49 protein-coding genes, 2 tRNA genes and 4 pseudogenes are annotated in these 50,898 nt (G+C 68.4%); 32 read left to right on the top strand and 23 right to left on the bottom strand.

Going from position 1 to position 50,898, the window contains the following annotated elements; genetic code table 11:
* The 6 genes and pseudogenes from NFU81_RS29090 to NFU81_RS29065 all read left to right on the top strand — a co-directional run.
* Positions 1 to 218, top strand: a pseudogene (locus NFU81_RS29090) (hypothetical protein); the annotation flags it as partial.
* Between the two features lie 246 nt (positions 219 to 464).
* Positions 465 to 2,603 (top strand): DEAD/DEAH box helicase, encoded by a 2,139-nt coding sequence (locus tag NFU81_RS29085; RefSeq protein WP_251496155.1) that lies wholly within the window; start codon positions 465 to 467, stop codon positions 2,601 to 2,603.
* 264 nt (positions 2,604 to 2,867) lie between these two features.
* Entirely contained in the window at positions 2,868 to 5,972 is a 3,105-nt protein-coding gene (locus NFU81_RS29080; protein WP_251496152.1) for a hypothetical protein, read from the top strand.
* 82 nt (positions 5,973 to 6,054) lie between these two features.
* Positions 6,055 to 6,127 (top strand) — tRNA-Lys (locus NFU81_RS29075).
* A 224-nt stretch (positions 6,128 to 6,351) separates the two neighbouring features.
* Positions 6,352 to 7,119, top strand: coding sequence for a hypothetical protein (locus tag NFU81_RS29070; RefSeq protein WP_251496149.1), 768 nt, complete (start codon positions 6,352 to 6,354; stop codon positions 7,117 to 7,119).
* Between the two features lie 77 nt (positions 7,120 to 7,196).
* A complete protein-coding gene (locus NFU81_RS29065; protein ID WP_251496147.1) occupies positions 7,197 to 7,544 on the top strand; it encodes a hypothetical protein in 348 nt (115 codons plus the stop codon).
* Between the two features lie 20 nt (positions 7,545 to 7,564).
* Here NFU81_RS29065 and NFU81_RS29060 read toward each other — a convergent pair whose 3' ends face one another.
* Both NFU81_RS29060 and NFU81_RS29055 read right to left on the bottom strand, forming a co-directional pair.
* A complete protein-coding gene (locus tag NFU81_RS29060) occupies positions 7,565 to 9,079 on the bottom strand; it encodes a site-specific integrase (RefSeq protein ID WP_251496144.1) in 1,515 nt (504 codons plus the stop codon).
* A 19-nt stretch (positions 9,080 to 9,098) separates the two neighbouring features.
* Positions 9,099 to 9,470, bottom strand: a complete 372-nt coding sequence (locus NFU81_RS29055; RefSeq protein ID WP_422665314.1) for a hypothetical protein — start codon at positions 9,468 to 9,470, stop codon at positions 9,099 to 9,101.
* A 207-nt stretch (positions 9,471 to 9,677) separates the two neighbouring features.
* Between NFU81_RS29055 and NFU81_RS29050 the strand changes: the two genes are divergently transcribed.
* The 3 genes from NFU81_RS29050 (at position 9,678) to NFU81_RS29040 (ending at position 12,361) form a co-directional block, all read left to right on the top strand.
* Positions 9,678 to 9,911: a hypothetical protein gene (locus NFU81_RS29050; protein WP_251496142.1), complete on the top strand. Its 234-nt coding sequence runs from the start codon at positions 9,678 to 9,680 to the stop codon at positions 9,909 to 9,911.
* 228 nt (positions 9,912 to 10,139) lie between these two features.
* Positions 10,140 to 11,519: a DUF3631 domain-containing protein gene (locus tag NFU81_RS29045; protein ID WP_251496140.1), complete on the top strand. Its 1,380-nt coding sequence runs from the start codon at positions 10,140 to 10,142 to the stop codon at positions 11,517 to 11,519.
* A gap of 329 nt (positions 11,520 to 11,848) precedes the next feature.
* Positions 11,849 to 12,361 (top strand): hypothetical protein, encoded by a 513-nt coding sequence (locus tag NFU81_RS29040; RefSeq protein WP_251496138.1) that lies wholly within the window; start codon positions 11,849 to 11,851, stop codon positions 12,359 to 12,361.
* Positions 12,362 to 12,785: 424 nt separating this feature from the next.
* Here the strand turns inward: NFU81_RS29040 and NFU81_RS29035 are convergent, their stop codons facing one another.
* Together NFU81_RS29035 and NFU81_RS29030 are read right to left on the bottom strand one after the other, a co-directional pair.
* Positions 12,786 to 13,589, bottom strand: coding sequence for a protein kinase family protein (locus tag NFU81_RS29035; protein WP_251496158.1), 804 nt, complete (start codon positions 13,587 to 13,589; stop codon positions 12,786 to 12,788).
* 120 nt (positions 13,590 to 13,709) lie between these two features.
* Positions 13,710 to 14,024: a MazG-like family protein gene (locus tag NFU81_RS29030; protein ID WP_251496136.1), complete on the bottom strand. Its 315-nt coding sequence runs from the start codon at positions 14,022 to 14,024 to the stop codon at positions 13,710 to 13,712.
* Positions 14,025 to 14,242: 218 nt separating this feature from the next.
* On the opposite strand from NFU81_RS29030, the gene NFU81_RS29025 reads away from it, so the two are divergent.
* A complete protein-coding gene (locus NFU81_RS29025; protein ID WP_251496134.1) occupies positions 14,243 to 14,914 on the top strand; it encodes an NsdA family TPR-like regulatory protein in 672 nt (223 codons plus the stop codon).
* Between the two features lies 1 nt (position 14,915).
* Here the strand turns inward: NFU81_RS29025 and cutA are convergent, their stop codons facing one another.
* Entirely contained in the window at positions 14,916 to 15,242 is a 327-nt protein-coding gene (gene cutA, locus NFU81_RS29020) for a divalent-cation tolerance protein CutA (RefSeq protein WP_251496132.1), read from the bottom strand.
* Positions 15,243 to 15,333: 91 nt separating this feature from the next.
* Between cutA and NFU81_RS29015 the strand changes: the two genes are divergently transcribed.
* Complete coding sequence (locus tag NFU81_RS29015) at positions 15,334 to 15,633, top strand: hypothetical protein (protein ID WP_251496130.1); 300 nt, start codon at positions 15,334 to 15,336, stop codon at positions 15,631 to 15,633.
* A 52-nt stretch (positions 15,634 to 15,685) separates the two neighbouring features.
* On the opposite strand, the gene NFU81_RS29010 is transcribed toward NFU81_RS29015, so the two are convergent.
* The 3 genes from NFU81_RS29010 to NFU81_RS29000 form a co-directional block, all read right to left on the bottom strand.
* Positions 15,686 to 16,339, bottom strand: coding sequence for a class I SAM-dependent methyltransferase (locus tag NFU81_RS29010; RefSeq protein ID WP_251496128.1), 654 nt, complete (start codon positions 16,337 to 16,339; stop codon positions 15,686 to 15,688).
* An 82-nt stretch (positions 16,340 to 16,421) separates the two neighbouring features.
* Complete coding sequence (locus NFU81_RS29005) at positions 16,422 to 16,928, bottom strand: hypothetical protein (RefSeq protein WP_251496125.1); 507 nt, start codon at positions 16,926 to 16,928, stop codon at positions 16,422 to 16,424.
* A gap of 207 nt (positions 16,929 to 17,135) precedes the next feature.
* Entirely contained in the window at positions 17,136 to 18,083 is a 948-nt protein-coding gene (locus tag NFU81_RS29000; RefSeq protein ID WP_251496123.1) for an ATP-binding protein, read from the bottom strand.
* 179 nt (positions 18,084 to 18,262) lie between these two features.
* Between NFU81_RS29000 and NFU81_RS28995 the strand changes: the two genes are divergently transcribed.
* The 3 genes from NFU81_RS28995 (at position 18,263) to NFU81_RS28985 (ending at position 20,443) form a co-directional block, all read left to right on the top strand.
* Positions 18,263 to 19,597: an NsdA family TPR-like regulatory protein gene (locus NFU81_RS28995; protein ID WP_251496120.1), complete on the top strand. Its 1,335-nt coding sequence runs from the start codon at positions 18,263 to 18,265 to the stop codon at positions 19,595 to 19,597.
* A gap of 71 nt (positions 19,598 to 19,668) precedes the next feature.
* Positions 19,669 to 20,205, top strand: a complete 537-nt coding sequence (locus tag NFU81_RS28990; protein ID WP_251496118.1) for an NUDIX hydrolase — start codon at positions 19,669 to 19,671, stop codon at positions 20,203 to 20,205.
* 177 nt (positions 20,206 to 20,382) lie between these two features.
* Positions 20,383 to 20,443, top strand: a tRNA-Ser gene (locus tag NFU81_RS28985).
* 102 nt (positions 20,444 to 20,545) lie between these two features.
* Here the strand turns inward: NFU81_RS28985 and NFU81_RS28980 are convergent.
* A complete protein-coding gene (locus NFU81_RS28980) occupies positions 20,546 to 20,809 on the bottom strand; it encodes a hypothetical protein (RefSeq protein WP_251496116.1) in 264 nt (87 codons plus the stop codon).
* A 179-nt stretch (positions 20,810 to 20,988) separates the two neighbouring features.
* On the opposite strand from NFU81_RS28980, the gene NFU81_RS28975 reads away from it, so the two are divergent.
* Together NFU81_RS28975 and NFU81_RS28970 are read left to right on the top strand one after the other, a co-directional pair.
* Positions 20,989 to 21,597: a SigE family RNA polymerase sigma factor gene (locus NFU81_RS28975; RefSeq protein ID WP_251496113.1), complete on the top strand. Its 609-nt coding sequence runs from the start codon at positions 20,989 to 20,991 to the stop codon at positions 21,595 to 21,597.
* Positions 21,594 to 22,283 (top strand): hypothetical protein, encoded by a 690-nt coding sequence (locus NFU81_RS28970; RefSeq protein ID WP_251496160.1) that lies wholly within the window; start codon positions 21,594 to 21,596, stop codon positions 22,281 to 22,283. The genes NFU81_RS28975 and NFU81_RS28970 overlap by 4 nt, the downstream gene beginning before the upstream one ends.
* Here the strand turns inward: NFU81_RS28970 and NFU81_RS28965 are convergent.
* Positions 22,266 to 22,516: pseudogene (locus NFU81_RS28965) on the bottom strand (class I SAM-dependent methyltransferase); the annotation flags it as partial. The gene NFU81_RS28970 and the pseudogene NFU81_RS28965 sit on opposite strands and share 18 nt — an antisense overlap.
* 282 nt (positions 22,517 to 22,798) lie before the next feature.
* Between NFU81_RS28965 and NFU81_RS28960 the strand changes: the two are divergent.
* The 3 genes from NFU81_RS28960 (at position 22,799) to NFU81_RS28950 (ending at position 27,213) form a co-directional block, all read left to right on the top strand.
* Complete coding sequence (locus NFU81_RS28960) at positions 22,799 to 23,416, top strand: HIT family protein (protein ID WP_251496111.1); 618 nt, start codon at positions 22,799 to 22,801, stop codon at positions 23,414 to 23,416.
* Between the two features lie 419 nt (positions 23,417 to 23,835).
* The gene (locus NFU81_RS28955; RefSeq protein ID WP_251496109.1) at positions 23,836 to 26,055 is read left to right on the top strand and encodes a hypothetical protein; all 2,220 of its coding nucleotides are present in this window, start codon (positions 23,836 to 23,838) and stop codon (positions 26,053 to 26,055) included.
* Positions 26,056 to 26,517: 462 nt separating this feature from the next.
* On the top strand, positions 26,518 to 27,213 hold the full coding sequence (locus NFU81_RS28950; RefSeq protein ID WP_251496108.1) for a hypothetical protein: 696 nt from the start codon (positions 26,518 to 26,520) through the stop codon (positions 27,211 to 27,213).
* Positions 27,214 to 27,794: 581 nt separating this feature from the next.
* Here the strand turns inward: NFU81_RS28950 and NFU81_RS28945 are convergent.
* Together NFU81_RS28945 and NFU81_RS28940 are read right to left on the bottom strand one after the other, a co-directional pair.
* Positions 27,795 to 28,511, bottom strand: coding sequence for a class I SAM-dependent methyltransferase (locus NFU81_RS28945; protein WP_251496105.1), 717 nt, complete (start codon positions 28,509 to 28,511; stop codon positions 27,795 to 27,797).
* A gap of 53 nt (positions 28,512 to 28,564) precedes the next feature.
* Positions 28,565 to 29,080 (bottom strand): hypothetical protein, encoded by a 516-nt coding sequence (locus NFU81_RS28940; protein ID WP_251496103.1) that lies wholly within the window; start codon positions 29,078 to 29,080, stop codon positions 28,565 to 28,567.
* A gap of 135 nt (positions 29,081 to 29,215) precedes the next feature.
* On the opposite strand from NFU81_RS28940, the gene NFU81_RS28935 reads away from it, so the two are divergent.
* The 5 genes and pseudogenes from NFU81_RS28935 to NFU81_RS28915 all read left to right on the top strand — a co-directional run bounded on the left by NFU81_RS28935 (position 29,216) and on the right by NFU81_RS28915 (position 32,530).
* Positions 29,216 to 30,517, top strand: a complete 1,302-nt coding sequence (locus NFU81_RS28935) for a sensor histidine kinase (RefSeq protein ID WP_251496100.1) — start codon at positions 29,216 to 29,218, stop codon at positions 30,515 to 30,517.
* Positions 30,505 to 31,155 carry a response regulator transcription factor gene (locus tag NFU81_RS28930; protein WP_089100675.1) on the top strand — a complete coding sequence of 217 codons (651 nt, stop codon included), beginning with the start codon at positions 30,505 to 30,507 and terminating at the stop codon, positions 31,153 to 31,155. The genes NFU81_RS28935 and NFU81_RS28930 overlap by 13 nt, the downstream gene beginning before the upstream one ends.
* Before the next feature lie 281 nt (positions 31,156 to 31,436).
* A pseudogene (locus tag NFU81_RS28925) lies at positions 31,437 to 31,565 on the top strand (IS21-like element helper ATPase IstB); the annotation flags it as partial.
* Between the two features lie 47 nt (positions 31,566 to 31,612).
* On the top strand, positions 31,613 to 32,113 hold the full coding sequence (locus tag NFU81_RS28920; protein ID WP_251496097.1) for a hypothetical protein: 501 nt from the start codon (positions 31,613 to 31,615) through the stop codon (positions 32,111 to 32,113).
* Between the two features lie 6 nt (positions 32,114 to 32,119).
* Positions 32,120 to 32,530, top strand: coding sequence for a Scr1 family TA system antitoxin-like transcriptional regulator (locus NFU81_RS28915; RefSeq protein ID WP_308208332.1), 411 nt, complete (start codon positions 32,120 to 32,122; stop codon positions 32,528 to 32,530).
* Between the two features lie 747 nt (positions 32,531 to 33,277).
* Here the strand turns inward: NFU81_RS28915 and NFU81_RS28910 are convergent.
* Complete coding sequence (locus tag NFU81_RS28910) at positions 33,278 to 34,039, bottom strand: hypothetical protein (RefSeq protein ID WP_251496092.1); 762 nt, start codon at positions 34,037 to 34,039, stop codon at positions 33,278 to 33,280.
* 2 nt (positions 34,040 to 34,041) lie between these two features.
* Positions 34,042 to 34,269: a hypothetical protein gene (locus tag NFU81_RS28905; protein ID WP_234343529.1), complete on the bottom strand. Its 228-nt coding sequence runs from the start codon at positions 34,267 to 34,269 to the stop codon at positions 34,042 to 34,044.
* A 576-nt stretch (positions 34,270 to 34,845) separates the two neighbouring features.
* Between NFU81_RS28905 and NFU81_RS28900 the strand changes: the two genes are divergently transcribed.
* Entirely contained in the window at positions 34,846 to 35,475 is a 630-nt protein-coding gene (locus NFU81_RS28900) for a hypothetical protein (protein WP_251496089.1), read from the top strand.
* 181 nt (positions 35,476 to 35,656) lie between these two features.
* Here the strand turns inward: NFU81_RS28900 and NFU81_RS28895 are convergent, their stop codons facing one another.
* Both NFU81_RS28895 and NFU81_RS40870 read right to left on the bottom strand, forming a co-directional pair.
* Positions 35,657 to 36,301 (bottom strand): hypothetical protein, encoded by a 645-nt coding sequence (locus tag NFU81_RS28895; RefSeq protein WP_251496088.1) that lies wholly within the window; start codon positions 36,299 to 36,301, stop codon positions 35,657 to 35,659.
* 211 nt (positions 36,302 to 36,512) lie between these two features.
* Entirely contained in the window at positions 36,513 to 36,635 is a 123-nt protein-coding gene (locus NFU81_RS40870; RefSeq protein WP_274038173.1) for a hypothetical protein, read from the bottom strand.
* Positions 36,636 to 36,821: 186 nt separating this feature from the next.
* Between NFU81_RS40870 and NFU81_RS28890 the strand changes: the two genes are divergently transcribed.
* Together NFU81_RS28890 and NFU81_RS28885 are read left to right on the top strand one after the other, a co-directional pair.
* Positions 36,822 to 36,998: a hypothetical protein gene (locus tag NFU81_RS28890; RefSeq protein WP_251496085.1), complete on the top strand. Its 177-nt coding sequence runs from the start codon at positions 36,822 to 36,824 to the stop codon at positions 36,996 to 36,998.
* Between the two features lie 112 nt (positions 36,999 to 37,110).
* Positions 37,111 to 37,341, top strand: a complete 231-nt coding sequence (locus NFU81_RS28885; RefSeq protein WP_251496082.1) for a hypothetical protein — start codon at positions 37,111 to 37,113, stop codon at positions 37,339 to 37,341.
* 42 nt (positions 37,342 to 37,383) lie between these two features.
* Here NFU81_RS28885 and NFU81_RS28880 read toward each other — a convergent pair whose 3' ends face one another.
* The 3 genes from NFU81_RS28880 to NFU81_RS28870 all read right to left on the bottom strand — a co-directional run bounded on the left by NFU81_RS28880 (position 37,384) and on the right by NFU81_RS28870 (position 39,882).
* Positions 37,384 to 38,559, bottom strand: a complete 1,176-nt coding sequence (locus NFU81_RS28880) for a UDP-N-acetylglucosamine--N-acetylmuramyl-(pentapeptide) pyrophosphoryl-undecaprenol N-acetylglucosamine transferase (RefSeq protein ID WP_251496080.1) — start codon at positions 38,557 to 38,559, stop codon at positions 37,384 to 37,386.
* A gap of 56 nt (positions 38,560 to 38,615) precedes the next feature.
* Positions 38,616 to 39,308 (bottom strand): rhomboid family intramembrane serine protease, encoded by a 693-nt coding sequence (locus NFU81_RS28875; RefSeq protein WP_251496077.1) that lies wholly within the window; start codon positions 39,306 to 39,308, stop codon positions 38,616 to 38,618.
* Positions 39,309 to 39,489: 181 nt separating this feature from the next.
* Positions 39,490 to 39,882, bottom strand: a complete 393-nt coding sequence (locus NFU81_RS28870; protein ID WP_251496074.1) for an SgcJ/EcaC family oxidoreductase — start codon at positions 39,880 to 39,882, stop codon at positions 39,490 to 39,492.
* Positions 39,883 to 40,172: 290 nt separating this feature from the next.
* On the opposite strand from NFU81_RS28870, the gene NFU81_RS28865 reads away from it, so the two are divergent.
* Positions 40,173 to 40,457, top strand: coding sequence for a hypothetical protein (locus NFU81_RS28865; RefSeq protein ID WP_251496071.1), 285 nt, complete (start codon positions 40,173 to 40,175; stop codon positions 40,455 to 40,457).
* Positions 40,458 to 40,512: 55 nt separating this feature from the next.
* On the opposite strand, the gene NFU81_RS28860 is transcribed toward NFU81_RS28865, so the two are convergent.
* Together NFU81_RS28860 and NFU81_RS28855 are read right to left on the bottom strand one after the other, a co-directional pair.
* The gene (locus NFU81_RS28860) at positions 40,513 to 40,998 is read right to left on the bottom strand and encodes a DUF4291 domain-containing protein (RefSeq protein ID WP_251496068.1); all 486 of its coding nucleotides are present in this window, start codon (positions 40,996 to 40,998) and stop codon (positions 40,513 to 40,515) included.
* 75 nt (positions 40,999 to 41,073) lie between these two features.
* Positions 41,074 to 41,454 carry a hypothetical protein gene (locus tag NFU81_RS28855; protein ID WP_251496065.1) on the bottom strand — a complete coding sequence of 127 codons (381 nt, stop codon included), beginning with the start codon at positions 41,452 to 41,454 and terminating at the stop codon, positions 41,074 to 41,076.
* Positions 41,455 to 41,757: 303 nt separating this feature from the next.
* On the opposite strand from NFU81_RS28855, the gene NFU81_RS28850 reads away from it, so the two are divergent.
* Positions 41,758 to 42,681 (top strand): phosphotransferase enzyme family protein, encoded by a 924-nt coding sequence (locus NFU81_RS28850; protein WP_251496062.1) that lies wholly within the window; start codon positions 41,758 to 41,760, stop codon positions 42,679 to 42,681.
* Between the two features lie 10 nt (positions 42,682 to 42,691).
* Here the strand turns inward: NFU81_RS28850 and NFU81_RS28845 are convergent, their stop codons facing one another.
* A complete protein-coding gene (locus NFU81_RS28845; protein WP_251496059.1) occupies positions 42,692 to 44,065 on the bottom strand; it encodes an NsdA family TPR-like regulatory protein in 1,374 nt (457 codons plus the stop codon).
* 215 nt (positions 44,066 to 44,280) lie between these two features.
* Between NFU81_RS28845 and NFU81_RS41390 the strand changes: the two genes are divergently transcribed.
* From NFU81_RS41390 to NFU81_RS28835, 3 genes are all read left to right on the top strand, one after another.
* On the top strand, positions 44,281 to 44,889 hold the full coding sequence (locus NFU81_RS41390) for an ATP-binding protein (protein ID WP_422665313.1): 609 nt from the start codon (positions 44,281 to 44,283) through the stop codon (positions 44,887 to 44,889).
* 185 nt (positions 44,890 to 45,074) lie between these two features.
* Positions 45,075 to 45,596 carry a DUF6907 domain-containing protein gene (locus tag NFU81_RS41385; protein WP_422665312.1) on the top strand — a complete coding sequence of 174 codons (522 nt, stop codon included), beginning with the start codon at positions 45,075 to 45,077 and terminating at the stop codon, positions 45,594 to 45,596.
* A 1,133-nt stretch (positions 45,597 to 46,729) separates the two neighbouring features.
* Positions 46,730 to 50,497: an NACHT domain-containing protein gene (locus NFU81_RS28835; protein WP_251496053.1), complete on the top strand. Its 3,768-nt coding sequence runs from the start codon at positions 46,730 to 46,732 to the stop codon at positions 50,495 to 50,497.
* Positions 50,498 to 50,662: 165 nt separating this feature from the next.
* On the opposite strand, the pseudogene NFU81_RS28830 reads toward NFU81_RS28835, so the two are convergent.
* Positions 50,663 to 50,898: pseudogene (locus NFU81_RS28830) on the bottom strand (IS4 family transposase); the annotation flags it as partial.

Genomic DNA, 50,898 nt, shown 5'->3' with positions numbered 1-50,898 from the left:
CGTCGGGGCCGCCGTCCCCGGGCCGCCCCGGCAGCAGCCGCCCCCTGCCCACCGCGGCCGGCGGCACGTCCGTACCGCAGCCCACCGCGGGCACCCCGCCGGCCGCGGAGCCCACCACCACGGCCCCGCCGACCGCGGATCCGACGACCCCGCCGCCGGGCGACCCGTCCGCGTCGCCGACCGGCCCGGACGGCGGTCAGCCGACCACCGCGCCGTAGGGCGTATAGTGGGCGGGTACCAGCAGGTAAGGTCGCCCCCATGGTGGGGATTCGCTAAAGCGGCCGCTGATGCGTATGCTGGTAGATCGTTTGATCCCCTGATTTCCTGATCCCATTGCCTGGCGCCTGATCCGTTGCGCGCCGCGTGGCGCGTTCCTTTTCTCCTTGGCTGACCGCATCGAGGCGGTTGTAAGCAACCTGTGGAGCTGGCGCGTGCCGTAAGTCTCCGAGAGGTTTAGCTTCAGCATGTCCATTGACAGTGCCGACCGTTCCGCCATGCCCGAGAACGCCGCCGACGCCGCCACCGTAGAAACCGCCGTCGAGCCGACCGTCGAGACGACCGTCGAAACGACCGAGCCCGCCGAGCCGACCATCACCTTCGCCGACCTGGGCCTGCCCGAGGCCATCGTGCGCAAGCTGAACCAGAACGGCGTGGTCACCCCCTTCCCGATCCAGGCCGCCACCATCCCGGACGCCCTGTCCGGCCGGGACATCCTGGGCCGCGGCCGCACCGGCTCCGGCAAGACGCTGTCCTTCGGCCTGCCGCTGCTGACCCAGCTGTCCGGCGGCCACACCGACAAGCGCCGCCCGCGCGGTGTCATCCTCACCCCGACCCGCGAGCTGGCCATGCAGGTCGCCGACGCGCTCCAGCCGTACGGCGACGTCCTCGGCCTGAAGATGAAGGTCGTCTGCGGCGGCACGTCCATGCAGAACCAGATCTACGCCCTGGAGCGCGGTGTCGACGTCCTCGTCGCCACCCCCGGGCGGCTGCGCGACCTGATCAACCGGGGCGCGGCCATCCTGGACCAGGTGCAGATCGCGGTCCTGGACGAGGCCGACCAGATGTCCGACATGGGCTTCCTGCCCGAGGTCACCGAGATCCTCGACCTCGTCCCGGCCGGCGGCCAGCGGCTGCTGTTCTCCGCGACGCTGGAGAACGAGATCGACAGCCTCGTCAAGCGCTACCTGGTCAGCCCGGTCACGCACGAGGTCGACGCCGCCCAGGGCGCGGTCACCACGATGACCCACCACGTGCTCGTGGTGAAGCCCAAGGACAAGGCGCCGGTCACCGCCGCCATCGCCGCCCGCAAGGGCCGCACGATCATCTTCGTCCGCACCCAGATGGGTGCCGACCGGGTCGCCGAGCAGCTCATCGAGTCCGGCGTGCGCGCCGACGCGCTGCACGGCGGCATGACGCAGGGCGCCCGCACCCGCACCCTGGAGGACTTCAAGGCCGGCCAGGTCAACGTCCTGGTCGCCACCGACGTCGCCGCCCGCGGCATCCACGTCGACGGCATCGACCTGGTCCTCAACGTCGACCCCGCCGGCGACCACAAGGACTACCTGCACCGCAGCGGCCGCACCGCCCGCGCCGGCAAGTCCGGCACGGTCGTCTCGCTGGCCCTGCCGCACCAGCGCAAGCAGATCTTCCGGCTGATGGAGGACGCGGGCGTGGACGCCTCGCGCCACATCATCGGCGGCGCCGGCGTCTTCGACGAGGACGTCGCCAAGATCACCGGCGCCCGCTCCCTCACCGACGTCCAGGCCGACGCGGTGCAGAACGCCGCCGCGCAGGCCGAGCGCGAGGTCGCCGACCTCACCCGCCAGCTGGAGCGCGTCCAGCGCCGCGCCACCGAACTGCGCGAGGAGGCCGACCGCCTCACCGCCCGCTCGGCCCGCGAGCGCGGCGAGGACCCGGACGAGGCGATCGCAGCCAAGGCCGCGGAGATGGCCGAACTCGCGGCGGAAGCCGCGGCGGCTGCGGCCTCCGTGCCCGCGCCGCGCGAGGAGCGCCAGCAGTCGTCGTCCTCGTACCAGCGCAGGGACGACCGCGGCAACTTCGACCGCCGCGACAACCGGGACAGCCGGGACAGCCGCGACTCGCGTCCTTCCTACGACCGCCGGGACTCGCGTCCCTCCTACGGCGACCGCGACCGCGACGACCGCCGCTCCTCGTACGGCAGCCGCAACGACTCCCGCCCGTCCTACGGCAACCGTTCGGACTCGCGTCCGTCGTACGGCAACCGCAGCGACTCGCGTCCGTCCTACGGCAATCGCGACCGTGACGACCGCCGTCCGTCCTCGTACGACCGCAGCGACTCGCGCCCGTCCTACGGCAACCGTTCGGACTCGCGTCCGTCGTACGGCAACCGCAGCGACTCGCGTCCGTCCTACGGCAACCGGGACCGTGACGACCGCCGTCCGTCCTCGTACGACCGCAGCGACTCGCGCCCGTCCTACGGCAACCGCAGCGACTCGCGTCCGTCGTACGGCAACCGCGACGACCGCGACAGCCGCCCGTCGTACACCCGCGACAGCAACGGCCCGTCGTCCTCGTCCTCGTCCTACAACGACCGCAAGCCGCGCTGGAAGCGCAACGGCTGACCGGCCGCGCCTTTCCTGAGAACGGGTCCCCCGCCTGCGACTTCGCAGGCGGGGGACCCGTTCCGCTTGCTGCGGGCCTGCTGCTAGAGTGCGGCGATTCGCAGGAGGCGGCCGGGGGGCCGCCGGGGGGTTGTCGGGGGCCGGGGGGCTCACTTTCCACGCGCGACGCGCAGCGGCGGCTCGATGCCATGCCGCCCGCGCCGGGCGCGCTCCACTCCTGCGCTTGTCCCGTGCTTTCCCGCACCGGTCAACGGAGGCTTATCTGTGGCACGTTCGACGTCCCGCGCCCTGACCAGGGCCGGCCTGACGGCCGCGCTGGCCTGCGCGCTCGCGGCACCTTTCCTCGGCCTCGCGGCCCCGGCGCAGGCCGCGTCCGCTCCGCCGTCCTACGACGTCGTGGTCCCGCCGGTGAACGCGCCCCGCCTCATGAACGACAGGGTGGGATTCGGCGGAGCCACCGGCTACCAGCGGATCGCACCGAACGGTGCCGAGACCTGGGTGCCGTACGGCGGCGGCTCGCCGGTGCCCATGGGGGGCAGCTCATCGCAGTTCGCGATACGGCTGCCCGACGGCGCGGAGCGGCTCACCTCCCTGTGGAGCAGCACCTTGATCAGGTTGGACGATCCCGCGACAGGGAACGTCGAGACCGTCACGCCGGCTGAGCCCGTCGGAGCCCTCCTGGCGGCCACCGGGACGCCCGACGGCTGGGCGATGGTCACCCGTTCGCGGACCGGTAGCTCCACGACCGGCTACGTGAACACGTACCACCTGCTGAAGGTGACCGGTACCACCGTCACCTCCGACACCGTACTGACCGGCATTCCGACGACGGGGCTGACCGGACTCGGCGGTACGCAGACGGCCGAGTCCGGCGGGCGGCTGCTGCTGACGTACGACATCGGAACCCGACGGGACATCAGCCTGGTGGACCCGCTCACCGGAGCGGTCGACAGCCTGCCCGGCTACATTCCCGAGGACGGCACACGCCAGGTCGTCACCACTGCCGACTCGATCGGCTGGTACTCGGCGGGCACTGTCCACATGGCGGCGTTCACCGACCCCCTTGCGGAGAGCCGGACGATCACCCTGCCGCCGGAACTCCACGCCGACAGCACGAACTACGTCGTCACGCTGACCGGCAGCGCCGTCCTCGCGGTACGCAGCGGTTCGGCCTGGAACGACGGCGTGATGGACCCGCTCTACTCCGTTCCGCTGACCGGTGGGCCGGCCACCGAACTCCTCCCGGACGCCACCGATCTGCGGATCTCCCGGGACGGCGGCGCGTTCGTACGCGGTGGCCCGGACGCGGCCCACTGGAGCGCGTACCGCATCGCTCCCGGCGGCGGGGCGCCCGTCAAGCTCTTCGACATCCGCGAGTTGAACCCGGTGCGGTACGGACTCTCGCTCGCCCAGGGCCGGTTGCGCTTCCTCGAGGGCATCCCGGACACCGTCGACAGCCTCACCTCGGGCAGGCTCTTCTACCAGAACGAGGGCGTCGGCCCGGTCCCGCAGCTGACATCCGCACCCCAGCGCGTCAGCCTCCCCATCCCGGATCCGGACAGCAACTGCGACGCCCAGCACCACTGCACGGTCGGCCTCGTCTCCGGCGGCTCGTACGGTGACGTCGCCTACGTGGCGCGCGCCGCGAACGGCAAGGACACCGTCTACGCGGCGAACAGGTTCGGCCTCGGCGGGGTCCCGCTGGACTCCACCGGTGGGCGGATCGTCGACGCGTCCGAGAACTACGTTCTGTACAACAGTGGTTCGAACGGCAAGCAGTACGTCATCAACATCGGCTACGGCACCGTGGTCCTCACCCGCCCGATCGCCGCGGCGGCCCTGTGGGGCGACACGCTGTGGACCGCGTCCGCCGCCAAGGGCAAGGTCGACCAACTCGACCTGCGCAGTCGCTACACCGACGGTCCCGTCGCCCGTACAGCGGTCACCACCGACGCGCCCTGCGCGATCAAGGAAGTCCAGGCACTGGACAACTGGCTCTACTGGTCGTGCGGCGCGAACGGCCCGGCCGGCGTCTACGACCGCAAGGCGGGGAAGTCCGTAGCGGTGCCCGCGGGACAGGCGCTGCTCGGCGACGGCTTCGTGCTGCGGCACCCCGGCGATGAGCTCCAGGTCACCGACAGCAGGACCGGCGCGACCCGTACCGTGGCCGCGCTGCCCGCGGACCCCGCGCTCCCCGGCGGCGACCGGCGCGTCACCTGGACGGTGGACAAGTTCCGCGGCCAGATCGCGTACACCGCACCCGACGCCACCACCCATCTGATCCCCTCCGGCACGGCGCCCTCGACTCTGGACGCGCAGAACGTGCTGGACATCGACCCATGGTTCTACGCCCGGTCCGGCTGGGAGATCTCGGAGTTGCTGTCCGGCCCCGCCGCTTCCTGGAAGCTCGCATTCCGCCCGAAGACGGGCGGCGCGACGGTCCGGACGATCAGCGGCGGTGCCACCGACGCGAGAATCGCGACGTACTGGGACGGGAAGGACCCGGCGGGGCGCTACGTGCCCACCGGCAGCTACGTCTGGTCGCTGACCGCCACCCCGGCCAACGGACTCGGGGCCGACCTGGTCCGCACCGGGACCGTCGACGTCCACCAGTCGCTCGCCATGCCCCACGACTACAGCGACGACGGCATCGGCGACGTGCTGGGCCTGACACCGGCGGGCCGCCTCGACGTCCACCGGGGCACCGGCACCGGCGCCGTCCTCGCGGCCGGCAGTGGCCAGCAGGGCACCGGCTGGCCGACCACCTCACGCTACCTGCCTATCGGCGACGCCGGCTCGCAGGGCTTGAACTCCCTGCTGGTCCGCTCCTCCGCGGGCATCCTGACCCGCTACACCGGCTCCGGCCGCATCACCCCGAGCTCGCCGCACTTCACGATCGGCGGCGGCTGGAACATCTACAACACCCTGGCCTCCCCCGGCGACCTCACGGGCGACGGCCGCCCCGACCTCGTGGCCCGCGACGCGGCGGGCGCGCTGTGGCGCTACACCGCCACCGCCACGGGCTCCTTCTCCTCCCGGGTCCTGATCTGCAACGGCTGGCGGAGCTACAACCTGCTCATCGGCGACGGCGCGGGCAACCTGCTGGCGCGCGACGCGGCGGGTGTGCTGTGGCGCTACGCCGGGAACGGCAAGGGCGGCGTCCTCAACCGCGTCCGCGTCGGCAGCGGCTGGCAGGGCTACAACGCCCTCACCGTCGTCGGCGACCTCAACCACGACGGCCACCCCGACCTGGTGGCGCGCGACGCGGCCGGCCTCCTGTGGCGCTACAACGGCGACGGCAAGGGCGGCTACCTCGCCCCCCGCGTCCGCCTCGGCGCCGGCTGGCAGATGTACTCCACCCTCCTCTGACCCCACCCTGTCGGGGCCGCCAGGCCCCGACACCCCACAACCCTGCTGAGCCCCTCCGGAGACACCGTTATGCTGTCGGTGCGGGCCGTTAGCTCAATTGGCAGAGCAGTGGACTTTTAATCCATTGGTTGTGGGTTCGAGTCCCACACGGCCTACGGGGTCGGTCCTCTTCGGAGGCCGCTGACCTGCGGGTTCGGTGCCCCGGTCGTCTTCGGACGGCCGGGGCACAGCCGTGCCGGGGGCCGTGCGTGAGCGATGCGTGAGCGGTCGGTCCGGCCCATGCTGGGCTGGCGGCTATGCCCGGCAGCGACTCGCTGGGTCCGGTTCGCGACGTCGATGGACGGTTGGCAGGCAAACGAGCGCGTCATAGCCTTCAGCGGTGACCGAGGGAAGTGATCACCTGAGCGAGTCGGCCGCAGCCCGACTGCCCGAGCCCGAGACGCTGCTCCGCGAGACCGACTGGGTGGCTCTGGACCACGCAAGGGGGACCGCCGAGGACATCCCAGCCGCGCTGAGCGCACTCCTTTCCCCGGATCCCGCAGCTCGGTCCCGAGCCTTGGACCATGGCCTGGAGCCCGTACGCCACCAGAACTCGATCTATTCGGCTACACCACCAACTGCTCTCTACCTAGCCGCGATCCTGTCCGACCCGCGAACCACCGCAGTCGGCAGTTACGAGCTGATGCAGCGCCGTCAGCGGGAGCGTCGGCAACTCCCGCTACGCGCTGCTCTGCTGGACTGGCTGCATCTCCTCGCCCTCGACGCCAACGACGAGTGCCTGGCGGCCACGAGGCGGTACGGCCTTGAAGATCCGCACATGGAATCCCTGCGTGCCCTGCGCCCCACGCTTTTCCACGCCGTAGCCGAGTATCTTCTCGACGCCGACCTCGTCGTGCGCCACGCTGCACTGGCTGCCGCGATACCTCTTGCGGAGGATCCAGAACTCGCCAGCTACCGAGCTGAACTGATGCGGCTTGCAGAGCAACTGCTCGCCACCAGTACCGACCACCGATTCAGAGCTTCCGCCCTTGGCGGCCTTCGCGCCTGGCAGGACGGCGCCCGGGACCTCGCTACCCCAGGTGGCACTTCCGGCCCTACCACCCTCGACTCCTGGGACGGCGGCTACTTCGACGAGCCGCCCTTCTAGGAGTGCTCCTACGCTCATGGTTGCCGACCCTTGGGGCTGCCGAACCAGGGCAGGGAGGCGCCTGCGATCATTCGCGCGTGAGCTATGACCTAGCCGTGTGGGATGGCGAGAAGCCGCCCGGCGACGATGAAGCGAGCAGGGTGTTCGACGAGTTCTACGAGCAATATCTCGATTCGGATGACGTGGCTGTCGAGCCGTCGCCGCGTATCGAGGCGTACGTCGAGGCACTCGTGGAGCGGTATCCAGATGATGTCCCTCGCAGTGCCTGGGCGTCACCGCCGGTGATCGATGAGGCGTCCGGGCCGATCGTCTATCTGCTGATGACGTACAGCAGGGCGGAGGAGGTCTCCGAGTACGCAGCCGCCCTGGCCCGCGAGCACGGGCTCGTCTGTTACGACCCACAGGGAGAAACCCTTCGGGCCTGAGCTACCTGGTCAGCGGGCCGTCAAGCCGTTCGTGCCTTCGCGCGAGGGACGAGCTTCGCGGCCTTCTCCGCAACTTCCCTGTCCAGCTCGGGCAGGAGGCTTGTGTACGTGTCTGACGTCAACGCGATCGTGGAGTGGCGCAGCACCTCCTTCACCGTGTGGATGTCGCCGCCGCCCGCGTGGGTGAGGGTCGCGGCCACGTGGCGGAGGTCGCGGAAGGTGATCGGAGGGAGGTCGGTCGTCGCGTGGATGCGGCGGAAGGTCTCGGAGACCATCTCGGGGTGGAGCCAGGAGCCGTCTTCGCGCGTGAAGACCTTGCCGGTGTCGTTCCAGGCCTCGCCCCACTTCTTGCGGTCCTTCTTCTGGCGCTTCTTGTGGGCGCGGAGGGCCGCGATCGTCAGGCTGTCCAGGGCGATGGTGTTGGCGCTGCCGTCCGTCTTCGGCTCGGCCTCGTATGGATCCCAGCCGTCGACCACGATCTCCCTGGCCGGAGTGATGAGGCCGGCCTTGAGGTCGACGTTGCTCCAGTCCTGGCCGACGGCTTCGCCGCGACGCAGGCCGCGGAAGCCGACAAGGTGGAAGAGGGCGTACAGCCGGTCATCCTGGGCGGCGTCGAGGAAGATGCCGTATTGCTGTGGTGTCCAGACCATGACCGGGCCGGGTATCTCGCCGGTCTGCCGCCACCGCCGGACTCGCTCGTCCGTCCACAGCAAGGGCTTCGGCCTGCGGCCCGAGGCGAGTTCGACGTGGGAGGCCGAGTTGAAGGTGATGAGCTGCTGCGCGATGGCGGAGTTGAGCGCGGCGCGCAGGGTGCGGCGTATCGCCTGCTGGGTGGACGGGCCGGTCAGCTTGCGGAAGGGCGGCATCTCGGCGAGCTTCGCCCGCTCTACCGCCAGCCGTGCCCGTTCGGCGGCAACGGGCCGCCCCGGCGCGTTCGACTTGCAGCGCGCGATCTGTGCCCGACGGGCTTCGTTCTCGGCCGCGATGGCCTCGTTGGCGTCGGCGATCCCGTCGAACATCTCCACGAGGTGGCCGACGTTGAGCCGGTCAAGCCGTACGTGGCCGATGCGCGGCTTGAGGTGGACGTAGATGTGCGAGGCGTAGCCGTTGAGGGTCGTCCTGCGGCGCTTCTTGGACGCGAACCAGAGGTCCAGCCACTCCCCGACCGTCGTACCACCCCGTAGGTCAAGCCCGGAGCGGAGGCGTCGGCGGATCTCCTCCACGTCGGGGAGCGGCGCCTTCTCCTCGACAAGGCGTTCCAGCAGGGCCGCGACGCGCTCGACGCTGTCCTGGTCGTCGGTGTCGGCGAGGCCGAGGAGCGTGCGGACGTGGTCCAGGTCAGCCTGGGCCGCCTTGAGGCTGTCGTACCCGGCGCGGCTGAAGGAGCGGCGGGTGCCGTCCTCGCGGGGCGGGAGTTCTTGGCGCACGGAGTAGGAGCCGTGCTTGCGGTTCGCGAGCTTGGGGCATTTGCTGCCGAGCGGTCGGCCGGTTTCGGTGTCACGGCAGTAGCAGCGGCGGTGCGTCGAGCCCTTCATGGTGCTTCCCCCAGCAGGTTCAGAGACCGTCTGCCGGGGCGTCCTTCCAGACGATGTTGCCCTCGGCATCCATTGACCAGGTCCGTTGCGGTGCGGCTCTGCGCTCGCGCAGTTGGGGGCTGGGGCCGTCGTAGTCGTACGACTCGCCGGTGAACCACTGGAGTGCCGCGAAGGTGTCGGTCGGTTCCTCGTCGGGGAGCGCCTGCACGCGGTCCAGGAGGCCGACGGGATAGATCAGGCAGATCGGCGCCACATGCAGGGCCTTGGCGAGCACCATGACCTCGACCAAGGGCAGTTGGGCACGGCGGCCGGATTCCATGTTGGCGATGACGTTGCGCGGGATGGCGTACCCGAGATCGGCGCAGGCGCGGGCCAGGTCTTCGCCGCTCATGCCCAGCTCCTTCCGAAGTCGGCGGACCTCGGCTGCCACCGTCGCCACGACCTGGTCGGCCCACTCGGGGGCGTTGTCTTCATTCCGCCCAGCATCAGCACTGCGTTGTGTCATGGCGACGCAGTAGCTTGGTGCACCCTCCTGACCTGGGCTTGGAGCCGGATGCGAGACCGCGTTCGCCGAGAGCTGTATATGGAGGAGGCGGCTATGCGTGAGAGCCATACGACCCGGCCGGTGGTCAGGGGGATGGCCAAGGACGAACTGCTGGCGCTGCCGGCGGCTGTGGACCTGGAGACGGCGAACCGGGCACTCGGGCTGGGGCGAAGCAAGGGCTACGAGTTGGCCAAGCGCGGCCAGTACCCGTGCCGCGTTCTGCGGTTGGGCAATTCGTACCGAGTGGTGACGGCCGAGCTGCAGGTCCTGCTCGGGCTCGCGGTGTGATGTGCGTGGTCCCGGTACGCGCGCCCGTTGGGCGCCGCCCAAGATCCCGTGGACTGCGGCAGGCGTTCGTCGTACTGTCCGTGGTCGCTCGCGCGGCGCCAACCGTCGAGAACGAACGAGCCCCCGACGCGCCAACGCCGGAGGCTCACAACTCCCCTGTACGCCGGAAACGTTCAACCCAGGTGGGGCGGGCCGGCCAGCCTGCACCCATCGGTCGAGGAGCTACGCATGCAGCCTATGACAGCTGCTGTCCGGGACGCATCCCCTGCGGTGACCTGGCCGCCGGTCACCGTACCCGGTCAGCCGGACCGTACGACGCGGCAGCCGCTCGCGGAATTGACGGCCGAGCCAAAGCCGTCCGCCGCCCAGTCGGCCGTGGTGACCGGGCCTCTTCCGGCCAGCGACCGGCTGACCGGAACAGCCGGTCGCCTGACCGCGGTCACTGACCGGGAGCCGGTCACCGCGGTCGGTCAGCCGACCGGGCCAGTTGGTCCGCCACCGGGCGACGCGCTCTCGGAAGGCGCTGACCTGCTGACCGAGCTGCGGTCAGCGGTTGCCCGGTACGTGGTCATGCCAAGCGGCGAGGCCCTGGACGCGGTCACCTTGTGGGTCGCGGCCACTCATCTGCAACCGGCGTGGCAGCACGCGCCGCGCCTGGCGGTGGTCGGCCCCGCGAAGCGATGTGGGAAATCGCGGCTGCTGGACGTGCTGCACGACACCGTCCACGACCCCTTCATCACGGTCAACTCGACCCCGGCGGCGATCTTCCGGTCGATCACGGAGCAGCCGTCGACGCTGCTGGTGGACGAGGCCGACACGATATTCGGCAGCGTGAAGGTCGCGGAGAAGAACGAGGAGATGCGCGGACTCCTCAACTCCGGGCACCAGCGAAACCGCCCGACCACCCGGGTTGTCGGGCCGGAGCACAAGCCGACCAAATTCCGCACCTTCGCCATGGCTGCGTTGGCCGGGACCGGAGACCTGCCGGACACGATCATGGACAGGGCGGTGGTGATCCGGATGCGGAGGCGCGCACCAGGGGAGAAGGTGCTGCCCTTCCGCTCCCGTCGCGACACTCCGCAGCTGCACGATTTGCGGGACCGGTTGGCGGGATGGCTCGTGCCCCTGACCGACGTGGCGGCGTCTATGGAGCCGGTGATGCCGGTCGAGGACCGGGCGGCGGACACGTGGGAGCCGCTGGTTGTCGTCGCCGACCTCGCCGGAGATGCGTGGCCGCAGCGCGCCCGGCAAGCGTGCCGCGTGCTGACGGCACACGAGGAAGGCAACGACCAGGAGGCGGCGCTGGCGATCCGCATCCTGGCCGACATTCGTGCCGTGTTCGCCGCGTGTGGTGACCCGGCGCTGCTGTCGACCGAGCAGCTTCTCGCCGCGCTGCACGCCGACAGCGAGGCCCCATGGCGCGAGCACGGCTCCCACGGCCTGACCGCGCGCGGCCTGCAACTGCTGCTGAAGGACTTCGGTATCGGCTCGGCCAACCGCCGCTTCCCCGACCGCAGCCAACGCCGAGGCTTCGCCCGCCACCAGTTCGCCGACGCCTGGGCTCGCTACTGCCCTCGGCAGGAGGTGGCTCCAGGCGGCGAGCGCTGACCCGCATCCACCCGCCCCACCCGTCCCCGTGCAGGTCAGCGCGGGGACGGGTCGTTGTCCCGCAACGGGTCGACCCGCATCAATATTCCACCCGTACCTAGGCTGACCAGGAACGCAACGGGTGGGACGGGTCGCGCGCTGTCTCCGGCATGGAAACGGCCGGGGACGGGCTCGGAGAAGTGTGGACGGTCACGCAATTCCCCACATCCGCAGTCACGTAATTCCCCCGATCCCCGAGACGGCGCTCCTTATCCTGCTCTCCTGATGCTGCTGCCCTACCTGCGCGTGCAGCCGAGACGCCCGTCAGTATCAGAGAAGGGGGAAGCGCTGTGTCGAGCCTCGGGGAAACCCGTGCAGCACTCGGTGAGTTGGAGGGGCGTCCCTTCACTGCCATCGGCCGAGCTGCAACGCTCGTCTGGCTCACCTTCGGTGGCGAAGTGCCATGGGTCAATCGTCGGGGCGACGAGGCAGTGCGCGAACTAGCTGTTCACCTGCAATGCCGGTGGCGGCTCGTCCGCGGCGCGGCGGTGCTGGTCGAGGAGGGCGATCTCTATGTTCCGGGAGCGTGTACCCCGGGAGAGTTCGCTGCCGGGAGCGAGATCGGCACCGCTCGGTTCGACGACCGAGTCGAGGGCGTCACGCGGCTTCTCGCCGCAGAAGCGCCGGTGGTCGACGCCGTGAGTATCGGCGACGAGTTCGACCTTCGCCTGACGCTGTCGTCCGGCATGACCTTGGAGGTGTTCCCGGCAGGGCGTGAAGGACGGGAAGACTGGCGCTTCCTCGGCTCAGGTGGAGGCGGCCAGCACTACGTTGTGGAGAACGGCTCGGCGTTCACCGTCTGAGACTGCTCGGCTCAACCGGACGCGCATCGCCTCCGCCGTCCGCATGGGGATAAGTGACCGTTGGGGTGGGGAATCCTGTGACGCTCAACTCGTCGAAGCGGGGGAGTTGCCTGGTCGTCGACAAGAAGCGCCGGGACGGGGCAGCGTCGGGGCAGGCGATCTGCGGCGCAGCAAGTTGTGGGGTAAGGACTCCTTACCCCCAGCAGAGCAAGTTGTCGCGCGCGACGGTCCTACGGCCCGTCTTGCGCATGTGCCCCGCCGGGGGACGGGGACACGAGTACCGAGCGAGGGCGCCCGGGTCCTGGGGGAGACGATGCGGCCTCTGCCTGTCCGCGTGTCAGCCGCGGACCGCGGGCGCAAGGGATCCGTCCAGCGTGATGCCGATGCTCTCCCGGGACCTGACTCTCGTCGGCGTCGTCCGCGGCTACAGCCTCGTATCGAGGGCGTGTGCCAGGGACGTCGCCTGCTCTGCCATCGCCCTTTTCCACGGGGCATGGTCCTGTTCGGCGATTTCCCGCCACAGGGACGCCGTCGCCGCACCAAACGCCGTGAGCGCTTCGGGCGCCGCGTCGCGCCACGACGGGAAGTGGTTGGCGAATTCCATCGCGGCCCCGACCGGGTGGCCTGCCTCTATGAGGCGCAGTGCCAACGCGCCGGGGTCGATCCATGCCGCGCCCCGAGTCGGCCAGGCCCAGTCGATGAGCCGTGCCCGCCCTCCGGCGATCAAGACGTTGTCCGGGGCGAAGTCCGTGTGCAGCAGCGCGTCACCGTCGAAGTGCTGCAACGTGCCAGGCGGCGCGTACTCCGCCCACCGGTCCACGGCCTGCTTGATGTCGACGTCAGCCGGTGCCGTGAGCCCTTGTAGTTCGGCGAGCGCCGCTTCCACGAGGGGCAGGTCCGGGGAGGCGGGGGCGTAGTCGGCGTGGCGGCCCTCGACCACCTCGTAGCCCAGGAGACTCCAGCCACCGAGTTCCAGGTGCCAGAACAGGCGCGGGCAGGAGGAGGGCAGGTGCGAGGCCACCGCCGCCTCACGGTGCTGCGCTCTCACCTGGGGATGGTCGGCCGGGATGCCCTTCACGAAGACGGCACCGCTGTCCGTGTCGAGGACGGAGGCGATGCCGGAGTTCATGCCGCCGGGCGCGGCCACCGCCTGGTGCACGGCGCCGGTCTTGGCGGCGACGGCCTGGCGGATGTCGGCGGGAAGCTGCTCGAAGGCGATACGGGACATGGACACGACGCGCGGTTCCTCGGCTGCTGGGGAATTGGGGGTGTCGCTCCGGCCGGCGTGCGGCCGGGGCGACACTCGAAGGAAGGCGGCGGCCCGCTGACGAGGCAGACCCGCCTTGGCTCAGGCCAGTGACCGGTCGGTGATGATGCTCACCCGCTCTTCGAATACCTTCGCCGCGCCGGGGGTGAGGGTCGCCAACGCGACCATGCTGCTGAGCATCACGTCGCACAGCTCGTTCTGGACGTCTTCCCACGTGTGGCTCTGCCCCTTGCGGGGGTTGGCGGAGACGGCGCCCATCGCCGCCTGTGCCACCTCGCCGACCTCCTCCTGGACTTTGAGCAGACGCAGCAGTCGCGCTTGGGCCGGCGTCGCGTTGTCCTTCTCGTCCAGCCACTGCACGAGCTGGTGGATCTTCGTCCAAATCTCGTCGTTCACGACGGTGGTGCTCCTTGCGTACGCGTGGATTCCAGATCAGGGGCGACGCTACCGAGCCCGGCGGGCGCGTAGGCCGCTATGTGCTCAGCAATCACACCGGCGGGTGCGGCGCCTGTGCTGATAGCGAGGACGGGCACGCCCATGCCGCGCAGGATCACCACCACCTCTGCGTACAGCGCCGACTCGCGCGCAGGGAAGTCCGGCGCCCGGTTCAAGCGGTGTGTGGCACCGCGCGCGGCGATTCGGGTGGCGATAGGGAGAGCCACAGTGCCGCCACCGAAGCCGGCGACACCGACCTCGCAGGCAACGCACTGGCCTTCCTCGCCTACCAAGCCGTCAGCGGCGACCAGAAGGCCGGAGTGGAGATCGCGGCCCAGTCCTGCGCGACGATCGGCCCCGACGCACCCGCCGGGGTACGCGCCCTTCTGCACGAACGGCTCGCCTGGGCCTGCGCAGTCGCGGGCCTTGCCACCGAATGTGAACGCGCCCTTGCCGCCGCCGGGACGGCCCTCGCTACGGTCGGCGACGCGTCCCAGCCCGACTGGGTCTCGTGGGTCGACACCACCGAACTCCAGATCTTGACCGGCCGCTGCTGGACCGAACTACGCCGCCCGCCGCGAGCCGTCCCCGTCCTGGAGACCGCCCTGGCCGCGTACGACGACACCAACGCCCGCGACAAAGCCCTCTACCTCTCCTGGCTCGGCGACTCTTACCTGACGGCAGGCGAAGTCGAACAAGCCGCCACCACAGCGAACCGCGCCCTCGATCTCGCCGAAGGCGTCGCATCCGTCCGCCCCCGCGCCCGCCTGACTCCACTCCTCAAACGCCTCGACGCCCACCGCGGTCTCCCTGCGGTGCACGCGGTACTGGAGAAGGCCGTAGCTGTCTGACCTATGCGGATGGTTCCGTGCTGTCGGCGATCCAACGCAGGTAGGTCTCGGAACCGGCCACGATCGGCACCGCAACCACCTCGGGCTTGTCCCACGGATGGTGCTCCAACAGATGCGCCTCCAACGCGGGATATCGCTCCACGGTGGTCTTGAGCAGCAACTGCCACTCCTCACCGGTCCCGAACTCCCCGCGATGCCAAAACACCGACACCACCGGCCCAACCACCTGAGCCCCGGCCGCGAGCTGTCCTCGCACCGCAGACTCCGCCAGCCGAACAGCCTGCTCCCGCGCCTCGGTAGCAGTGGACACCTGCACGAACTCGGTCATGCGGCGAGCCTAACCGGGGCATGCGAATTGGCTGGGTACCGATGCAGCGCATGGCGGATCACGTACTGTCTACGATAAGCAACGCTCAGTAATGTCGCTCGTCATGAAGGCGTTTCGCGTGTACTGGGGGTACCTCGCCATCGCTGCCCTGATCGTCTCCTGGGGGCGCGGCGCAGCACCTGCTGTGATCGTTGTCTTGTCGCTCGCCGTGTTCGTGTTCGCCGGATTTCAAGCCCCTGCTTTGTGCGGCGCCGTGAACCGTAACGGCACGTACTGCCGGGAGAACGCATCGGGGCTTCTCATGGGCTGCCACAGGCGACACCACCGACTGCAGAAGCTGAAAATGATCGTTCTGCGCCACCGCGCGGGAACCGTGTCAGGTCACATCTGACTTGGGCTCTTCGGTCTTTCGGCGGTGTGCAGGCCGTCGGTGCCCGAGCGCGTCACGCTTCGGCGCGGACCAGGAGTGTGCCGATGTGGCCCGGCTCGGGGGCGTCCAGGACGCGGGCCTCGACCCCGGTGAACCCGGATCGGGTCAGCAGCCGCTCCCACACGGGCGGGCGGTAGCTGTAGCGGTAGGTGAACATGGCCTTCCCCGCGAAGCCGCCCTTGTACATCCCCTGTGGGCCGTAGGCGCCCGGGATCGCGGGTGGCTGGGAGAAGACGAAGGTCCCGCCGGGATTGAGCCGGTGGCGGACGAGTGGGAAGAGCTTCGACGGGTCGGCGAACCAGGCCGCGCCGAAGATCGAGTACACCGCGTCGTAGGTCTCCGCTGTGGAGCCGAGGTAGTCCAGCACTTCAGCGCAGTGGAACTGCGCTCCCGTCGGAGCCCAGCGCTCAGCGATCTTCTCGACCATCACCGGCGACAGGTCCACGCCCGTGGCCTTCACGCCGTGCTGCGCCAGGTGTGCGAGCGCACGTCCAGTGCCGCAGCCGATCTCCAGGACGCTGCCCGGGTCGCCCAGGAGCTCAGGGCCGGGGCCGTGGCCGGCGTACTGCGTCCAGCGGAAGACCGGCTCGGTGTCGTCCTTGAAGGCGTTGCGGGCGTAGGTGTCCCAGAGTTCGGTCTCGGCGGTGATGTCGTGTTGCGCAGGCATCTGTGTCCTCTGCTTGCGGGAAAGGGCCGTGCCCCGCCCCATGATGCCCGCGAGCATCGGAAGAGGCAGGGCACAGTGCGGTTCAGTGGCTGTCGGGGACCTTGTTGTCGCACGGCGAGCAGTCCGCTCCGTCGATCGCCCACAGCTCCTCGTCGACGTCGAATCCGATCGAGGTGAGGAAGTCGGCGGTGCGCAGGCACAGGCCGTCGCTGCGGCGCTCGATGAACGGGGCGTGGTGCTTGTACCGACCGCCGTTGTAAACGTCGCAAAGGGCGAACCAGACGGGCGTGTCGAGGATGAGCTGGTGGACGCCGATGTCGACGAGCTTGCCGACACCGAGGTGAACGTCCGGATGCTCGATGCAGGCGAGGGTGTACATGACGGCGTTGCCGAGAATCCGTTCGGCCATGTCGCGGACCATGGTGTGGTCGCGCAGCAGGAGAGCGATCTCGCGGTCCCAGAGGGTCATGCCGCCGTCGAGGATGTTGACCGTCAGATGCGCGATGTTGGGCTGGACGGCGTTGAGGAGTTCCTTCGGGTCCCGGGTGCGTAACCCGATACCGGTGTCGATCTGGACGGCTGTGGTCACGGTGCTGTCCTCCTAGTCTGGGGGTGAGTAAGGCTTCTGGTCCGCCAGCCAGCTGCTGGGGACCCGCAGGGGCACCCTGAAGGCGTGACGTCGTGCAGTTCGGACGATCGGCGACATCCACCGGCGCCTGGGCTCGCTAGGGGCGCTCGCACAGCCGCGTCAGTGGGGGAGGGGCCGGGGCGGCGAGTGTGCCGGTTATGTGCGGCCTCACGGGCCCGAGGCTGGCGAGCGTTGCTGGGCAGGCGGCTGGTGGGCGGCCCAGTCCTCGCGGGCGGCGACGAGCGCGGGGCGGACCTTCGCCTCCAGAAAGTCGGCGTGGGCGTGGAGCTTCGCGGCCACCTCGGCGAGCCCGTGCGGGTCCAGGCCGAGAATCCAACGCCCCACGCAGACCTGGAGGTTGACGACCGGCACACGGAGGCCGGGATCCGGGTCGTAGGGATTGCAGTCGACGCTGCCCTCGAAGACCGCGTCCTCCTCGACCCCTTCCCATACGTCCGGGGCGGTGAGGGGCAGCATCGGGCCTTCGAAGAAGTTCCGGTGGTTGATGCCGGCCAGCCGTTCCGTCAACTGGTCCAGGGGCACATTGACCTCGGTCGGGTCGTCCTCTGCCCAGGCGGGGAGGTAGCCGGACGTCGCCGATCCGCTGTCGGTGGTGATCGTCCACTTCCCCGGAGTGCTCCAGGGAGGAGGCGTCCCGTCGGACGGTCCGAGTTCGAACCAGACGACCTTCCCGGCGGGGTCATCGATGCTGCCCCAGTCTGCGGCGAGCGCGTTCACGAGCAGCAGCCCCCGCCCACCCTCGGCGTCCAGTGAACCGTGCCGCGGCTTCGGCCGGACCGGGCTGACGTCAGTGACCTCGACCCGCACCCGCGTACCGGTCCAGCGCATGACCACGGCACACGGAGCGTTGGTGTGCCGGATCGCGTTGGTGATGACCTCGCTGGACAGCAGGCCGAGATCGCTGAACGTCTCATCCGTGAGCGGGACGCCCCAGCCACGTGCCACGGCGGGCACTTCTCGCCGGGCCGCCGCGACAGCCGCCTCGTCCGCCGACACGCGGAATCCGTGGCTGAAGGCGAGGCGCAGGTCGCTCAGGTTCGGCTGGGCAGGGGGAGCGGAGGGCGCCGCCTTACCCGGCGCGATGGTGTGTGACATGTCGTGGAGACCCTTCGGGGAGGAGACGAAGCACGCCGGTGGCGTAGCGATAAGAAGAGACTCCGCCGACCGTCCGCCCGGCGGGAGTGTGTGCGGGGTCCGGGCACGGGGTTGGCGAACACACACTGTGTGAAGGCGAATTGGTTACGCTCGGCTGCACTGAGTGATGCGAGGACTACATGGAGCCGAACACCCTGCTCGACGCTCTGCTTGACGAAGCCGGCATGTCCCGGATCGGCTTGGCCGCGCGCGTGAACGCCGCTGGCAGGTTTCGGGGCAGGCAGATGCGCTATGACCACTCCTCGGTGATTCGCTGGTTGCGCGGGCAACGTCCACGCGGCATCGCGCCCGACCTGATCTGCGATGTTCTCTCCGAGCGCCTGGGCCGACCGGTGAGCCTCGATGACATCGGCATGGGCCTTCCCGGGACCGGTGGGCACGCCTCGCCGTTGGCCGGATTCATTGAGCGCTCCACCGCGCTGTGGCGGGGAGACGGTCAGCAGCGTGACGATCTCGTGTGCGCGCCACTTCTCACCGGCATGGCCGCGATCGGCCCGGTCTGGGAGTGGGAGAACCCACCGGAGGACCTCGACGTCTCGCGTGCGGGCAGCCTTCATGTGGGGCGCGCCGACGTGGAGGTGCTACGCACCGCCCGAACGCACTACGAGGCGATGTACCGCCAGACGGGCGGCGTCGCCACGCGAGGCCGAATCGTAAGGTTCCTCGCCGAGCACACGTCCCCGCTCGTTCGGGGTGCCTACACGGATGCCACTGGCCGTGAACTCCACCGCGCGGTGGGCGGCTTGGCAGCAGTCGCCGGAATCTGCGCGTACGACTCCGACGCCCAGGGGCTCGCTCAGCGCTACTTCCACCAGGCGTTACGCCTTGCCAAGGCGTCCGGTGACCGCGCCTTTGGCGGCTACGTCATAGCGCTACTGGTCAACCAGGCCGTGTTCGTGCGGGACTTCCGGCAGGCGGTGGCCTTCGCCGAAGCCGGTATCCGTACGGCTGGCGCTCACATGTCCCCAGCGCTGGCCACCGACCTGTACGCCATGCAGGCCAAGGCGTTCTCCCGCATGGGTGACCAGGCTGCGGCCCACCGCTGCATGCTTCTCGCCGAATCTGCCGCGGCGCGCATCCGGCCCGCTGACGAGCCGGCCGAGCTGGGCTACGTACAGCCTGGCCTGGTCGAAGCGCAGTTGGCGGAAGCGCTCATCAGCCTGGGCGATTGGGCCCCGGCCCAGACGTACGCCACCGAAGCGGTACGAGCCCGCGCGCACGCTCGCGGCTCCGTACACCGCCTGGCGACACTTGCCACCGTCGACCTCGGCCGCGGCAATCCCGAACAGGCCGCCGCACACAGCCTGGCCGCACTGGAACTGGCCAGAGGGCAGGAGTCGCGGCGGCTACGGGACCGCTTCACCAGACTCCGTGGCCTGCTCGCTGACCACGGTTCTGCCGCAGGCCGTGATGCGGTCGAGCAGATCGACGTCTCACTGTCGCTGCCGTTGTGATGGGCACAGGGGTTGTCCGGTGCGATAGCGTCCCAGGCACCGAAGCAGGCGATCAGGTACGGAGAGGGCACGTGTCGGTCTGGAAGAACCACGGCGAGAAGACCGTCTACGAGAACCCCTGGCTCACTCTCAACCTCGCCGATGTCGAACTCCCCGACGGGCGCCACCTCGACCACTACCTCATCCGGCAGCGCCCGGTCGCCCTCGCCACCACCGTCAACGAGGCAGGCGAGGCCCTGCTGCTGTGGCGGCACCGCTTCATCACCGACTCGTGGGGCTGGGAGCTGGCCGCCGGGGTCGTCGAGCACGGCGAGGACATCGCAGCGGCAGCCGCTCGCGAAATGCTGGAGGAGACCGGCTGGCGTCCCGGTCCCCTCCAGCACCTGCTGACCGTCGAGCCCTCCAACGGCCTCGCCGACGGCCGCCACCACGTCTACTGGTCCACCACCGCCGAATACGTCGGCCACCCCGAGGACGACTTCGAATCCGACCGCCGGGAGTGGGTCCCGCTGGCCTCCGTCCCGTCCCTCATCGAGCGCGGCGAGATCAGGTCCGCCAATGCGGTGGCCGCGCTTCTCCTGCTCCACCACATGCACGCCGCCAAGTAGGGAGCCGCCATGGCTCTGCCTGAATCAGCGGTCTCCCCGGTCGAAGTTCTCGCGCTCGATGCGTGAGCGATGCGTGAGCGGACGTGCTGGCACTGGGCGGTGCGGCACGGACAGGGCGGCAACCTCGGTCCGCCTGACCTGCGGGTTTCGGATGGCGGACCACCGTCCACCACCGCCAGGCAGGGTCTGACCAGGACTTTTAATCCATTGGTTGTGGGTTCGAGTCCCACACGGCCTACCGCTGGAGCCCTGGTCGGAGCACACCTGACCGGGGCTCCGAGGCGTTTTGAGGGGTCCGTGGACCGTGGCTGGGCCGCTGCTGGGCCGGACGGGGGGGCGATCACGCGTCCGGCACGGGGCCGACGGCATCACGGATGCCCGGGTGGCGCAGCTGCGTTCGGTTGCCAGTGCCCCATGGTCTGGTGGCCGTCGCGTGCTCTGCCATCGCCCTCTTCCACGCCGTGCCGTCCTGCTCGGTGATCTCCCGCCACAGGGATGCCGTTGCCGTGCCGAACGCTGCGAGCGCTTCGGGCGCCGCGCCGCGCCAGGACGGGAAGCGGTCGGCGAATGCGAGCGCGGCGGAGGCCGGGTGGCCGGCGTCCATGAGGCGCAGCGCGAGGGCGCCCGCTTTCGCAGATCCGAGGCGTCCCCACGAAACTCCCCGCCGACGAACGTCACCCGGACGGCGGCCGGACGGCGTTGTAGGGGGTGAACAGGCGTCCCGACGCCGCCTCGATGGAAGGATGCCAACTCCCTCATGGAACGCAGGACTCACCACACCACGTGCCCGGACGCCGCCGCGGTGCGGGCGGCGCCGAGACAGGCCCCCCACGCCTCGACTGCGGCACCGCGGGCCGCGCGCTGATGCGCACGGCCACGGCGGCCAGCGACGCCGAATTCGCGGCTTGGGCAACGGCGTCCTGGCGCCGGCTGCTGCGGATCGCCTACATGCTCACCGGGGACTTCCACGAGGCCGAGGACCTGCTCCAGGGGACGCTGGTCAAGGTCTGCGGGCACTGGCGGCGGATTCCCGAGGCGGAGGTCGATCTCTACGTACGGCGGGCGCTGGTCAACAACCACCGCAGCCGGCTGCGCAGAAAGCGGGTGGTCCAGTTCCTGACGGCCTCCGTGCCGGACCGGGGCGACGGCGGCCAGAGCGAGACGGTCGAGCACCGCGTCGCGCTGACGGAGGCGCTGGCGTCACTGTCCACCCGCCAGCGCGCGGCAGTGGTCCTGCGCTACTGGGACGACCTGACCGAGACGCAGACGGCGGACATCCTCGGCTGCTCACCCAACTCGGTCAAAGTCCACACCCGCCGCGCGCTGGCAGCCCTGCGCGGCCACACCGCGCTGGCCGCCTATGCGCCGACACCTACAGGAGAACAACGATGACGTCACCAGCCGAAGCCGGTCAACTGCGCAGGGCGCTCGATGACTTCGCCGACACGATGCCGGTAGGACCGGTGGACGTGACCGCCGTCGTGCGGGCGTCGCACCGGCGCAGGAGCCGCCGCCGGATCGCGGGCGCGGCGCTGGGCGCCGTACTGCTCGGACCTGCGGCGTACGCGTTCCTCCCGGACACCGGCACCGCCCCGCGCACCGCCGGGCACGTCCGGATCCTGGCACCCGACGAGAGGGTGACTGTGTACGGCACCACGCAGGTGTGGCTGACGGCGGACGGCGGTTTCTGCCGGCAGGACGACCCGACGAGCGCTGCGAGTTGCACCCCGGTCAGTGGCGCACCCCGCTACGTACGGATCAGCGACGTTCTCGTACCGGCCGACACCCGGTCGGTGACGCTCACCGGTACCTTCTCCGCGCCCGGCACCGCTGTCGGTGTCCGCGTACGGCAGGGGGAGGCCACGGCCGAGGGGACCGTCCTGACGCTGGCGGGCGATCCCGGGTGGGGTGCCTGGTTCGCGGACGTGCCGCTGAACACCACGGCGGGTGTGACCGACGTCGTCAGCGTCTACGACCCGGCACGCCGGACGATCGTCGGCGCGACGGAAAGCGCGCCGGTGTGGTCGCCCCCGACCGCACCACCCGCGCCCAGCGGACTTCGGCGGCCCGCACCATGACCTTCCGTGGGCCAGCACGCCTCCGAGCGCGCCGTCCTCGACCGGCAGGGCCTCCACCCGCGCCTCGTCAACTGCAGCGCCGGATGGGCCCGCCGGGCGTGGTCGACCATGGCTGGGGAGAGGTCGAGCCCGAAGGCGTTCAGCCCCAGGTCATGCAGCATGGCCGTCAGGTATCCGGGCCTGCAGCCGACATCGGCTGCCCGCAGGTTCCGCGTCCCGCGCACCAGCTCGGCAGTGGGGACCTCGATCCGGCTATTCCGTCGGTGCCCCACCGCAGGAAGGAGGTGTCGACTCTCTCAGACCGGTTGCACTGCAGGGGTGACCTGGGCGAATGCGGCAGACGGCGAAGAGCCGGTTACGCCCACCGTGCAACCTCCGCCGCAACCACCCGTGCAACCTCTGCCGCAACCTGCCGCGAAACGTCCGGTGAAACCCCGCCGCGGCTGATGCGCGGGCACCGCGCAGCCCGGCAGCCCGGGAGAACCGGTGTCCTCGAACACCAGTAGCCTCTGGGGATGGCCCTGCGACCTGACGAGTTCTACGACCGAGCCCGAAGCGTTGCCGACGGTGAGTCCCGGCTGCCGCTGGCCCGTATGACGGGCTGGGACATCAGCCCGTTCGAGGCGGACGGGCTACGCGTCGCGCCGCTGCGCCCGCCGGTTCTGCCGGAACCCGCGCGGCACGGCGAGGACCCGTCGGACTGCGACTCCTGCCGCAGCCGGGACGAGGGGATCTGGTTCGACGACCGCTGGCGGCTCACCCGGATCACCGGAGTGGGCGTGCCGCTCGTGCTGATGCTGCACCCGCGCGACCACTACGACCTGGCGGACCTGCCCGACGAACTGGCGGCGGAACTGGGAGTGCTCACCGCGCACATCGCACGCCATGTGCAGGCGCTGCCGCACATCGCGCGCGCCCACGTCTACCGGATCGGGGACGGCGGCGCCCATCTGCACGTCTGGTTCTTCGCCCGTCCCGAGGGGCAGGCCCAGCTGTACGGTTCGTGGATGGTCATCTGGGACGACCTGCTGCCGGAGTACCCCGGGGACGTGGCCGACGCGGACGCGGCGATCGTGGCGGACGCCCTGGCCGCCTCCTACGGCGGCAGCCGGTCGGCCACCGGCGAGGTGTGAGGCCGGCGGGCGCCCCGTAATCTGCCGGCCGTCGCTCACGTCATCTCCTCGCCGGGTGTCACCAGGCCGTTCCCGCAGGGGCCGCCGACGAGTTGCGGCCCACGGCGGACGCGCGCGGAAGGGGCACGGAGCAGGCGGGGAACGGGACCACGAACACGTGGAGAACGGGCATCGAACGGGCCGGGTGCGACACCGGCGGCCCAAACGTGTGTTCGTTGACATAGCCGTGTCATATGCTGCGCTCAGCAGCCGCGCACAGCACACCTGCACGCCCGCACGCACGCATTGCGGCGATCGGTGTGGGAGGTACGCGGCGCTCTCAAACTCCGGCCGTTGCCGGTTTTCCTGTGGGGGGAACACACACTGTGCGTACGCGCAGCATTTCTACCGCGACAGCGCTCGCGGTCACATTCAGCTCGGTGATCCTGAGCGTCGCCGCGGCGGGTTCCGCCGCCGCGGCGTCGGCAGTGGTCACCTCACCCGGCGGCATCGTCGTCGACGGCGCACTGCACCGGGTCTTCGTCGGCGACCACGCCTCGGGGAAGATCCTGGCCACCGACTACAACGGCACGCTCGTCGACTCGGTGGGCGGGATCAACGGGGTCTCCGGCCTGACGCTGTCCCAGGACGGGACGGTCCTGTACGCGGCCGCCGAGGGCAACCACCAGATCGTGGCCCTCGACGCCGCCACTTTGAACGTCAAGACCCGCTATCCCGTCGCCACCAACACCGGTCCGCGCTACGTGGCGTTCGCCGCCGGCAAGGTCTGGTTCACGTACGGCGACCAGTGGGACGGCAACCTGGGGTCGGTCGACCCCTCGGTCGACCCGTCCGCCGTCCGCTCGGCCACCTCTTCCGCGGCCCGGTCGATGACCGCGGACCCGTCGGAGACGCCCACCGCGGACCCGAGTGCCGACCCCACGGCCGGTCCGACCGCGGACCCGACGGCCGACCCGACCGCGGACCCGACCGCGGACCCGACGGTCAGTCCGACCGCGGACCCGACCGCGGACCCGACGGTCAGTCCGACCGCGGACCCGACGCCGACGGAGACCCCGACGCCCGACCCCACGCAGACGGCGACGCCGGACCCGACGTCGACCGCGACCGCGGAGCCGACGCCGACCGAAACCCCGACGGCGACGCCGACACCGACGCCCACCCCGACGCAGGACCCGACTCCGGCGAACCCGGTCACGCTCGGGCAGCTCTCGGGCATCTGGGGTCCGGGGATCCTCGACACCAACCCCGCGGTCCCGGGGCTGCTGGCGATCGGCGAGACGGGTATCTCCACGGACTCGATGGCCGTCGTCGACGTCTCCAGCGGCACGCCGCAGTCGACCGCCTGGTACTACGGCGACTACACGCTGAACTCCGGCATCTCGGACATCGACCTGGTCCCCGGCGCTCCTCAGGTGCTGGTCAACGGCTCCCAGCGCGACAGCTACGCGAACGGGAAGTTCAGCCCCGCCGGCACCTACCCCAGCGGGGGAAGCGCCGACGTCGCCGCCAACGGGCTGGTCGCCCAGCTCTCCGGCAGCACCGTGTCGGTCTACCGGCCGAACGCCACCCAACCGCTGCGCAGGTACAGCCTCAGCGGGACCGGTGCCGCGGTGGCGTGGGCGCCCGACTCCTCACGGATCTTCGCGATCGTGGCGAACGGCACCAGCTACACCCTCAAGGCGCTCACCGACCCGACGAAGAACGTCCCGACCCTGACGGTGGCCGCCCCGGCGAGCGCCGCTCGCGGCAAGACGCTCACCGTGACGGGGAGGCTGTCCTCGACGGTGGCACTGAGCACCGGCACCGCGCTCCAGGTCACCCGTGTCGACCTGGCCAGCCCCAGCGGCAAGCTGCTGGGCACCGTGCACACGAAGGCGGGCGGATCGTTCTCCTTCACCGACGTCCCGCCGGCCGGCGGCGCCGTCAAGTACACCGTGCGGTACGCCGGTGACGCCGGGCACATCCCGGTCTCCGCCTCGGACACCGTCGCCGTCTCGCGTGTGACACCCGTCCTGACGCTGACCAACAACGGCGTCGTGTACGACTACGCCAAGAAGGTCGTCGTCACCGCGCACCTCGGCACGACGTACACCAACCGCACGGTCGAGATCTGGGCCGACCAGTACGGCGCCGACCGGCCGAAGGTGCTGCTGCGGTCCGGCAGGGTCGACTCCCACGGCAACCTGTCGGTCGCCCTGACCATGACCCGGGACACCGCGCTCGCCGCCGTGTACAAGGGCGACGCCCGCTACGCCGGCAGGACCGTCATGTCCAGGGCCTACGCGCGCGTGCGCGTCTCCACGGCCATGTCCAGGTACTACCGGACCGGCAAGATCGGCTCCACCGCGTACTACTACTTCCACAAGAACACCGACGCCGTCGTCACGACGTCGATGACCTACTACCAGGGCCGCAGTCAGCTCCTGCAGCTGGAGATCTACTACAAGGGCAAGTGGTACTCGGGAGGCTCCGAGTACTTCCGGCTCGGCAGCAGCGGCAAGTCGGCCGTCAACCTCGGCCACGCGGGCGAGTCCGGCATCCGCGCCCGCGTCCGCGCCGCCTACATCAACGGCGGCTCCGGAGACACCGTCAACACCACCACCTACAACTCCTGGAAGTACTTCATCTTCGTCTGACGGTGGAAGCGCCGCGACCACCCTTCCCGGTCGCGGCACTTCCAGACCCCGCGGCCACAGCGCCGCCGTGGACCCCGGCCGCATTGCGGCCGGGGTCCACGGTCTTCCTGTCCGGGCCGCGCAGCAGCGGCCACTCCGCATCGAGCCTGTCCACCACGTTGTCGAAGCTGCGGGTCACAGCGGCACGTCCTTTCGTTCGTGCCGCGACTCGGAGAAGGAGGCAGCGGAACGTGTCCACCGGGAAGGCAAGGGAGAAGGCGGCGCCGGCGGTCGACCGCCCGGCAGCGGTGTCTCGCCTCTACGACGAGGCAGGCGTACTGCTCTACGTCGGGTCATCCTTCGATCCGGAGGAACGATGCAAGGGCCACCGGGAGAAGCCTTGGTGGGCCAGGCGGAGTTTCATCGGGTGGTTCCTTGGGCTCAGGGGGTGGAGGCCGCCGCCGGGCGGCGCTGCCGCTGAACGTGAACGAAGCCAAGCAAGCAGTTATCGTGGAACTGAAGGCCCGGAACGATCCCTGCCAGAGCCCAGCGGGCAGGCAAATCGCCGGGGTTGATTTCACTGCTATCGTCCGCCGGGTGACTCGTGATGAGGCAATCCTCGACTCGATCCGGCGGGACTCCGGGCTCGCCGAGGTGCTCTGGCGTGTCTGCGAGTTTGATCTCTCACGCAGCGATCCTGGCGAGCCCATCCGCCTTTCGTCCGGGATCGCCTTGGAGGGCATCGCAGGTGACTACACGGGCGGAACGTTCTTCCTCTGCGGCGAGGGCGGCAAGGACCGCCCTGTGCTCTATGCCAGCTCCGAAGGACAGGCTGGCCTGATCGGCAGCAGCCTGGCCGCAGCGTTGGAGGTCACGGTTGGGCTGCCGTCCTGGTGGGACTGCCTAAAGTTCTCGGGTTCCGGCGATCTGACGGTCATGCGAACCACCGCCGATCACCTTCGTTATGACGAGCTTGCGAACGAGCCCGAGACAGACGCGGATCGAGTAACGGTCTCTCATGCGCTGGGCTTGGAACTCGGCGCCATCCCATCTCTGTTGGCCCGCCTGCACACTGCGGCATCAGCGACGGCGCCCGACTTCGTCCTCACGAGCGATGCAGGCGAGTACGAGTCTCTATTCGGTCCGTGGTTGCCGAGCCGCAACCCTGCCTGGCGGTGAATACCGCACGTCAGCAACAGGTGATCTCCACCAGTATTTCGCGCCGCCAGTCCGCCCGGGAAATCACGTGTCAGCGGCCTCGTAGTTCTCCCTGCGGGGAGCTTACGAAGTCCGCCGTCAACCACGCCGGGCAACTGTCCCCGCCCACCTGTTCGCGTTTCGACTGGCCCACGGGGTGATACCCCGGCTCGGTTGGTCCAGCACCGAAGACCGGATTCTGCCACCACTGTGATTCCCACGGCTACACCAGCCCCGCTCACCTGTGGCTGGGTGGCACCGCCGAAAACCGCGCGGAATGGGCCAGTCGGCACTGCACCACCACAGGCCCGCCCGCAGAACTCCGCGGGGTTGTTGGACGCACCCGCCCTATCGCCGCCGCCCGGGGTTGCTGCCGGAGAGGACCCAGCACGATCGGAGACCGGAATTACGCAGCAGAAGCCGCAGGACTCCCCTCTCACCTTGCGGGGGCGCCGCAGTCTTCGTGGCTGGCCGCGGCTGGGGCGGAGCCCCCTCGCCCCCTGGAGCGGCCTACCGCGCACCAGGTTGTTCAGCCCGGTGATCGCGGTCCCTGCGTGTGGTGCTCACGCTTGCCCGTCGTCGTTTTCCCGGTCGCCGTCGGCGAGGTGCTCGCCCTGGCGAGCGGGCGCGTCGGCTCCGCAGGGTCGGAAGCGGGCGAGGTATGCCGGGCTTGGGCCGCGGCGCTCGGTCAGGTGGAGGCCGGCGGCGCCGGCGAGCCGGTGCAGCCGGCCGAAGGGGATCCAGTGCCGGTCGAAGAACTCGCCGATCACCAGTCGCCCGCCTGGTGCCAGCACCCGTGCCGCCTCGCGCAGTACCCGATCCGGCTCGGGGATCTCGCCGAGCGCGGTCACGGCGTATACGGCGTCGAATGTCCCGTCGGCGTAGGGCAGTTCACGTGCGTCCGAGCGGGTGGGCCTGATCGTCGCCAGGCCGTCCCGCTCGGCGCGGCACATCACGTGGTCGAGCATCTCCTGCTGGATGTCCAGCACATCGAGCCGTCCCTCCGGCCCGAGCTGCGGGGCGACGTGCAGCGACTGCAGGCCGGTCCCCGGGCCGATCTCCAGCATCCGCTCCCCCGGCCGCGGTTGCAGTACGGCGTCCATCCGGTCGGCTTTCAGGAACGGCAACGGCACGTCGAGGAGGCCGCGTTGGGCGTACGGATAGGGCGCTGTGTCGCCCAGCCACCAGGCGGCGGCCAACGCGGCGCCCGCGCCGGCGGCGACCGCCCAGCGGGTCCGGGCCGGGATCGGGGCGACGGGGGCGGTGGTGATGCGGTGCATGGTGTTCTCCGGTGGATCGATTCGGTCCGTGGTATGCGGTCGGGCGGTCGGCGTCACGCGGGCCGGCTCAGCGTCCGCAGCGCCAGCCGGCCGCACAGCGCGGCGAGCGGCAGTTCGGCGCCGAGCGCCATGGCGACCGCGGTGGCGAAGTCGCCGCCCGGGGCCGCGGTCGTGGTGTCGAACCAGGCGTCCACCACAAGCAGCGTCGCGGTCGCGGCGGCTGCCAGGGCGTGCCGCCGGTCGCCGCGGGCGGCGAGGAGGCCGGTGGCGATCAGGCCGAGCGCCTCCAGCGCGTCGAGCCCGACCCAGGCGACCGGCCAGTGCGCCGCGGTCGCGGTGGCCGGCAGGCCGGTGGCCAGCACGTACAGCCACGGCAGCAGGGCGAGCCCGCAGGCGACCAGCAGCCACCCGGCCCGCCGCATGCCCCGCGCCGGGCGCGGCTCCTCCGCCGCTTCGTGGAGCGGGATGACCTCGGCGCAGTGGAAGCCCTCGGCACCGGCCACTTCCTCATCGCACAACGCCAGTTGACGCATCCTCTTCCCCCGCTCGTCGTCGGCTGTCCCCTTCACGTACTCCAGCCTCCGGCGTGCACCGGGGCGCCGTCAGTCACGCAGGGTTCCGACCCGGGGTGGAGAAAAGTGCACCCCCGAACCGGGCGGCAGCGTCATGGCATGGGGATGGCCTGCGGCTTTACCGTTTGACGCATGCAACTCACGACGTGGCTGCAGCTGGTGCTGGGCCGGCCGTTCCGCAGGGCGGGACACCGGACCGTGCTCGTCGCCGCCGGCCTGCCGCTCCACCTCGCCGTGGTGCCACTGTGGCTCTGGCTGGCCGGCGCGATGGCGGGGGCGCCGGCCCTGGCTGCGCTGCCCGTGCTGCTCATGCTCGTGGTGACACCCCTCGTGACTGCGCTGCCCGTGCTGCTCACGCTCGTGGTGACACCCCTGCTGACCGGCGGGCAGCGGCGGCGCTACCGGGCACTCGTCGGCAAGGACCTCCCGCGCCCCGCCGCACCCGGGCGGGGACGCAACTGGAAGTCGGCGGTACGCCGGCTGACCGGCCGGGCCTTGTGGCGGCAGGTCTGCTACCACGCCGTGGCGGGTCCGCTGCTCGCCGTCCTGGACCTCGCCGTCCTCGCCGTCTGGGCCGCCGCTCTCGTGGCCGCCTCCATCTACGTGTGGATCTGGGCGCTGCCCCCGCAGTGGCGGGTCACTGACCTCGGGTACACCACGCAGGCCGCGTACATCACCGCCGGCGGCCTCGCCCTGCTGTTCCTCGGGCTCCGGCTGACCGGCGCTCTGGTGCGGCTGGACACCCGGGCGGCCGAGGTCCTGCTCGGCCCCAGCCGCACGGAGAAGCTCGCCCGGCGGGTCGCCGACCTCGCCGAGAGCCGGGCCGGCGTGCTCGACGCCGCCGACGCCGAGCGGCGGCGGATCGAGCGCGACCTGCACGACGGCGCACAGCAGCGCCTCGTCTCGCTCGCCGTCAACCTGGGCCTGGCCAGGGCCACCCTCGGCGACCTGCCGGAGGACGCCCGCAAAGTGATCGACGAGGCGCACCGCGAGGCGAAGGAGGCGATCGCCGAGCTGAACAACCTGGTGCGCGGCCTGCATCCGGCCGTCCTTGAGGACCGCGGCCTCGACGCCGCGCTGTCCGGGGTCGCCGCCCGCCTCCCGATCCCGGTGCGCGTGGCGGTGGACCTGCCGCAGCGCCCCTCACCCACGGTCGAGGCCGTCGCGTACTTCGTGGTCTCCGAGGCCCTGACGAACGTGGTCAAACACGCCCAGGCGACCCGGGCGGACGTGACCGTGGAGCGGATCGGGGAGACACTGCTGGTGGTCGTCGCGGACGACGGCGCGGGCGGCGCGGATCTCGCAGCGGCCGGCGGCGGCACCGGGCTCGCCGGGCTCGCCAAGCGCGTGGCGGCCGTCGACGGCGCGTTCTCCTGCCGCAGCCCCGCCGGGGGCCCGACCGTCATCACCGTGGAGCTGCCGTGCGCGCCGTGATCGCCGAGGATTCCCTCTTGCTGCGCATCGGCGTGGTCAAGGTGCTGGAGGCGGCCGGCTTCGAGATGTGCGCCCAAGTCGCCGACGCAGAAGGGCTGCTGGCGGCCGTCGAGGAGCACCGTCCCGACATCGCCGTGGTCGACGTGCGCATGCCGCCCGGCTTCACCGACGAGGGGGTGCGCGCCGCGCTGGTGATCCGCCGCCAGTACCCGCGTACCGCCGTGCTCCTGCTGTCGCAGTACGTGGAGGAGCGGTACGCCGCCGATCTGCTCGCCGCCAACACCTCGGGCGTCGGCTATCTGCTCAAGCAACGCGTCGCCGACGTCGAGGAGTTCGCCGAGGCGGTACGCCGGGTGGCGGCCGGCGGAACCGCGCTCGACCCGCAGGTCGTCGCACAGCTGCTGGTGCGCCGGCACAGCGATCCGCTCGACCGGCTGACGCCGCGCGAGCGGGAGGTGCTGGAGCTGATGGCGGGCGGCCGGTCCAACTCCGGCATCGCCGCCGAGCTGGTCGTGAGCGAGAGCGCTGTCGCCAAGCACATCAACAGCATCTTCACCAAGCTCGACCTGCCCAAGGCCGACGCCGACCACCGCCGCGTCCTGGCGGTGCTGCGCTTCCTGGGCGTTGCGACCGCATAGTAGGCGATCCTGCCCGCATGCCCAGTCGACAACTGCTGATCGCCATTTGGTGGGGAATGCGGCACCTTCGGGCAGGCGCTCTCCACCAGGCCTTGCCGCGCTGGGAGTCGAAGGCGGAGGCCGTCGTGCGCAGGGCCAAGGCATGGGTGGGGCTGGTCATCACTGGTGTCCTCGCCGGTCGTCGCGTCAGCGCCTTCGTCCCGGGTTCGGCGGTGCGGGAGTGGGGGAGTCGGCCGGAGCCGGGGAGGACTGGCCGGGAGCGGCCGAGGCCGCCTGCGGGCTCCGACCCCCGGCTCTGCGCGGCCATCGTCGACCGGCTCACCTTCAACGGCACGATCATCGAGACCGGCACCGACTCCTACCGCCTCGCCTCCACCCGGGCGCGAGCCGAAGAGCCCGCAGCGGGCTGATCCTGAAACCTGGACCGCTGGTCAGGACACCTGTCAGGCTCCGTCTCGTGGAGATCCTCGATGTCCTGGCCGATATGGCGAAGACAGGCCGACTCGGCCCGGTGTCCAGCGGAGCCGACTGGAACGATGTGACGGCAGCTCTCGGCGAGCCGTGGGATATCGGAACGATGAGCCGGAACAGAACGTGGCCAAGGCTCTTCGCCTACGGAGACCTCGAACTGAGTGTCTGCCGCTGCCGCAAGGTGTCTCTCATCTGCGTCCAGACCTGGCGCGACGTCGTCGAACTCCCCCCGTCGCTTGTCGGGGGGACGGGCACCTTCCCCGCAGGGCTCAAGCACGCAGACGTCGTCTCCGCCCTGGACAAGGCCAGCTGCCCCTGGGAGCCCCATCCGCCACCGACCTTCGGCGACCAGCGCTCGCTCGTGGCGATCCCGACAAAAGCGAACTTCACCTTCGAGATCCCCAAGGGCGAGGAGCCCGTGTTGAACGTCATGGGCCTGCCTGGCGACGGACACGACTGCAACGTGAAGCGCCGTCAAAACTGGTGAACGTTCATCGATCCAGTAATCGCTGACTGCTGCTCAAACTCGTCGACCAACGCTGCCGCTGAGCGTGAACGAAGCCAGTTCGCGATACTCATGGAGGAGAACGTCCTCCGGCACCAGCTTGGCGACGCAGGGGTGATGGCTGGGCAACTCGGGCTACTGCTCTCGGTCATGGACCTGCCCGCCGTATCGCTCGGTGTCGTCCCCTTCGCTGCTGCGCGCACGACGTGGCCGATTGAAACCTCCACCGTGTTCGATGACGAGCGGGTCCACTGCGAACCGCTGTCCGTCTCGATGAAGATCACGACTCCGGACGAGGTCGCTCAGTACGTCCGAGCCTTCGCGGCCTTCCATCAGCAGGCGGTGTACGGGGCAGAGGCGCGCGCCCTGATCGTCCGCGCCATCGACGCCCTGCGCTGAGACCGGGCGTCGGCGGGACGCCGCGAGGGGGGGTTCGGTACGGTGCGCCATATGAGAACCGCAGCCTGTGCGACAGGCGCCCTCATCATGTCCACCCTCAGCATCGTCACGTTCATCGCTGCGTTCGACCGGCACGGACTGTGGGACATCACCGGCGGTATCGCGTTCGCCGCGGTCCTCACCGGCTGGGCAGGCCGACTCTGGGGCCGGACTCGGAAGGAATGGGCGGCCCGCCGACCCCGCCCAGTAGGATCGGCACCCAGCCCTTGACCCCGGACACGATGAACCGCCACCGGGTGATGGTCGTGAAGATCGACCGTCGGGCCTGCCGCCACGCCGCGGTTCCGTCCAGCGCGGCGGCCACCGCAGTCCCCAGGCCGCCCAGGCCGCACGAGGTGCTTGCAGCGGACCCCAACCTCGGTTCAATCCGCTTCCTGCGCCAGCTCGATGACCTTCGCGCACTGCTTGGCTGTGGGTTCCAGTCCCACATTGCCTACCGGGTTGGGCCTCGCGCGAGGCCGCTGACCTGCGGGTATGGTGCCCGGTCGCTTCCGAGTGGCCGGGGCACAGCCGTGCCCGGCTCATGCGTGAGCGATGGGTGAGGCTTGGTCGCCCCCTGATGCGGTGGCCCGGCCGCAGGGCGCCGTGGGCCTCACGCCGTTCAGCGTCTCGCCGAGCCGGGCCGGGCGGAGCGCCTAGCGGTCGGGGCGCCCCGGCCGCGGGTTCGCGCGGAGGCGGCCCATCAGGTCATTCCTCATTCAGGAGTTCGGCAGCTGCCTTGGGGTCCATCAGAGTTGACCAGGCCTGTTCGGCGGGGAGGAGAGAGCGGCTGGGGAGGGCGTATTCGGGGTACCAGTCGGTGGGCTCGCATCCTGGGACATGGCGAAGGACCACGGCGGTCAGGTCGTCGGGGACGGAGCCGGTGATGCGTACTGCAACGTAGGTCTCATGGCCGTCCTCGGCGCGCACGAGGACGCCGAGACGGAACGTGGCGAAGTCCACGGCGTGCTCGTGTCCGTCGTGCAGTGAACCGCGGGTCAGATCACGGATCGCCGAAGCGAGCCGGCGTACGAGGCGCGTGTCGGCTTCGAGTTGGTAGCGATCACGATCGTCCTGGTCGGGCAGGAGATGGCCCACGTAGGTCTTGCCGGCCAAGGAGCGGCGATGGTCGGCGTTGTGGCGGGCTCGTGCGGCCCGGGCGCTGGTCTCCAGCGCGGCGTAGAAGTCATCTAAGGACCCGTCCTCGCGCTGACCCGCGGCCACGAGCCAGGGCAGGTCCAGATCCTTGTCGATCCAGGCTGCTCCGCGCCACCTCTGGATTTTGATCTTGAAGAGGACCTCGTCGTCGATGGCGCGGATCCGCTCGTGGCTGGTCTCGTCGTCGCCGAAGAGTTCCCGCGCCTTCGCGAGGAGGGGATGGTCCAACTCGTCGAGTGGCTTCCGCGCGGAGGGCAGCGGAAGCTTCAGGTCCTCACGGAGCGTGCGAAGGGTGGGGCGAGCGGGCTGCACGGTCAGTCGTCCTCGCCTACGCCGCCGAGTTCCCTTATCCGTTCAGGTGATAGCCCGGTCAAGAGCGAAACGCTCGACTCGACGGATCCGTCGAGCTTGCGCATCTTCTCCCTCATGCTGGCGCGGACCTCCTCACGGCGGAGCTCCAGATATGTCCGGACTGCTGCGGCGACCAGGTCCTTCTTGGTCATCCCGAGGAAGTGGGCACCGTCGGCGATCAGCTCGTCCACCGCCGCATCCACTTTCAAGGGTGCTGTTGTGCGAGTTGCTCGACTTCGCGTTCCTTCTGCGATCTCCATGTGTCTGCCTCCTGGTACCTAATGGTACTCCTATTCTCAGATGTGCGTAGCGTCTGGATCCGCCCTCTCCCCAGCGGGTAGTGGGTTGCGTGAGCGGATGTGTCGGCACTCGTTGTTCCCCGGCGGACGTAGTAGCAAGCGGCACCACCGGACCTGCGGCTTTCGGACGACGGTTTCACCGTCCACCACATCCCGGCACGCGCTGACCAGGACTTTTAATCCATCGGCTGTGGGTTCGAGTCCCACACGGCCTACCGGGTCCGGCCTCCTTGGAAGCCGCTGACCTGCGGGTATGGTGCCCGGTCGCTTCCGAGTGGCCAGGGCGCAGCCGTGCCCGGGGGTGGTCTGTGCGCGATGCTGAGCGGCTGCGCGCTGACGGAGCCGTCCTGCGACCGCCGGCAGAGGTATCGACGCTTGCCAGTCGTTGGTTGCTGCTGCCGGTCCGTTGTCATAGGGACGCCCTATGGTGCGCGTGGCAGCGGAGGTACGGCGATCTGGGGGTCATCCATGGGAAGCAGCTACGAGGGCGTACTCGTGGCGGCCGGAGTCGATCAGGTGCGCGCGGCTTTGATCCGGGCCGAGGTGACGGCGATCGTTGCTCCTGTCGGTCTGGAACGCACCGCGCTACTGCCGCGTGAGGGCGCGTACAACGTCGCGGATGTGGACGACCTGGGGTGTTACCTCAGCGGCACCTGCGGGTTCAGTGTGCTCGCCCACAGCCTGTACGACTCGGACCTGCTGAGCTTGTACGTCTACCGGGGTGGGGAGTGCGTTCACGAATACCAGTCGGAAATGGCGTACTTGGGAACGCCCTTTGAGGACGACGACGGTGAGATGAAGGTCGAGTTGGGCGGCGTACTTTATGACCCCGACGACGAGTCTCTGCCGAGCGGTCCCTGTGGCGCTGACCCGGAGGCGTTCGCATCCTTTGGCACCGGAGACGTGGACCTCGACAGGCTCGGCGCGCTGCTCAGGGGCGAGGGCCTGGACAAGGACGAGCAGATGTTCGCCGAGAGCCGGCATTGGGCTGTCGCCCAGGCGTTGAACCTGCAACCCGCCCCGCTGACGGAGGCCTACCGCCATGCCAAGGTCTCTGATTACCCGGGGGCTGTGCTGGTCGGCCCTTCGCGCGACTAACCGTCGGCCGGCGCCGCCCTGCGTAGGAGGCCTTGCCGGCTCGGGCCGGAGGTGCGCCGAAGGTCTCGCTGAGGTGCGGTGAGGTGAGGTGAGGTGTTTCGGGCACCGTACGGCCCGCCGGAACGGTGTCCGCGCGCTTACGACGTCCACGCTGGGCGCACCGCGTGTGGTGCTGTAGGCGTCAAGGAGAACTGGCCGTCCAGATTTTGTCCATCAGACGCATCAGGACATCGTATGTTTGACCCCGGCGGTACTTGATGACAGGCGAACTGCTGCCGTGTCGGTCTGCTGAATAGGGCGTCAGGTAGAGGACCCGCTCTGTTGCTACAACGCGACCCAGGTGAGGGATGTTGTAGCCGCGCACTTCGAGGTGGCCGGGCACCAAGAGGGGGGACAGATAGTCGTAGGTGGCCGCGACTTGCCGGCGGAGCAGGTCCGTGCCGAAGGCGGAGTCGAAGTCGTGCAGCTCGGCCTCGCGATCGGCGATCCAGTCGACTTCGCCCGCGGGTACGGTGAGTTGCGGGAGCATGATGCGGCAGTGGCAGCGGCGGGAGTGGCTCCGGGCGATCATCTCGGCGAATGTCTCACGCTGGAGTTCGGCTCCACGGCTGGTGAAGATGAACACCGTCCGCGCACGGTTGAGCTCGCGCTTGATGTCCGGCCCTGCCTCCCCGCCATTGGCGAACACCTCTTCGGTGTCGAGGTGAAGCATGTGGGCCGCGATGCCACGGGCGAAGCGGCGTGCCGTCTTTGAGAATATCCATGCGAGCAGCACGAAGAGGGCGCTGGATAACAGCGATATCCCCGTCTCCGTCAGAACTTCCATTCTCAGTCCCCCCAGGTCGCTGCGACCTTCGACTGCAGCGTCTTCCGTAGCCGGTCGGCGGATCAGAGTGAATCGATGGTCGGATCCGCTCGTTCATCATCGCGTAGGGCGCCGGTGCCGCTCATGGAAGCCGCGATGTTCCGTACGGACAGCGGAACGGACCCGCGCGGCGGGGTGCCGTGCGGGTCCGCGCATGAGCGACGGGGTCGGTTCAGTGCATCCAGAGCAGGCACAAGCCGTTGGTGCCGTACTCGCAGATGTAGACCGGACCGTGCACCGGGGCGTTGGCCTGTGCTTGGGGGACGCAGCTCGCGTAGGTGGGGAAGTGGCTCATGAACATGAAGCCGCTGCCAGCCGCCCTGTGCCCTGCCTGCCTCGCCCAACGGCCGGTCGGACGGACGGTCGGTGCCCGGGCCGGGACCCGGTGAGACGGCTCGTCCCTCACGCCAACCTGACGGCGGGCTACGTAGGTTGAGGGCCGGTGGTTGCACGGTTGCCGCTACCGGGAGGAGGTGCCCCATTGAACGACGGCAACGGCCGGCGCTTCCGGGAGGCGCTGCTGCTCGGCGTGAGCATCACCGTATGCAGTGGACTCATCGGGCTGGTGCTCGGTGTTGGTGCCGCAATGTGGCTTTTCGCGGGCATCCTCGGCGTGGTCGCAACCCTGGTGATCTTCTGCTGGACTTCTTGGCCGTAGAGGCAGTGACCTGCCGGGGCCGGCTTGCGACGGGATGCCGCCGGCGTAGGGCCGGGTCGTCCGAGGGCGGCCGAAGCGGCGGGGTGGAGACTGTCTGCTCAGCAGGGTCCTGGTGGGCGAGAGCCTGCGGGTCGGCGGAGTGTTGGAGAACGTCCCGTTGCAGGTCACCAAGGTGCAGCGGGTCGAGGTCGGCAACACCGGGGAAGTGCAGCCCACTCGATGGACCCTGCTGCACGACGGGTCGTGCGGCGATTGCCGGGGAGCGGGGGAGTCCGGCGGCGTTCCCTGCGGGACGTGCAACGGGGGAGGGTTCTCCCTGATCGACGACCCGGAAATGCCGTGATCCGCCCGCTCACCCCTCCCGGGTGCGTGGCGCCGGCGCAGGTCAGCCGGACGCGGCGGACAGGATGACGTCCACGAGCCTGTCGGCCGCGTCCGGTCGCCCGTGCGCTCTGGCCCGGTCCGCCATCGCGGCCCTCCGCGCGGGGTCGGTCAGGAGCGGGCCGGCCGCGTCGCGCAGGGTGTCGGCGGTGACCTCGCCGAGCAGGGCGACGGCGGCCCCGGACTCCTCCAGGTGCCGCGCGTTGTGCGCCTGCTCGTTTCCGGCCGACGAGGCCAGCGGGATGAAGACCGCGGGCTTGCCCAGGGCGGTCAGCTCGGCGAGCGTGCCGGCGCCGCTCCGGGAGATCACCATGTCGGCCAGCGCCAGGACGTCGGGCAACTCCGGTCCGACGAAGCCCGTCAGGTAGTACCGGGCCGCCAACTCGGGCCGCAGGAAGGCCGCATGGCGGCGCAGGCCGTCGATGTTGGCCGGCCCGCACTGGTGGATCACGTTCGCGCGTTCAAGAAGCCACGGCAGCACGTCCCGGACGACGTCGTTGATCTGCTGCGACCCCTGGGCGCCGCCGGTGACGTACAAGGTGGGAAGGCGCGGGTCGAAGCCGTGCAACCCGAGGGCCTCGACTGCCTTGCCCGGGTGACCGGCCAGCACCTCGGGGCGGATCGGGTTGCCCGTCACCACCGCGATGTCCCGTACGGACTGCGGCAGGAGCGGGAGCGAGGACTCCGACGAGACCGCGATCCTCGTTGCCGAGCCCGCGAGCTTGCGGTTGGCCAGCCCCAGGCGCACGGTCTGCTCGTGCAGGACGAGCGGGCGGTGGCACATACGCGCGGCCAGGCCCGCCGGGACGGCGACGTACCCGCCGGTGGCCAGAACGACGTCCGGCCGGAAGCCGGCGACGACCTTCCGTGCCTGTGCCACACCGAGCGGCACCCGCGCCATGTCCCGTACGTTCGCCGGCGACACCATCTTGAGCGGATTGCTGGACCGGCGGATCTTGCCCGTGGCGACGGTGGTGAACGCGATGCCCTCCGCCGGAGCGACCCGTGCCTCCAGGCCGTCGTCGGTGCCGATCCACAGGACGTCGAGCGTTCCGCCGCCGGCGGCGAGCCGGGACTGCAGCGTCCGGACCGCGGTGAGGGCCGGGTAGGTGTGGCCGCCGGTCCCTCCTCCGGTGACGATCAGGCGGAAGGTGCGGGGGAGAAGGGGGGAGTTGTTCATCTGGCGCACCCTACTTGCTCCTTGGCGCCCGGACGGCCGGTGGCGGTGCGCCGCTGTTACAGCAGGCCCAGATCCTCGAGTTCCTTGTGGAGGTCGGCCCGGGGGTGCTGCGGTCGCCTGACGACCTCGCCCGGCCCTTGCCGCACGGCTCCGTCCGTCTGCCGGTCACGCAGCAGCCAGGCCCCCACGACGCCGCCCACCAGTCCGCCGAGGTGGGCGAGCCAGCTCACACCCGGCGTCCCGGGGACGGCGACCGTGACCAGGTAGGCGAAGGAGGCCGCCATGACGAGGCCGATCAGCGTGTCGATGAGGTGGCGGTCGAAGAGCCCGCGGACGACCACGTAACCGAAGTAGCCGAAGATCAGCCCGCTCGCACCGACCGTGTCCATGCGTGCGCCTTCGAAGAACCACACGGCGAGCCCGCTCGTCACCGCCACCAGCATTGTCAGCGCCAGGAAACGCGCCACACCCCGGTATGCCGCGAGGAAGCCGAAAATGAACAGCGGCCCCGAGTTGCTCTCGATATGCGCCCAACTCCAGTGCGGGAGGGGGGCGGCGAAGACGTCGGGGAGCCGGCCGGCGTCCCCGGACAGCAACCCGTAGTCGCGGGAGAGGGCGTAATCGTCCGCCCAGTTGAGGCACTGGATGCCCCACACGATCGCGAGGAAGCCGACCATCACGAAGAGGGCCTTGCGCGCCTCGGCGATCATCTCCTCAGGACCGACCTGGCCCTGCCTGGTCTTCTCCACCCCACTGCCTCCGCATCAACGTCCCCACCTGCAGTTCGTCGGCATCCTAGGGGCAGTTCAGGCGCGAGGCGATCCCGGAAAGCGGTCCAGGGGGAGCAGCGAGGCCACCGGCGGTGTCGGCCGAATCATCGGCTCGACTGTCTGGGCTGGCTGCAGCAAGGGGATCGCTCGGGCGGACCTCTCAGCCGACACGCACTTCGGTGTTCTGGCACGCGTGCAGCAGCCAGGAGCCGTCTGCCTGCCTGGTCATGACGTAGAGCGGGGCTCCCTCCGTGTCGCCTTCCGCCGAGCGGTAGACCTGCCGGACCTTGACGGCCGCCACGTCGGGCCTCAGGAACTGCGTGTGCACTGCCTCGTAAGTGACCTCGCCGTCCCAGCTCGCGTTCGGCAGGACGGCGCGGGTGAACTCGGCGATCGCGTCATAGCCGATGAGGACCTTGCCGTGAGCAGTCGTCCAGAGGGCGTCGGGATGGAAGAGTGCGAGGAACCCCTCGACGTCCTTGGCGCGCTGCGTGCGCTCGACGGTGGCCACGACCTGTTCGATGGCCTTGATGTCCGCGGCTTCGGTGTTCATGGAGAGAACCTTGGCGCCTCGACCCGGCCCGGTGTCAAGCCCACCCCAGTCGGCCGTGGCGGCTCCCGATGTGAGCTGCGCGGAGCCGGGGGCGAGGTGGACAATCGGGCTGACTGCCGTGGGGGAGTGGGGGGATGGCCATGAAGCCTCGTGGGGCCGGAGCACGGGTGGACCGGGGGCGGCCGGTGCCGCAGGGGGCCGCTCGGGTCGGGGTGCCGCTGACGCAGACCGGGCCGGGGGTCGGCCCGGACGGGTTCTGCCGGAGTTGCGACCAGGAGGTGAAGCCCGTCGTGCGGAGGTTCTGGTGGCACGCCGCCTTGCTCGTCGCGACGGCACAGCTGTTCGCCGTGATCGTGTCGGTCGTCGCCTGCTTCAAGACGGTGGACGCCTGGAAGGGCCTGCGGCGACGGTTCGTCTCCTGGCCGGCTGCGATCCACCCGGTCGGCCTCGGGGTGGCCGCCGCGGTGGTGGCGGCCTTGGCGACCGCATGGTTCGCCGACTTCCTGAACGAGCGGGCCGAGCGGGCCGCTTCCTGCCCGAGGTGCCACAAGGTGCTGGCGGAACAGAGCCGTTAGGCGTACCGACTCGTCGTGCCGAGTGCCACGGGCGGAGGTGCCCCTCCGGGCGGACTCATGGGCGCAGATGCGCCAGGGCCTCTTCGTCCACGAGGAAGGGGCTCTCGTGGGGCAGGAGTTGCCATGCGGCGTCCAACTCGGCGTTGCGGACGTGCGCGTGGATGCTGCGGGCGAGGGGTGTGACGTCGGTGATGGAGACGGTCCACTCGTCGGCGTAGCGGCGTGCGGCGTCGCCGGCGAGGCCGAGTTGGAGTGAGCGGTGGGGGAGCGGCCTGAGGTGCAGGTCGCGTTCGGGGTCCCACTGCACCCGCGCCGGAGCCCGCTTCAGCTGCCGCTTCCAGGCGGCCCGGTCGGCGTGCAGCCCGTGCTCGTAGTGGGACAGGCAGGCGTGCGCCAGCGCCCACTCGAAGCCCGCACGGGAGATCTCGACGGCGAGGATGGTCTCCTGTCCCTCCTTGGCGCCCCACCCGCAGCGGTACATCATCCACAGGAACGACGGCTTGATCCACGTCAAGCCTCGTTCGTAGTCCTTTTTTGGCATCAGGCATTGCCGACGACGCGGCAGTGCTTACTCGCAGCGCCATCGTGCTCTCAACCATCAGTGGATACAGTCAAATCATCCGATGCCCGACGATCTTGACCTGAGCTTATCCATGGATACGTCGAAGCAGACCAGGTCCATCGACGAGGCAAGCTCAGCCGCGTAGGCGGAGGCTTCCTCGGCCATGCTCCAGCGCAAGCCGAAGTAGAACAGCGGGCCGCTGGCCTCGTCGATAAGAGGCCCGCTGCACCACGGAGATATGTCGAGCTCGTCTTCCGTCATGTCCGGCCACCGTTGAAGAAGTGCCGCGACGTACGCTGCTATGCGGACAGCCGGCGGGTGATCCACTCCGGTGTCCATGTCTATGTACCGACAGTAGAGGTCGGTGAAGCACCGCCCGGCCGAGGCGTCATCGGCTGGATGGTCACCCTCCCAGACGGCGAGATCGTAGGTCATGGTCGGAGCCTTCCACACCACACAGACAGCCGACTTGTCGGCGCTGCCGGGGCACGAGGCGGGTGGCCACAGCCCGGTGACGCACTCTTCTGCGCGGCGCTCTTGCTGGCCGCCGCGTCGAGGTCGGCGGGCGACTGCCACGGGAGCCGAGCTACCCGCGATCACACGCCGGGCACGTCCTGTGTGAGCCTGCTCGTCAGATCTGTGGGTAGCGTCAGTCTCGTCAGTACCGCGTGCCGCCGTCTGCCACGGCTGCGCGCGGCAGCGGTTCGGCACGTGATGGTCTCAGGGAGTGGTTGCGGTATGCCGTCGTCCGGTGCTGCGCGCGGAGAGTCGGAAGAGTTCACGTCGACCCGCGCGCAGCAAGTGGTGATCGAGGCGTGTCGCGCTGCCGGTCTGGGGTCGGACGGGGCTCGGCTGATCCGGCTCGGGGAGAACGCCCTCTTCCGGTTGGAGCGGCATCCGATCATCGTGCGTATCGCTCGGTCTGCCGATTACCTGGCTTCGGCCCGGCTTGAGGTGCGCGTCTCACGCTGGCTTGAGGCCGAGGGCTTCCCCGCTTCACGGGTGGTAGAGGACGTCGAGCAGGCGCGCGTCGTGGCCGGTCATCCGGTGACGTTCTGGCATCTGATCGAGGAGAACGACCGCAAGCCGACGTATGGGGAACTCGGCCGGGTCCTAAGGGACTTGCACGCGCTCCGGCCGCCGGCGGACCTGGAGCTGCCGCACTACGACGTGTTCGGACGCTCGGGGCTGCGCATCGAGAAGACGGCCGGGATACCGAGCGACGACCGCGAGTTCCTGCGCAAACGCAGCCGCGAACTCCACGAGCGGTTGGCGGAGCTACGGTTCGAGTCGCCTCGCGGGCCGGTCCACGGGGACGCGCACGTGCAGAACCTCATGGTTGATCGCGACGGCCAAGTCGTCCTGATCGACTTCGAGAACTTCAGCTTCGACTACCCCGAGTGGGACCTGATGGTCACCGCCACCGAACACGACAGCCTCTCGTGGCAGACGTCTGAGCAGTACGGCGACTTCATCGGCGCGTATGGCCGAGACCTGCGCGACTGGAGCGGCTTCCCGACGCTTCGGGCGATCCAGGAGTTCAAGATGACCACCTGGCTCATGCAGAACATCGGGGAGAGCGCGGAGATCGCGGACGAGTACGCCCGCCGTATCGCCTCGCTCCGTGATGACTCCGCGCCCCGGGACTGGCAACCCGGCTGAGCAGAGTCCGTTACTCGTCGTCCAGGCCGGCGAGTGCGATGCGTACGTGCTCGTTGAACTGCTGGACCGCCGGGTTGGTCATGTGGGGGGACACCTCGCGCTGGAAGTCCGTGACGTAGCGCTGGAAGCGAGCCGACTGGAGCGCGTCTCCCTCCGTGACAGCCAGGCCCGCGGTCGTGACGGCGGCCTCCAACTGGCCGTCGAGAAGTTGGCTCTGCGCGAGCACCATCCGGCAGAAGCCGAGCGTTCGCGCGTACTTGGGATCGGTGAGCGCGACTGCCTGTTCGGCGTACGCCACCGATTGCGTGGAGTCGCCGAGATCGCGGAAGCAGTGGCAGAACTCGCCGACGAGTTCGGCCTCGTCCATGTAGGCCAGCCATTCGGGGTCTTGCCCTGCCCCCGCGCCCCCTAAGTGGCGCTCGGCCTCTCCCATGGCCCGGTGCGCTCCTTTGCTGTCCCCGGCTGTGGACAGCGCGCGGGCTTCGTGAGCGGCGAACAGGGCCATGGCTCGTGCGGTGGCGCGGCCGTTGCTTCCACCCTCCACCGCGGCACGAGCCAACCGAGCGGCCTTGGGCGCCTGCCCCAGGTAGTTGGCCTGGTGACTCATGTTGGCGAGGATGCGTGACCCCATCATCCGGTCGCCGGTGACCTGCGTCAGCCGCAGCGTGGACAGCAGGTAGCGATCGGCGAGGTTGTGGTTGCCGCTGTCGTACGCGGTCCACGCGAGTAGCTGTGCGATCTCGGTGGCAGCGCCGAACAGAGCGGTTCCCACTCGTTCGCTGTAGCTGGCGCTGAGCAGCGGCAGCACCTCGTGGCGGAAGTAGTGCCGCAATGCCTTGTGTCCGTGTCCTCCGCCGTAGAGGAAGTCGAGGCGCATGAACATCTCGGCTGCCGTGCGGACGGCTGCGACATCACGCATCCCGATGCGCCTGGAACCTGTCGCCTCGGTCGGCAGCCCGTCCGGGCGCGAGACCAGCCATGACAGGACGGCGGAGTTCACCTCGCCCTCGGCCAATAACTCTGCGCCGGGAGGCTCGTCTTCTGGGCGCAGTTGCGTGAGACCGTCAAGTATCCCGAGCGCTTCCCCCAGCGATGCCGCGTAGCTCGTACCGACCGGGAGCGGGCTCACGGTCGCCACGTAGAAGCCGACATCGCGGGGGGTGATTCGGCGGCCCAGCTTGCTACCGAGTGCCTCAGCGACGTATGCGGCGGTTTCCGCCTGGATGCCGCTGCCGTCGAGCCAGCGCTGCACGGCCACGTGCGTGGTGCCGACGTGTGCTCCGTGGCGCAGCGCGACGTCTCTCACCCGGCGGGCCAGGCCCTTGTTGGTGGCGCCGGCCTCGGCCATCACCGCGGCTAAGCGGTGATTCGGTTCCTTCCTCATGATCTCTCCTGCCACCAGAGACGATGACGGCAAGTGCCCATCCTGTCACGCATATGCGCGACTGCAATGGGGTTCACGAACGAACCCCCCTCGCGACGCGTGAACCCCCGTGGTCACGCGGACCCCGCTGTGAACGCTGCCGTTCGGATCCGTGTCGCCGTTGACTTGCTGCACACGGCGGCGCACCCGGCCGCCGACGGACGGAGGACAACGCGATGGATTCGCGAGAGACCCACCGCTGGCCCCTGCGGACGGCGCATCCCGATCCCCTGGAGCCCAGCGCTCTCGCTGGATCGGAACGCTTCCGCTCGGTGACCCTCGACGCTGACGCGCCTGACACGGGGTCGGTCGTTCGCCGCACTGCCTTCGAGGTTCTGCACGAGTGGGGACTTCGCCGACTCGTCGAGGACGTCACCTTGTGCCTGTCCGAACTGGTCGGCAACGCGGTGCAGCACGCTGTCCCCGACGGCTGGCACTCGGCGGCCAGCCGTGGGCGTCGTGTCGCGGTGACCTTCCGGGCCTGGCCTACGTGCCTGTTCCTGGAGGTGTCGGACGAGGACTCCACCCCTCCGATGCTCCCCGCTGGGGACCTACTCGTGGCTGATGACTCGGAGGCGTCCGCTGGTGCTTTGCTCGCGGACAGCGGACGGGGGCTGCTGATCATCCAATCCCTGTCCGACGCGGCCTGGTGGGCTCCCCGCGACGAGGGTGGCAAGAGCGTCTTCTGCCGCTTCGATCACGAGGGCGGCCCGCTCCCTACCGCCGACCAGACTCCGCGGCCGTCCATGGCAGCCGGACCGGTACCACTCCCTGGGTCCGGGTGACGGACGCGGTGAGGCCCCTCCGAACTCCGCTCCGGCCGCGTGCCACCCACCCCGGTCTGGGCCTCACCGGGCAGCGGCCGGGGCGGACCCACTCGACGACTCAGCAGCGCTCGCCTGGGACGCCTATATGAAGCCGGCTGGATGGCCATCCGGCCGAGTCCCCCCACCGGCAGGAGGTCAAGATCATGAGGAGTACGTTCACAGACCGGCGACCCCGCCGGGCCGAGCACGAAGCCGTCAGTGTGAGGCGGGCCAAGCCCACGGCACCGGCACGCCCTGGTCGTTCCTGGACACTCACGGCTGCTGACGGGGACACGGTCAGGGGATACCTGCCAGGTTGGGCGGAGGAAGACCCGAGTCGGACCGGCATCCCGCAGGAGGCCTTGCGTAATGCCGTCTGCGACGTCATTCACCGAGCTTCCTTCGACCGCCAGTCCCTCCGCTTGGCCCAGGGCGGCTACGGACCCGGTGAGGTCGCCTGGATCCTCGGGGGCAACATCGAGTGCATTCCGCAGCCCGACGACGGCCAGTCGCCTGTTCCCGTCGTCAACATCCACCTCATCGAGGACTTCTGGATCAGTGGGCTGGGACCGGCCGAACTGGGCCAACTCGCCACCCTGTTGCGCAAGCAGGCCGACCGGCTGGAGCACGACATTCGGCCCCGCCTGGTCGCTTACCGAGCCGACTGGGCGGCCCGCCACCCGTAGTCGAAGCAGCGACGAACAAAGTGACCGATGGGCGCCCGTTGGGACGCCTCCGGAACTGAAGAGAGAGACCGGACCACCCCGGTGCCTGGACAAGTCGGAGGGTGGCGGGATGCCGTAGCGGCGGGTACTGAGCTGGCTGCGGCTCTCTCGGCCCTGTGGCCGGACGTGGAGGGGGTGACGGCGGTTGCCCAGTCAGCCTCGGACGGCTCAGGGGCTGTCCGGTTGCAGTTGCCGGCGGCGGCCGCACGCGCGTTAGCCGAAGCGGTGCGCGCCGTGGCGGCCCATCGCGACGGCGGGCGGGCGGCTTCTTGACGCGGAGCGCGCCTCCTGGGTCACGTCCGGTGGGCACTGGCCTCCGGACCGACCATGCTGGGAGGCAGCCACGTTCACTCGTCGTACGAACCCGGAGTCGTGCTACCGCGGATGGCGAAATATCAACGGGCGAGTTACGACCGTCTTCGTGCCCTGGTTCTCGCGGGATGACGCGGCGATCTGCCGTCATTCCTGCTCAGAGCGACTGCTGGCCACTCGCGAGCGGTCGTCATTGGTCGTCGTCAGGCACCCGCGAGCACCCGCGCACGGCCCACAGACGGCCCAGAGTCGATCAATGCAGGATCCGACTTCGTTGCCTGGACCTCAGCCGAGGACAGCCCGCGCCACGACGGCGAGTCAACCGACCGGGCGTGCGTATGCCTCGCCGCACCCCACCGGCCTCAGCCACGCCGCCGAAGTCGTCACCCTCCGGCCTGCCTGGGAACGGTAACAAGCCGCCAACCCCATTAGCTCCAGGCCGAGTGGACAACCGTTCGACGGAGTTCACCTGCATGCATGGGTGACTGGGCCGCGGGGAAGTCAGATGGGCGGTCCCCTCGGAACGCTCATGAGCGTTGGTGAATGAAAGGGAACCTAACCTGCGACGCCAGGATGTCTGAAGCCCGGAAATATGATCACGGCGGACAGGCTCCACGTGCCGCCGATCACGTTCAGGGATCACTTGAGTGGCGGCGTTCGATGCTTGGCGAACCCAAGAGGCGTGATCGGTCGATCATCAGGGTGAGTGTCAACCTTCCAGATCTCCGCCTTCCTGGGACTGACGGCGCTACCCTGGCATCCTTAAGGTCGTCAGGACTCGCATGAGCACGGCCAGTTGGGAAGGTTGGACTAAGTTGACATACCTCTACGAGCAACTGGACCCTGAGCGGTTTCAACAACTTTGTCAGGCACTTATCTCACTTGAGTACCCTGGCACGCAGTGTTTCCCTGTCGGGCAAAGGGATGGAGGTCGAGATGCCGTCCAGATGTTTGCGAATCCACAGGGAGGCTATCGAATATTTCAGGTCAAGTTTGTCAGGAATCCTCTCAGTATCGACGACGTCCATAAGTGGCTTATTGAAACAATGAAGGGTGAAATTCCTAAGATTCTGGATATTCTGAAACGCAAGAAGGGGGCGATCGAATATATTCTAGTGTCCAACGTTCCCGGGACGGCTTTTCCTGGTTCGGGATCGATTGACACGCTCAATGAGCTCCTGAATGCGGATTCCCCTGTACCTATTCGCGCGTGGTGGAGGGATGATCTAGACCGGAGATGTGACGGGCATGCTGACGTCAGATGGGCGTACCCTGACATGCTCCGCGGCACCGATCTACTGCAAGCTTTGGCAGAATCCATCGGGGGCGATCTGTTGGGTAACCGCCTGGATGTCTTGCGGAGCTTCGCTGTGGAACAGTTCGACCTGGACAACGAAGTACGCTTCAAGCAAGTCGAGTTGAGTAACGAGATTCTCAATCTATTCGTCGATGTTCCGGCGGTTATTCACCTCGCGCACGAAGAGGGGCGCCGAAAGGAAGAAAAACGGGCGCTACAAATTCGCGAGATCGTTCAACAGATAGCTCAGCGCGACGGATCGATCAACGATCGAAATGAACCTGTTGGTGCGGCAAGACTTCTTCTCCACGACGACATAGCGAAACTTTCTGACCTGGTTGTACTAGAGGGGGGACCCGGCCAAGGAAAATCGACCCTGGCACAGTACGTGTGCCAGGTGCATAGGATGCGTGTTCTAGCAAAGCACGATTTCAGGACTCTTCCGAAAGCGCATCAAGCTAAATCTGTTCGCTTCCCAATTAAAGTTGACTTGAGGGAGTACGCGACTTGGCTTTCGGGCAAGAACCCATTTAGTCAAGAAGCTGATTCGGAGCGGCCAGCCAATTCGTCCAAGTCTCTTGAGTCATTCATCAGCGCTTTAATCAGTGAGAGGTCGGGCGGCCGTACCTTCACTGTCGATGATCTGTCTGCTGTCGCGCGTTCCAGCTCCCTTCTTATTGTTCTTGACGGTCTGGACGAAGTTGCAGAAGTCCGCCTCCGCAATGACATGGTGAAAGAGATTGGTTCTGCGGCGAGGCGAATGAAAGAATCTGCCGCCGCTCTTCAAATGCTTGTTACAACAAGGCCTTCAGCATTAGCCGAGGTCTCTGATTTTCCATCCAAGCTATTTCAGCGATGGACTTTGACTCGACTCGGTCGGCCTCTAATCGAAGAATACTCTGAGCGGTGGGCGAAGTCTCGTCGTCTGAAGCCGAAAGAGACAGCTAATCTCCGCAAGACGCTGGCTGAGAAGCTAGACCAGCCGCACATGCGTGACCTTGCGCGTAACCCTATGCAGCTCGCCATCTTGCTCACAGTAATTCACACACGAGGTGGAAGTCTTCCCGACAAGCGGACAGCGCTATACGACATCTATGTTGAGCTGTTCCTGGCTCGCGAAGCCGAGAAAAGCGAAATTGTAAAGAAGCATCAAGAGGTGCTGATTGACCTGCATCGCTACCTAGCTTGGGTCCTGCACAGCGAGGCGGAAACAGGTAGAGCTCTTGGAAAAATCGAAGCCAGTCGCCTTCGGGAACTGATCAAAGAATACCTCATCTCAGAAGGAAGAGACCCCGCCTGGACGAAGGAGCTGTTTACAGGCCTTGCACAACGGGTCGTTTTCCTCGTAGGTGCAGTTGAAGGTCTGTTCGAGTTTGAAGTCCAGCCGTTGCGAGAATACTTCGCCGGCAGGTTTCTCTACGAAACTGCTCCATACAGTCCTGTGGGAAACCCAAGGCGTGGGACAAAGGATGAGCGGTTCGATGCTGTAGCGCGGAACACCCACTGGCTCAACGTGACTCGCTTTTACGCAGGCTGCTTCAGTAAGGGCGAATTGCCGTCACTTGTCGATAGGCTTGAGGTTCTTTGTGTCGATAGCGATCTAGGCCTTACATCTCACCCTCGTTCGCTTTCTGCAACTCTTGTGGCTGACTGGGTCTTCAGTCAAAATCCACGTAGCCTCAAGAAAGTGATTGAACTAATCCTAGATAAGGACGGATATCGCTCCCTCCTCGGCGATGATCATTACAGTACCAGCGGTGGTGAGCCCATCACTCTTCCTGATGGCTGCGGGCGCATCGAACTCCTTGAGCGCTGTCTGGGCGTTCTACAGGGAGGGCCGCCACGTGACATCCAGGTCTCAATTACCGCACTCGCGCAGAAGAATGGAACCCGTGAGGAGCTCTATCGCCTGTGGCTGGAGGGATTTCCTCTCCTCTCCTCTATCAACGAGAAAATTTCCTGGATTTGGTCTGGCTACTTCCTCGGGATCCTAAACTCTCGGGGCGACGATGTCTTGCTCAGCCTCTTTACGGAGTTCGATGTTCCTCTTCACGACGAGGTAATCCAGGCGGTCATCGCTGCGGGCAGAGCTAGCTACTTTACTCTGCGGCCCGATCTTCTTGCGTATTTCCGAGACGCCCTATTCAATGGTTTCATCTCAGGGTTCCGAATTCCGCGCAAGAGTCAAATTACGGTCGATCTTCTTTGTGTGGCACTCAATCCTATGGCTCTATTGAATAACTATCACCATGACATTCGACGCACATATGGTGAAAACCTAACTCGCCGAGTTGGCTTCGTCATTCCGCAGAGCGAACTGACTCCTGTGCAGGATTCTAGAATTGATGCGGTGGTTCGATCATTTCAGGGGCTTTTGCATAGCCCCCAACAAGAAGACTTGCAATCGACGGACGGCGCATTCAATCAGTATATCAAGCAAGTTGAGGTCATCCTGGGGCGGAAGTGGCCCGTGTGGGGTATGGCCTGCTCGCTTTCGCTCGTGTCCAAACGTGGCAAGAGAGATGAAATTCCAGTCAGTGAGCTGTTTGATGACTCAGTAAGCGTGGTTGACCGAGTCAGATATGCGCGGCTGCAGGCAGGAAATGCCGCATGGTGGAAAAGGCAACTCGAAGCAGCGACCTCAGAAGAACGACAGATTTGGGCTTTGGTGGCTCTGGCCTTCTGTGGTCCTGCCACCCTCGCAAAGGTCTGCAGCGAACTAGACGACGTGGTCGAGAGCCTAAGTAGCCGGGAAAGCATCCGACTATTGGGCAGCATTGAACAAATCCGAGGATGGCTCCGCGTATTTCGCGATGTGCGCCTTGACCTGCTGCCCGACGTGATGAGCCCTCGACTTGCCGCCATTCTTACGATTTGGTCTAGCGATGGCATGCGACGGGAACTTGTGGATAAATATCTGTCCGGTTACATTGGAGACGAAGCTTTTGTTCATGAAGCTATCTTCAATAGTGCGATCGAAAGACTTCGATCCGGACATCTGGAGTGGGGTGTGGAAATCGAGAGAATTAAGCGCGGGTATCGCGTAGTAGGCGATTACGCGCTGCATATTGGACACCTGCGATCGTCTGATGGAATTCCATTGGAGGTAGCACGCAAGATCGCAAGTAATGCAGTAGCGTATCCAATCCTTTTGGTTCGGATGGCGGAAGTTAGCATGCGGAGGGCGCTAGCCGAAAAGACAGTTCCTCTATCAAAAGTTGCAGAGCGTGGCGGCTGGTTCGAGGAGGAATGAGGTCGGTGGAGCGGGTTTGGGCGGGAGCTGCCATGGGGCGAGAGATCGGGGCACGTAAGCTTGCGCGACTCGGGCAGGCTGTGGACCTGCCCGCAATAGCCCGAAGTGGGCCCCGATCTTCGAGGCTCGGCCCATGGTGGCTGCCTAAAGCCCAAGGCCGTGAAGTTAGGGGCTGATCGGTGTTGTCGTCAGGATGGCGATGTTGAGGGTGGCCTTGTAGGTGCGCCGGTCGATCTTGAGGCTTTTGTATGCGTATCGGGATAGTGGGCGTTTGACGGCGCGGGGGCTGATGCGGAGGCGGCGGGCGGGCATGAGGTGGTTCAGGACTGCTCGTCCGATGGTGCCGACAAGGTCGATGGTGGTGCCGGCGATGATGCCGTTGGCCTGGATGACCTGGTCGC

The sequence above is a fragment of the Actinacidiphila cocklensis genome (genome assembly GCF_907177275.1).
Classification (GTDB): Bacteria; Actinomycetota; Actinomycetes; order Streptomycetales; family Streptomycetaceae; genus Actinacidiphila; species Actinacidiphila cocklensis.
This window is presented reverse-complemented; position numbering and strand designations above follow the sequence as displayed.

Excerpts from the sequence above, each read along its gene's own strand:
- NFU81_RS29015 (WP_251496130.1), top strand. The coding sequence starts at position 15,334 with ATGTCGCTCGTCATGAAGGCGTTTCGCGTGTACTGGGGGTACCTCGCC.
- NFU81_RS29055 (WP_422665314.1), bottom strand. The coding sequence starts at position 9,470 with ATGAGCGGCGAAGACCTGGCCCGCGCCTGCGCCGATCTCGGGTACGCC.
- NFU81_RS29085 (WP_251496155.1), top strand. The coding sequence starts at position 465 with ATGTCCATTGACAGTGCCGACCGTTCCGCCATGCCCGAGAACGCCGCC.
- NFU81_RS28960 (WP_251496111.1), top strand. The coding sequence starts at position 22,799 with ATGGCCCTGCGACCTGACGAGTTCTACGACCGAGCCCGAAGCGTTGCC.
- NFU81_RS28855 (WP_251496065.1), bottom strand. The coding sequence starts at position 41,454 with ATGACCTACGATCTCGCCGTCTGGGAGGGTGACCATCCAGCCGATGAC.
- NFU81_RS28900 (WP_251496089.1), top strand. The coding sequence starts at position 34,846 with ATGGGAAGCAGCTACGAGGGCGTACTCGTGGCGGCCGGAGTCGATCAG.
- NFU81_RS28980 (WP_251496116.1), bottom strand. The coding sequence starts at position 20,809 with ATGGACGCCGGCCACCCGGCCTCCGCCGCGCTCGCATTCGCCGACCGC.
- NFU81_RS28895 (WP_251496088.1), bottom strand. The coding sequence starts at position 36,301 with ATGGAAGTTCTGACGGAGACGGGGATATCGCTGTTATCCAGCGCCCTC.
- NFU81_RS28835 (WP_251496053.1), top strand. The coding sequence starts at position 46,730 with ATGAGCACGGCCAGTTGGGAAGGTTGGACTAAGTTGACATACCTCTAC.
- NFU81_RS29010 (WP_251496128.1), bottom strand. The coding sequence starts at position 16,339 with ATGCCTGCGCAACACGACATCACCGCCGAGACCGAACTCTGGGACACC.
- NFU81_RS28860 (WP_251496068.1), bottom strand. The coding sequence starts at position 40,998 with ATGCCAAAAAAGGACTACGAACGAGGCTTGACGTGGATCAAGCCGTCG.
- NFU81_RS29035 (WP_251496158.1), bottom strand. The coding sequence starts at position 13,589 with ATGTCCCGTATCGCCTTCGAGCAGCTTCCCGCCGACATCCGCCAGGCC.
- NFU81_RS28845 (WP_251496059.1), bottom strand. The coding sequence starts at position 44,065 with ATGAGGAAGGAACCGAATCACCGCTTAGCCGCGGTGATGGCCGAGGCC.
- NFU81_RS28935 (WP_251496100.1), top strand. The coding sequence starts at position 29,216 with ATGCAACTCACGACGTGGCTGCAGCTGGTGCTGGGCCGGCCGTTCCGC.
- NFU81_RS29000 (WP_251496123.1), bottom strand. The coding sequence starts at position 18,083 with ATGTCACACACCATCGCGCCGGGTAAGGCGGCGCCCTCCGCTCCCCCT.
- NFU81_RS28945 (WP_251496105.1), bottom strand. The coding sequence starts at position 28,511 with ATGCACCGCATCACCACCGCCCCCGTCGCCCCGATCCCGGCCCGGACC.
- NFU81_RS29045 (WP_251496140.1), top strand. The coding sequence starts at position 10,140 with ATGCAGCCTATGACAGCTGCTGTCCGGGACGCATCCCCTGCGGTGACC.
- NFU81_RS28850 (WP_251496062.1), top strand. The coding sequence starts at position 41,758 with ATGCCGTCGTCCGGTGCTGCGCGCGGAGAGTCGGAAGAGTTCACGTCG.
- NFU81_RS41385 (WP_422665312.1), top strand. The coding sequence starts at position 45,075 with ATGAGGAGTACGTTCACAGACCGGCGACCCCGCCGGGCCGAGCACGAA.
- NFU81_RS28870 (WP_251496074.1), bottom strand. The coding sequence starts at position 39,882 with ATGAACACCGAAGCCGCGGACATCAAGGCCATCGAACAGGTCGTGGCC.
- NFU81_RS40870 (WP_274038173.1), bottom strand. The coding sequence starts at position 36,635 with ATGAGCCACTTCCCCACCTACGCGAGCTGCGTCCCCCAAGCACAGGCC.
- NFU81_RS28995 (WP_251496120.1), top strand. The coding sequence starts at position 18,263 with ATGGAGCCGAACACCCTGCTCGACGCTCTGCTTGACGAAGCCGGCATG.
- NFU81_RS41390 (WP_422665313.1), top strand. The coding sequence starts at position 44,281 with ATGGATTCGCGAGAGACCCACCGCTGGCCCCTGCGGACGGCGCATCCC.
- NFU81_RS29060 (WP_251496144.1), bottom strand. The coding sequence starts at position 9,079 with ATGAAGGGCTCGACGCACCGCCGCTGCTACTGCCGTGACACCGAAACC.
- NFU81_RS29050 (WP_251496142.1), top strand. The coding sequence starts at position 9,678 with ATGCGTGAGAGCCATACGACCCGGCCGGTGGTCAGGGGGATGGCCAAG.
- NFU81_RS28970 (WP_251496160.1), top strand. The coding sequence starts at position 21,594 with ATGACGTCACCAGCCGAAGCCGGTCAACTGCGCAGGGCGCTCGATGAC.
- NFU81_RS28880 (WP_251496080.1), bottom strand. The coding sequence starts at position 38,559 with ATGAACAACTCCCCCCTTCTCCCCCGCACCTTCCGCCTGATCGTCACC.
- cutA (WP_251496132.1), bottom strand. The coding sequence starts at position 15,242 with ATGACCGAGTTCGTGCAGGTGTCCACTGCTACCGAGGCGCGGGAGCAG.